This is a genomic window from Pantoea sp. S62, from assembly GCF_016658625.1.
In the GTDB taxonomy this organism is placed as follows: Bacteria; Pseudomonadota; Gammaproteobacteria; order Enterobacterales; family Enterobacteriaceae; genus Pantoea; species Pantoea vagans.
Window position 1 is genome coordinate 1 of record NZ_JACVVI010000013.1, and the last position, 57,671, is coordinate 57,671.

45 protein-coding genes (1 of these 45 running past the window's edge) are annotated in these 57,671 nt (G+C 51.8%); 31 read left to right on the top strand and 14 right to left on the bottom strand.

Features of this window, described 5'->3' with window-relative positions; all coding sequences use genetic code 11:
* The 29 genes from IBT54_RS17340 to IBT54_RS17480 form a co-directional block, all read left to right on the top strand.
* The coding region (locus tag IBT54_RS17340) for a type VI secretion system Vgr family protein (RefSeq protein ID WP_236263464.1) at positions 1-1,509 on the top strand (1,509 nt) is incomplete at its 5' end.
* A gap of 2 nt (positions 1,510-1,511) precedes the next feature.
* Positions 1,512-2,306: a DcrB-related protein gene (locus IBT54_RS17345; RefSeq protein WP_201252557.1), complete on the top strand. Its 795-nt coding sequence runs from the start codon at positions 1,512-1,514 to the stop codon at positions 2,304-2,306.
* 3 nt (positions 2,307-2,309) lie between these two features.
* Positions 2,310-3,584, top strand: a complete 1,275-nt coding sequence (locus IBT54_RS17350; protein ID WP_201252558.1) for a PAAR domain-containing protein — start codon at positions 2,310-2,312, stop codon at positions 3,582-3,584.
* Complete coding sequence (locus IBT54_RS17355) at positions 3,577-3,852, top strand: hypothetical protein (RefSeq protein ID WP_201252559.1); 276 nt, start codon at positions 3,577-3,579, stop codon at positions 3,850-3,852. Before IBT54_RS17350 ends, IBT54_RS17355 begins: the two co-directional genes overlap by 8 nt.
* Before the next feature lie 194 nt (positions 3,853-4,046).
* Positions 4,047-4,304 (top strand): hypothetical protein, encoded by a 258-nt coding sequence (locus IBT54_RS17360; protein ID WP_201252560.1) that lies wholly within the window; start codon positions 4,047-4,049, stop codon positions 4,302-4,304.
* Positions 4,305-4,550: 246 nt separating this feature from the next.
* Positions 4,551-4,796 (top strand): immunity protein Tsi6 family protein, encoded by a 246-nt coding sequence (locus IBT54_RS17365; RefSeq protein WP_236263471.1) that lies wholly within the window; start codon positions 4,551-4,553, stop codon positions 4,794-4,796.
* 148 nt (positions 4,797-4,944) lie between these two features.
* Complete coding sequence (tri1, locus tag IBT54_RS17370; protein WP_201252561.1) at positions 4,945-6,036, top strand: ADP-ribosylarginine hydrolase Tri1; 1,092 nt, start codon at positions 4,945-4,947, stop codon at positions 6,034-6,036.
* Positions 6,037-6,430: 394 nt separating this feature from the next.
* On the top strand, positions 6,431-9,016 hold the full coding sequence (locus IBT54_RS17375; RefSeq protein ID WP_201252562.1) for a type VI secretion system Vgr family protein: 2,586 nt from the start codon (positions 6,431-6,433) through the stop codon (positions 9,014-9,016).
* Position 9,017: 1 nt separating this feature from the next.
* The gene (locus IBT54_RS17380) at positions 9,018-9,797 is read left to right on the top strand and encodes a hypothetical protein (protein WP_201252563.1); all 780 of its coding nucleotides are present in this window, start codon (positions 9,018-9,020) and stop codon (positions 9,795-9,797) included.
* Positions 9,798-10,020: 223 nt separating this feature from the next.
* Positions 10,021-10,737 (top strand): hypothetical protein, encoded by a 717-nt coding sequence (locus IBT54_RS25230; protein ID WP_236263466.1) that lies wholly within the window; start codon positions 10,021-10,023, stop codon positions 10,735-10,737.
* A 197-nt stretch (positions 10,738-10,934) separates the two neighbouring features.
* On the top strand, positions 10,935-11,780 hold the full coding sequence (locus tag IBT54_RS17390) for a hypothetical protein (RefSeq protein ID WP_201252564.1): 846 nt from the start codon (positions 10,935-10,937) through the stop codon (positions 11,778-11,780).
* Positions 11,781-11,797: 17 nt separating this feature from the next.
* Entirely contained in the window at positions 11,798-12,238 is a 441-nt protein-coding gene (locus IBT54_RS17395) for a DcrB-related protein (RefSeq protein ID WP_033782841.1), read from the top strand.
* Positions 12,239-12,241: 3 nt separating this feature from the next.
* Positions 12,242-16,630, top strand: a complete 4,389-nt coding sequence (locus tag IBT54_RS17400; RefSeq protein ID WP_201252565.1) for an RHS repeat-associated core domain-containing protein — start codon at positions 12,242-12,244, stop codon at positions 16,628-16,630.
* Positions 16,627-17,097 (top strand): hypothetical protein, encoded by a 471-nt coding sequence (locus tag IBT54_RS17405; RefSeq protein ID WP_201252566.1) that lies wholly within the window; start codon positions 16,627-16,629, stop codon positions 17,095-17,097. Before IBT54_RS17400 ends, IBT54_RS17405 begins: the two co-directional genes overlap by 4 nt.
* Positions 17,098-17,542: 445 nt before the next feature.
* Positions 17,543-18,505, top strand: a complete 963-nt coding sequence (locus tag IBT54_RS17410; protein WP_201252567.1) for a hypothetical protein — start codon at positions 17,543-17,545, stop codon at positions 18,503-18,505.
* Positions 18,505-19,086, top strand: coding sequence for a hypothetical protein (locus IBT54_RS17415; RefSeq protein ID WP_201252568.1), 582 nt, complete (start codon positions 18,505-18,507; stop codon positions 19,084-19,086). The genes IBT54_RS17410 and IBT54_RS17415 overlap by 1 nt, the downstream gene beginning before the upstream one ends.
* A 268-nt stretch (positions 19,087-19,354) precedes the next feature.
* On the top strand, positions 19,355-20,362 hold the full coding sequence (gene dgcN / locus IBT54_RS17420) for an N-acetyltransferase DgcN (protein ID WP_192377548.1): 1,008 nt from the start codon (positions 19,355-19,357) through the stop codon (positions 20,360-20,362).
* 1 nt (position 20,363) lies between these two features.
* Positions 20,364-21,329 (top strand): N-acetyl-D-Glu racemase DgcA, encoded by a 966-nt coding sequence (dgcA, locus tag IBT54_RS17425; protein ID WP_201252569.1) that lies wholly within the window; start codon positions 20,364-20,366, stop codon positions 21,327-21,329.
* A gap of 15 nt (positions 21,330-21,344) precedes the next feature.
* On the top strand, positions 21,345-23,207 hold the full coding sequence (locus IBT54_RS17430) for an ABC transporter ATP-binding protein (protein ID WP_201252570.1): 1,863 nt from the start codon (positions 21,345-21,347) through the stop codon (positions 23,205-23,207).
* A gap of 25 nt (positions 23,208-23,232) precedes the next feature.
* Positions 23,233-24,774: a glutathione ABC transporter substrate-binding protein gene (locus tag IBT54_RS17435; protein ID WP_135909109.1), complete on the top strand. Its 1,542-nt coding sequence runs from the start codon at positions 23,233-23,235 to the stop codon at positions 24,772-24,774.
* A 77-nt stretch (positions 24,775-24,851) separates the two neighbouring features.
* Positions 24,852-25,784 (top strand): ABC transporter permease, encoded by a 933-nt coding sequence (locus IBT54_RS17440; protein ID WP_201252571.1) that lies wholly within the window; start codon positions 24,852-24,854, stop codon positions 25,782-25,784.
* On the top strand, positions 25,781-26,665 hold the full coding sequence (locus IBT54_RS17445; protein WP_095707315.1) for an ABC transporter permease subunit: 885 nt from the start codon (positions 25,781-25,783) through the stop codon (positions 26,663-26,665). The genes IBT54_RS17440 and IBT54_RS17445 overlap by 4 nt, the downstream gene beginning before the upstream one ends.
* A gap of 2 nt (positions 26,666-26,667) precedes the next feature.
* The gene (locus IBT54_RS17450; RefSeq protein ID WP_201252572.1) at positions 26,668-27,711 is read left to right on the top strand and encodes a P1 family peptidase; all 1,044 of its coding nucleotides are present in this window, start codon (positions 26,668-26,670) and stop codon (positions 27,709-27,711) included.
* Positions 27,708-28,529: a M55 family metallopeptidase gene (locus tag IBT54_RS17455; RefSeq protein WP_201252573.1), complete on the top strand. Its 822-nt coding sequence runs from the start codon at positions 27,708-27,710 to the stop codon at positions 28,527-28,529. The genes IBT54_RS17450 and IBT54_RS17455 overlap by 4 nt, the downstream gene beginning before the upstream one ends.
* Before the next feature lie 136 nt (positions 28,530-28,665).
* The gene (locus IBT54_RS17460) at positions 28,666-29,574 is read left to right on the top strand and encodes a LysR family transcriptional regulator (protein WP_201252574.1); all 909 of its coding nucleotides are present in this window, start codon (positions 28,666-28,668) and stop codon (positions 29,572-29,574) included.
* A gap of 336 nt (positions 29,575-29,910) precedes the next feature.
* Positions 29,911-31,404 (top strand): cytosine permease, encoded by a 1,494-nt coding sequence (locus IBT54_RS17465; RefSeq protein ID WP_201252575.1) that lies wholly within the window; start codon positions 29,911-29,913, stop codon positions 31,402-31,404.
* A complete protein-coding gene (locus IBT54_RS17470; protein WP_201252576.1) occupies positions 31,404-33,110 on the top strand; it encodes a nitrilase-related carbon-nitrogen hydrolase in 1,707 nt (568 codons plus the stop codon). The genes IBT54_RS17465 and IBT54_RS17470 overlap by 1 nt, the downstream gene beginning before the upstream one ends.
* Before the next feature lie 43 nt (positions 33,111-33,153).
* Complete coding sequence (locus IBT54_RS17475) at positions 33,154-34,311, top strand: transporter substrate-binding domain-containing protein (RefSeq protein ID WP_201252577.1); 1,158 nt, start codon at positions 33,154-33,156, stop codon at positions 34,309-34,311.
* Positions 34,308-34,916, top strand: coding sequence for an ANTAR domain-containing response regulator (locus IBT54_RS17480; RefSeq protein WP_013357611.1), 609 nt, complete (start codon positions 34,308-34,310; stop codon positions 34,914-34,916). Before IBT54_RS17475 ends, IBT54_RS17480 begins: the two co-directional genes overlap by 4 nt.
* Positions 34,917-35,353: 437 nt before the next feature.
* On the opposite strand, the gene IBT54_RS17485 is transcribed toward IBT54_RS17480, so the two are convergent.
* The 11 genes from IBT54_RS17485 to IBT54_RS17535 all read right to left on the bottom strand — a co-directional run bounded on the left by IBT54_RS17485 (position 35,354) and on the right by IBT54_RS17535 (position 51,609).
* Complete coding sequence (locus IBT54_RS17485; RefSeq protein ID WP_201252578.1) at positions 35,354-36,937, bottom strand: SUMF1/EgtB/PvdO family nonheme iron enzyme; 1,584 nt, start codon at positions 36,935-36,937, stop codon at positions 35,354-35,356.
* Between the two features lie 48 nt (positions 36,938-36,985).
* Entirely contained in the window at positions 36,986-38,200 is a 1,215-nt protein-coding gene (locus tag IBT54_RS17490) for an ABC transporter permease (RefSeq protein WP_201252579.1), read from the bottom strand.
* Positions 38,190-38,918, bottom strand: a complete 729-nt coding sequence (locus IBT54_RS17495; protein WP_201252580.1) for an ABC transporter ATP-binding protein — start codon at positions 38,916-38,918, stop codon at positions 38,190-38,192. Before IBT54_RS17495 ends, IBT54_RS17490 begins: the two co-directional genes overlap by 11 nt.
* A complete protein-coding gene (locus tag IBT54_RS17500) occupies positions 38,918-40,879 on the bottom strand; it encodes a vWA domain-containing protein (protein WP_201252581.1) in 1,962 nt (653 codons plus the stop codon). Before IBT54_RS17500 ends, IBT54_RS17495 begins: the two co-directional genes overlap by 1 nt.
* Positions 40,876-41,877 (bottom strand): hypothetical protein, encoded by a 1,002-nt coding sequence (locus IBT54_RS17505; RefSeq protein ID WP_201252582.1) that lies wholly within the window; start codon positions 41,875-41,877, stop codon positions 40,876-40,878. The genes IBT54_RS17500 and IBT54_RS17505 overlap by 4 nt, the downstream gene beginning before the upstream one ends.
* On the bottom strand, positions 41,871-44,534 hold the full coding sequence (locus IBT54_RS17510) for a virulence factor SrfC family protein (protein WP_201252583.1): 2,664 nt from the start codon (positions 44,532-44,534) through the stop codon (positions 41,871-41,873). The genes IBT54_RS17505 and IBT54_RS17510 overlap by 7 nt, the downstream gene beginning before the upstream one ends.
* Entirely contained in the window at positions 44,534-47,602 is a 3,069-nt protein-coding gene (locus IBT54_RS17515) for a virulence factor SrfB (protein ID WP_201252584.1), read from the bottom strand. The genes IBT54_RS17510 and IBT54_RS17515 overlap by 1 nt, the downstream gene beginning before the upstream one ends.
* Before the next feature lie 17 nt (positions 47,603-47,619).
* Positions 47,620-49,137, bottom strand: a complete 1,518-nt coding sequence (locus tag IBT54_RS17520) for an SrfA family protein (RefSeq protein WP_201252585.1) — start codon at positions 49,135-49,137, stop codon at positions 47,620-47,622.
* A gap of 47 nt (positions 49,138-49,184) precedes the next feature.
* Positions 49,185-50,333: a tellurite resistance domain protein gene (locus IBT54_RS17525; RefSeq protein ID WP_201252586.1), complete on the bottom strand. Its 1,149-nt coding sequence runs from the start codon at positions 50,331-50,333 to the stop codon at positions 49,185-49,187.
* 79 nt (positions 50,334-50,412) lie between these two features.
* Positions 50,413-50,895 carry a hypothetical protein gene (locus IBT54_RS17530; RefSeq protein WP_161736820.1) on the bottom strand — a complete coding sequence of 161 codons (483 nt, stop codon included), beginning with the start codon at positions 50,893-50,895 and terminating at the stop codon, positions 50,413-50,415.
* A 90-nt stretch (positions 50,896-50,985) separates the two neighbouring features.
* Complete coding sequence (locus IBT54_RS17535; RefSeq protein ID WP_236263468.1) at positions 50,986-51,609, bottom strand: hypothetical protein; 624 nt, start codon at positions 51,607-51,609, stop codon at positions 50,986-50,988.
* Between the two features lie 1,895 nt (positions 51,610-53,504).
* On the opposite strand from IBT54_RS17535, the gene IBT54_RS17540 reads away from it, so the two are divergent.
* A complete protein-coding gene (locus tag IBT54_RS17540) occupies positions 53,505-53,837 on the top strand; it encodes a DUF805 domain-containing protein (RefSeq protein WP_312215488.1) in 333 nt (110 codons plus the stop codon).
* Positions 53,838-54,755: 918 nt separating this feature from the next.
* On the opposite strand, the gene ychF is transcribed toward IBT54_RS17540, so the two are convergent.
* Both ychF and pth read right to left on the bottom strand, forming a co-directional pair.
* Positions 54,756-55,847, bottom strand: coding sequence for a redox-regulated ATPase YchF (gene ychF / locus IBT54_RS17545; protein ID WP_013357612.1), 1,092 nt, complete (start codon positions 55,845-55,847; stop codon positions 54,756-54,758).
* Positions 55,848-55,955: 108 nt separating this feature from the next.
* Positions 55,956-56,543, bottom strand: a complete 588-nt coding sequence (pth, locus tag IBT54_RS17550) for an aminoacyl-tRNA hydrolase (protein WP_013357613.1) — start codon at positions 56,541-56,543, stop codon at positions 55,956-55,958.
* Positions 56,544-56,798: 255 nt separating this feature from the next.
* Between pth and ychH the strand changes: the two genes are divergently transcribed.
* Entirely contained in the window at positions 56,799-57,074 is a 276-nt protein-coding gene (gene ychH / locus IBT54_RS17555; RefSeq protein ID WP_013357614.1) for a stress-induced protein YchH, read from the top strand.
* On the opposite strand, the gene IBT54_RS17560 is transcribed toward ychH, so the two are convergent.
* Positions 57,071-57,671, bottom strand: partial view of a GGDEF domain-containing protein gene (locus IBT54_RS17560; protein ID WP_201252587.1) — the 3' portion only. Its footprint extends 551 nt past the window's final position; 601 of the gene's 1,152 nt are visible here — the last part of the coding sequence; its start codon lies off the right edge, out of view — the gene reads right to left on this strand; the stop codon is at positions 57,071-57,073. The two genes, ychH and IBT54_RS17560, sit on opposite strands and share 4 nt — an antisense overlap.

Consider the following 57,671-nt stretch of genomic DNA (forward strand, 5'->3'; position numbering starts at 1 on the left):
CAGTATCAGGAGAGCAGCCTGGACTTTATCAGCCGCCTGATGGAGCTGGAGGGGATTTACTACTTCTTCCGCCACGAGGCGGACAAACATACGCTGGTGCTGTGCGACGCGCCGGACCAGCATCAGGCGTTTCCGGGCTATGAGACCATTGCTTATCACGTCACCCAGTCTGGTGGGGTGGTCACGGAAGAGGGCATCAGCCAGTGGTCACTGGCGGAGAGCGTGACGCCGGGCATCTACAGCACCGACGACTACGACTTCCGCAAGCCGAACGCGTGGATGCTGCAGGCGCGGCAGAACCCGGCGTCGCCGGTGCCGGGCTCGGTGGACGTCTACGACTGGCCGGGTCACTTTGTCGACCACAGCCACGGCGAGTCCTACGCGCGCATTCGCCAGGAGGTGTGGCAGGCCGAGCACCACAGCGTCAGCGGGTCGGGCACGGCCACCGGTATCGCGCCGGGCTTTACCTTCGCCATCATCAACGCGCCGCACTTCAGCGACAACGGCGAGTATCTGGTGACCTCGGCGACCTATGACTTTGCCGAGAACTCCTACGCCAGCGGTGATACCGGCGACAGCCGCCACAACATCCACTTCACGGTGCTGCCGTCGTCGGTGACGTACCGCACGCCGCCGGAGACGCCGTGGCCGAAAACACACGGCCCGCAGACCGCGAAGGTGGTCGGGCCGAAAGGCGAGTCCATCTGGACCGACCGCTATGGCCGGGTGAAGGTGAAGTTTCACTGGGACCGGCTGGCGAAGGGCGACGACACCAGCTCCTGCTGGGTGCGCGTCTCCAGCGCATGGGCGGGTCAGGGCTTCGGCGGCGTGCAGATCCCGCGAGTTAACGACGAAGTGGTGGTGGACTTCATCAACGGCGATCCGGACCGTCCGCTGATCATCGGCCGGGTGTATAACGAGGCGAGCATGCCGCCGTGGGCGCTGCCGGCAGCAGCGACGCAGATGGGCTTTTTAAGCCGGTCGAAGGATGGCACGGCGGATACGGCGAACGCGCTGAGGTTTGAGGATAAGGCGGGTGAGGAACACCTGTGGATTCAGGCACAGAAGAACATGGATACGCATGTTAAAAATGATGAATCACACAGTGTTCTGAACAATCGCATGGTTTCAGTGGGTGCTAATAATGAGACCAGGATAGAAGGCGACCATACTCTCGGCACTCAGGGAAATAGTAAAACGCTGACAACGGGCAATCGTACTGAACAGGCCTTTGCTTCTTACACAATTGCAGCCGGAGATACCGTAAGAATCGAGTGTGGTCTCAGCGCGATTGAGTTAACTAAAGAAGGTGCGATTAATTTTATTGGTAAAAATTTTAACATTACCGTTGATGGTAATGGAGAGATTAATACCAAAGGTGGTGAGTTACATTTAAATCCGGAAGGAGGAAGCGCTGCAATAATTGCACCGGGTAGTGGACATAAAAATAAAATAAAAAGTGAAATTGAAAACTACTTTTCTTCATCAGCAAAAAATACTAAAGGATAAAAATGGCCACCTATACTCTTCAGGAAGCTTCAATTGAACTGCCCGACATATTTAAAGACAGGACAATGAATCTTTTTACGCTCAGCGAAAATAATGCGAGTGAGTTTACGTTCGTAGTGTCTCGTGCATCTGCTTTTCATGACGATACAGTGCAAAAAGTGGCCGCTAGAATTATCAATGAGATGAGTGTCACTGTTCCCGCTTTTGTAAACGTAACATCACAACTGATCGAGATAGATAATCTGCCTGCAGTTGAGCTTTTTTATCATTTTGAAAATGATGGCGCTGAGATCTGGCAAAAACAATCGATTGTTTTATTTGATGATGACGCCGGGGGTAAAAAGATTGTTTGTTATATTGGAACATGCCCAGGACGTTTTAATGATTATTATAGTAAGCAATATCATGAGATTATTAACAGTATAAAATTTAATTCTCGTGATTCTGATCATGAGCCGGTACCCGTGGCAACTGATGCGTCGGGGATTTTCTTTTCTTTTGATAACGATACTAAAGTGCTTACCTCACATGAAACGGTGACATTACTTTATCAGAATGTTGATTTGAAAAGAGCTCTGAATGGCAGTTATTTGTTCTTTGACTCAGCGGGAAGCCCATTACATATCGGCGCCTTAAATAATGAAGAGCCGTTGCGCTATGCACTATGGACATCACCACACAGAAAAAACTCATCTGTAAGAGATATTCTTGGCATGGCAAAAGCATTTAAAGGACCAGCAGATCTCGCCAGCGAATCACAAATCCTTGCGTTTCTTCAGAGACATGAGGATGTATAAATCATGGCTGACTTCAATGCTGCCAGAGAGCAGGACGAGATAGCCCACACAGCCTCTAAAGGCTGGATGATCGCCGGGTTAATTGGCGGCGCGATATTAGGTGCAGCAGCCGTTGTTGTTACCGGTGGAGCGGCTCTGGTTGTCGTATCTGCAGCAGCAGCCGGTGCCTGCGCTGCCGGGGGGGTGGGTGAAGTGCTTGGCAGCATGTCATGGGCTCCGCGGCATAACACTGGCAGACTGTTATCCGGATCGCCGAATGTTTTCACCAACAGCAGAGCAGCGATACGTGCACATTTGTCCAAAGGCGACTGCGATGAGCACAGCGGCTCATCGCAACGGGTTGCTGAAGGTTCGGACAAAGTTTTTATTAACAACTTTCCTGCCGCCCGTATCGGAGACCGTTTGACCTGCAGCGCTGAGATATCTGGCGGTTCAACCAATGTGTTTATTGGCGGAGGTAAACTTCAGACCGACGATATCAACCCTGAAATCCCTGGCTGGGTAAACTGGGTGATGATGGGAGTGGGCACCGCTGCCGTTGCAGTCCTGGCTTCACCTGCTATAGCTTTGCTAGGATTAGCAGGCGCAATGGGCGGCGGTTATGCCGGCAACTGGGTCGGTGGCAGACTGTTTGGAGAAGGTTCAGACGGACAAAAATGGTCTATGCTGACAGGCAGCTTTGCCGGTGGGGCATTGGGTGGCAAAGGGGGTATGAAATTTGATGCCTGGCGTGCCGGGCTGAAAAATAGTGAGACTAACGGTGTTCCTGTTAGCAAAGAAAAGTTTGATGAGATAATCGCTATTCCAAAGGGAGAAAAACCGCTGCCGGAAACTTATTTGCCATCTGATTATATTGCATCGCATACAAAAGAGTTTTCAGAAGGCGCATCAAGGATTTTTGCTAAACTTGATTATGAGAAATATGGCATCGGAAAACCGGATGAGTGGTCGTCAGAATTTGTAAGTTCTTCAAAAAACATGAATAAAATAATTGCTGAATCTGGTGGTGATTTTAACGTTATCTCAGAGAGATTAGGTATTCCTGCGGAACAGTTACAAAGTGGGAATGTCGTGCGTATTGATTTTATGCCTGGAGAAAAATACAATCCCAAGATCCCGAGTGGCAATGAGTGGGGTGCAAGGGATACGGATCCTTTATGGCTTCCTGGCGGAAAACTACCAAACGGTGATTGGGAAGCTGTCATATCTACTAAGGGAATGCAAAAAGGCATCGATTACGAAGTGTTCGATTTTAAGACGGGAGAAGTTTATGAGTGACGGAATTTTAATTTTTGTAAGAAAAGGTAACTATGCAGTTTTGCAAACTAATGATGGGCTTGTGATAAGCGTTTTATTTCCTAATTTTTATAAAAATTCTCATTTTGATGTAAGTAAGGATTTTTTGCTGGATATCGAGTCTTTGATAAAAGCAAGGGATTTTGAATCGCTCGATCATTTAGCTGATGATATTAGGAAAAATTATAGTGCTTATCAATCTAAAGAAGTGGCCCAAGTCAATATGGCAGGAAAGAAACTTATTAACTAAATCGCTTTGAATGAACGCAAAACTTAATTCTTCGTATGTCGTTTTTCCTGCTGATTAGTGATTTTTTCAATAATATTTAGTCATTAATAAATGAGAATAAACTTCGGGACAAAAAATAACCATCTAATCTTCTTTCTGTAATTCAAGCAGTTCGGGTGCGGACATCTTTTATTTCAATAGCATTGATTATTATCATGGCCGAAAAAGAATTAATTAAAAAAATCTGGGATTTTACTCTGTACGAGTGTAACGATAGCTCATATGTAATGAAGGTTATGTTTAGTGAAGGTGATTACAAAGTTGATGTCGAAAGGTTCTTCATTGTAACTCCATATATTGATATCCGTTCTATCGATATTGAAATGTTAAAAGATCTTTCAAAAAAAATAAGGGAAGGCACAGGGCAGTACGTAATAAATGAAATTAGCAAGGAGAATTTTGAATCGATATAGTTTTAGTTTTTTCTATTTGGTGAATACAAGGTCTGTCTTTGGCTTACTTTATACATTCCGTTTGTAATAAGGTAGGTCCAGTGATTTTTAATTCAAGATCTGCCTTTGCTCTTAAACAAGAAGAGTGCATGTTGGGTTTATGATGAAGAAAGAAGAATATACTGCTTTAGACTACATCAATGATGCTATTGATATCACTAATCAAAGAGCCATGGAAAGGCTAGCTTTACACTTTTTCAGGTTGCTCTGAAACAACTTGTTTACTTAAAAAATTTATTAACGGGTAAAGAGAATGATAAAAGTGTCCTACATAGTATAAAGCTGGGGAGTCTGGCTTCCAAAGAGTTTGATACAACTGACCCAGAGCTTGCTAAACATCTTTCAAACGCAAATTATATTGCCTCTCAAATAGGTACTGGGCTAAAAGTTATCCTTCCTCATCAAACCGATACAGAATATGGAAAGCGTAAAAAGAGATATTTAAAAGTCTAGAAGTAAATGGGTGTTGATATATTTATTTATAATAAGAGCGTAAGTGAATAAAATGCGGTGATAATATAAAATTTATTCCTGTTTATTTAATTTCACTTGGTTGTGTTCTTTCAGTTTTTTTAAGGATGTAAATTTATAAGGAGGTTCTATGATTGATCTTAGGGCTGATGATGATGCGCTTTTCATTTATGCCAGACGTTACGCTCATTTAATACCCCAGGCGTCACGGCAGTTGATGAATAGAATGTCTTATGAACAAAAACCTTTACGCGCTAAACCTGAGGACGCTCTCAAGCCAGAATGGGCGAAATCTTTACCTCAGAAAATTACTGATGAACAGGCATTAGATAAATGTCAGGGTGCTTTAATGGGGTTGGCGGTTGGAGACGCTATAGGCACAACGCTAGAATTTATGCCAAGAGATAAAGCTCGCGTTGATGACATGCTTGGCGGGGGACCTTTCTCACTTAAACCCGGTGAGTGGACTGATGACACCTCGATGGCGCTATGTCTCGCTGAAACTTATATTGAAAGCAATAAATGTGATATTACATTGTTCCGACAAAAGCTACTCAACTGGTATAAGAATGGGACAAATAGTTCTAATGGCGTATGCTTTGATATAGGTAATACAACGCGCTATGCACTTGAGCAATTTGAACAGCACGGGCCCTCCTGGGTGGGGAATACTTCTCCTGAAACAGCTGGTAATGCTGCATTAATTCGCCATGCTCCGACTGCTATTTTTAGAAGAAAATCTTTTGTTGATGGTTGGCGTGATGCCGCGTTGCAGAGTAAAGCTACACATTATGCTCCAGAGTCAATTAATTGTTGTCGTTTTTTTAATGTAATACTTCATTATCTTTTAAGCGGTTACAATAAGAGCGAAAGTTTTGCGCCTCATCTCATGGCCACATCACTACGTGTCCTGCTTATTAATGCCGGTGAATATAAAGAAAAGCATCGGGATCAAATTCGCTCCTCGGGCTATGTTATCGACACCCTTGAGGCCGCATTATGGGCCGTCTGGCATACAGACAATTTTAAAGATGCCATTTTGCTGGCGGCAAATCTTGCTGATGACGCTGATAGTGTGGCAGCAACGGCTGGTCAGTTAGCGGGCGCATTGTATGGACTGTCAGGCATTCCTCAGGAGTGGGTTAATAAAATAGTCGATAAAGACAGAATTCTTGCGCTGGCCGAAAAGCTGTTTCACTTAGCACCTGAAGAGAAAGATTGATGATAAGATCCCATATCTGAAGTATGGGATTTTTTTTATAAATAAAAAGATTGAAGTTGAAGTGGTTTCTAATCACATTCACTAAACTGTAAAGACATTTCGATGAACTTGATCTGAGTAATAATGCATTGTTTGTTATTTATAAATTAAAATTATTAAAAAAAGAATTTTCTCCTTGTGTTTTCTGGTTGACATCCAAAAAACATGTTGACTAAAAAATTATTGCGATGACCATGTTCATAACTGTTTCTCGTTTTTAATCGGAATTTTTGATGAATAATTTCATCCTGAAATCCATTACTTCTAATCAGAAGATGCTTTAAATAAAAAAATTATTTCCCTTCCACTTTTACTGACCCGCTTCATCGTCAGTTCTGTCTGTACGGAAAAAAACATGTTCTCACGCATTACTGCACAGCTGCCGGCGGACGGCCTGCTGTTCCATACGCTCACGGGCACCGAGACGCTGTCCCGTCCGTTTGTGCTCACCGCCGAACTGCTGGCCACCGACGCGCGCATCGACCGTCACGCCCTGCTGGGCAAGCCGGTGACCTTTTCGCTGCCGACCGATGGCCTGATGAGCGCGCTGAGTCCGCGCTACCTCAACGGCAAAATCACCCGGATAGCGGTGCGCAGCCAGGAGCTGAGCGGCACCCGCTACGCGGTCTACCAGCTGACGGTCGAGCCGGACCTGTGGCCGATGCGGCGCGACCGCAACCTGCGCATCTTCCAGAGCCAGACGGTGCCGCAGATTGTGCAGACGCTGCTGAAGGAGTACGCGGTCAACGTTGAGACGCGGCTGGCGGGCAACTACCGGGTGTGGGAGTACTGCGTTCAGTATCAGGAGAGCAGCCTGGACTTTATCAGCCGCCTGATGGAGCTGGAGGGGATTTACTACTTCTTCCGCCACGAGGCGGACAAACATACGCTGGTGCTGTGCGACGCCCCGGACCAGCATCAGGCGTTTCCGGGCTATGAGACCATTGCTTATCACGTCACCCAGTCTGGCGGGGTGGTCACGGAAGAGGGCATCAGCCAGTGGTCACTGGCGGAGAGCGTGACGCCGGGCATCTACAGCACCGACGACTACGACTTCCGCAAGCCGAACGCGTGGATGCTGCAGGCGCGGCAGAACCCGGCGTCGCCGGTGCCGGGCTCGGTGGACGTCTACGACTGGCCGGGTCACTTTGTCGACCACAGCCACGGCGAGTCCTACGCGCGCATCCGTCAGGAGGTGTGGCAGGCCGAGCACCACAGCGTCAGCGGGTCGGGCACGGCCACCGGCGTCGCGCCGGGCTTCACCTTCTCCATCATCAACGCGCCGCACTTCAGCGACAACGGCGAGTATCTGGTGACCTCGGCCACCTATGACTTCGCCGAGAACAGTTACGCCAGCGGCGACACCGGCGACAGCCGGCACAACATCAGCTTCACGGTGCTGCCGTCGTCGGTGACGTACCGCACGCCGCCGGAGACGCCGTGGCCGAAAACGCACGGCCCGCAGACCGCGAAGGTGGTGGGGCCGAAAGGCGAGTCCATCTGGACCGACCGCTACGGCCGGGTAAAGGTGAAGTTTCACTGGGACCGGCTGGCGAAGGGCGACGACACGAGTTCGTGCTGGGTGCGCGTCTCCAGCGCCTGGGCCGGTCAGGGGTTCGGCGGGGTGCAGATCCCGCGTGTCAACGACGAAGTGGTGGTGGACTTCATCAACGGCGATCCGGATCGCCCGCTGATCATCGGCCGCGTGTATAACGAGGCGAGCATGCCGCCGTGGGCGCTGCCAGCGGCAGCGACGCAGATGGGTTTTCTGAGCCGGTCGAAGGATGGCACGGCGGACACCGCGAACGCGCTGAGATTTGAGGATAAGGCGGGTGAGGAACACCTGTGGATTCAGGCGCAGAAGAACATGGATACCCATGTTAAAAATGACGCTAGCCATTCAGTCGCCAACAATCACAGCCATTATGCGGGCGGCAATGAGTTGTATCGGGTCGAAACCAATCGTGTTCACGGTGTTAAAGGGGGCGAAGAGCGGCTGACCGGTAAAGGCAAACTTGATGCGGTAGTCGATACCTATGTCGTGGGCTCGGGCACTAAACTCCGCCTTGAATGCGGAGAGAGCGCTATCGAGCTTAATGCGAATGGCCAGATTAATATTGTGGGTAAAGGCTTCAATATTTTCGTGCAAGGCGACGGTCATATCACCACCTCTGGCGGCAAACTGAACCTGAACACAGATGGTGCGAAGCCAGGCACCAGCGCACCGGGATCCAGTCATAAACAGAACATCAGCCAGGCGGTAGAGAACCTGTTCCCGCCGAAGCAGAAAGGACAGGCCGCGCCCGCTGCGCCAAAAGCTGCGACGGCACCGGCGAAAGGGGCGGCTGCACCGTTAAAACAAAATACAAATTCAGGTGACCCGAAGAAACTTGATGATAGTGTGGTTCGGTCAATTATGAAGTCAGAGGGTGTGGGTGGTGAACAGGGCGGTGTGCCGGAAATGTATGGTTTCAGAAAAGGATTTGGGCCTGCATATAAAGATATCGCTGCCGCCAGGAAGAAGTACGGACAGGGTAGTGATGAAGAATTTGAGGTGGTTTCAAAATATATGAACCAGACGGCCCAAAAAGCCGGGGCGCTTAATTTTAGTGACCCAGGAAAACAAGCGGCCGTTATGTCATTAGCTCATATGAGAGGAGTGGGAGGCGCTCAGGCAATACTCAATTCTATGAGTGGTGATGACATCGTCAAATCCTCACAACTCACTGAAAAATCTATTGACTATGTTGAGAAAATGGGTTCTTCTGAATTCCAAAATGACCTTGTAAGCGCCAGATTAAATTATGACAAGGCTATATATGGTTCAACCACTACGGTGAAAAATGGTGTTTCTTATAACTGGTGGGATCATTATTCAACCGGTTTGACCAAGCGCTATACCAATGAAGCTGCAGAATTTTTAAAGTTTTCAGGTGAATAAAATGAATTTATTTATTAAGTTATTTTTTCTGGTTGTTTTTACAAGTAGCTCAATAGGTGTTGCAGCAGCATCGGATACCCATTCGGCTTTCTCTCAATATAATAGTCTGAACAATGTTTCAACTATTTTTAATGACCGGAAAGTCGTTTCCAGTTTAAAGTCTGTGCTAGGTAGTGAGTACAATAACTTCAGCCAGAATTTTGATGTTTTTGGTCAACCTCACAAAACAGCTAACGGTGGTATATTCGTTGAGGGCTGGTTAAAAGATCTTTATCTTGAGCAGGCTTCTGCATTTGTTATACAGCCTGACGGTAAAGTCTACGCTGCATGGATGCTGCCTGAGGATGATAAAATACATTATGTAAGTAATGATCGTGCAGGTAATAATATGCAGGATGATATTGCACTATGGGCAAAACGCTTTGATAAAGATAAGTCAACCACTCCCGATAAGAATCTAAAAGATAGTCAAAAAGATGGCGGGAAAGTTTTTGAGACGGCAAAATTTAAAATCAAAATAACTTCGCTCTGTGCTGCTGGTTCGGAGTGTAATGACGTTAGTTATGAGGGTGTAAGAAAATCAGATGGTGCAGTTGTCAGATTAAAAGGTAAAGCCACGAAAAGTGATTGTGGTCAAGCATCCTGCGCGGTGCTGAGTTATAAATTCCGCAATCATGATGCAACCTATATTATCAATAATGTAATTAGCAATCTTACCGTTGTTGTTAATAATAAAATAGTATTGTCAGAAAATGGAAAGTGGAAGAATACTTCCGAGTAATGAAAACCTGTGTGATAGTGCGTCATCTTTGTGCACTATCACAAATGGTGTTTATATATCATATTGGAATAAATTTTTTTAAATAGCATATCTTAATGATGAATTTAATTTACTTTTAGGTGTGCTACTGGGGATTGTTTTATCTGTACATGCTCATTGTGCAGTGGTGGTCGATTCCAGCATTGACCTCAAAGCCTCTGACTTTCGTGTGATGATTAATCAAATGAACAAAATTGGATTTAGTATAGTGGTTTTGTTGTCATTCTCTTCTTTATCCTTGTTTGCTTTTGATGACTTTACCGGTCAGTGGAGTGGGCAGCAAAAAAATGATAATGGGTCATTATTCTCGACGCTAACATTAAAATTAAAACAGAATAATAATAACGTAACGGGTAGTTATTGTTATGTCACCAGAGGCGGGAACAAAATAGATTGCCCTGAGAGTAATGGCATTAATCTCAAAGGCACTGCAAATGGTAAGAAAGCTGTGATTGAATTTGATTCTTCATTTGGCGGGGCGGAGGGTAAAGCAAATTTAGAAATTAAAGATAATAAAATTTTATGGAAGATAATCAAAGATCCTGAGAATGGCGAGTTTTATGCGCCAAAAGCTTATACGCTCGATAAAGAAGTTAATCAGAGTGATTTAAAGTCGAAGATAAAAGTTTTTTCGACATCTGATTTCACCATTACTTTAGTTAATGGTTGCGGAGGTTTTTATATTGTATGCGATAAAGTTAAATATTTTGGCCTCAGGAATAAAGATGGGAAAAAAATTACTCTTGAAGGTAAAACCATTCAGCCTGTTAATTCAAGTAAAGCTGAAGGGATGACTTTTAACAATCGCAGTGTTGATTATATTGTGCGCTTTGATCCTCTTACGTTAAAGGTAATTCAGGGCAATAAAACACTTGTAGAGCAAAGTGGTAAGTGGGAGTGATGATTTTTTCCAAAGTGACAGTTTTCCTTCGCCTCGAAGGATAATCATAAAGTTAATTGATGTTGTGGTGTTTTATCTCGTTCCCCACGTATAATTCAATTGTGATTTTTCAATTTATATTGAGCGGGTTTAATCGCGCTGCATTATTTAATAAATAAAAATTCTCTTATTTTTTATTACTAACCCCGATAAAAACAATGATTATAAATCGTTCTTTCGCCAGTCTTATGTTTGTGTCTGTCCTCATGTTTTTATCCTGTATTGCCAGGGCTGAATCCACCGTGGAATCGTCTGTTCCTGCTCTTAACGAAGGCGATTTTTCCGTTCTGCTGAACGACTATGCTTTCACTCCTGGTGACACCTGGAGCAACGAAAGTTTCGTACGCGCGGGCAGGGCCCTCAGTTCAGTTCTGGCCGGAGAAGTGGACATCAACAACCAGCAGTACAACTACTTTCAGCATACCTATGATGGCTTTGAGTTATTTAGCGCGGCAGCGGTTGGAGATGCCAGCCACACGGTTCTGGCTGAGATCCTTCTGAGAAATGCCAGCGTGCCGACGACCCGAAATATAAAGATAGGCGATAGCCCCGAACAGGTTCAGCAAGCCTATGGACCCGGAAAAGAAGACAACAGTGATAATCAGCAATGGCTTGTCTACCAGTCGGGCGGGAAACAGTTAATGTTCCAGATTGACCAGGGGAAGGTCAGCTCCATCATGTTGAAAACAGATCTGGGTGCAGAGCAAAGCGAAATCAGCGCTGACCAGGCTATCAGTGCCGCAACGGAAGCGATTCACACCTGGCACCTGACCAGCCTCGATGATAAATGCCTGCGGTACGATCTCGATGACAGCAGTGATAAACGTTTCTTTGTCATCACGGTTCGTGAAGATCATCACGACACCAGTTGCGGTGGGGATCCTGATATTACGCATCGACTTTTCGACATTAAAGTTGCTCGAGATAATACACAGCTACTCACTAATGCCGACAACGTTGATGGCGAATACCATAGCCTGATTCCACCCGCTACAAACCATTAATAAAACGGAAATCTATTATGAATTACCAATTCAATGAGGGCGCCTTTGCGCTTTTTCCTGCTGCCTGGCAGGACACCACCATGAATATTCTCCGCGACGAAGCCAGTGGCCTGGCTTTGGTTGTAAGCCGTGGTGTTATTTCTGAGGGCAGTGATGCGGAAAAAGAATTCCAGCGTCAGTGGGACACGTTGCGGAGTCAGATGGGTCACATCCAGCAGAGTGAGTTTGTACGCGTGATGGCTGGTGTGGATAACACCCTGCACGCAATTGAAGTTGAAACTATGTTTGACCGTAACGGGCAGGCCGTGTGGCAGAAACAGCTGGCTACGCAGGTGCCGGACTCGAACACCTTAATGATTTTTACGCTCTCCGCGATGCGTCCATTCAATGAAGAAGACGGACAGCGCTGGAGTGCTTTTAAACAAAGCCTGACTCTGAACACGCCACGGAAAGCATAACTTATGGATAATCCTGCGGCCCGCGTGGGCGATGAGATCATTCACTCCAGCATTTTTGCTGATATCACCAGCATTGTGGCAGAAGGTGCGGCGTATGCCGTCATTGGTGCCGCAGTGGGTGCTGCTATCGTCTCGGCAGCGCCCCTGTTGGGTACAGGGGTAGCAGCGGCTAGTGTAGCCGCTGTGGGTAACAGTTGCCTGCTCAGCGGTATTCTGGGTGGTGTACTGGCCAATGCGGTGGGTCTGTCACAGGAGATCAGCAAAGCAGCCGATGGTCTGGGTAACATGATATTTCCGCCGTCACCCGCCGGTGTGATCGCCAGTGGGTCAGAGAATGTCTACGTTAATGGTCTTTTAGCCGCACGTGCGGCCGGGATGCTCACGCCCGGTGAGACACCGCCACCGGAACCACAATCGCCGCAGAGCTTTGCGGACTATGGCGGCATGCTGCTGTCTGCGGTCGGCCAGTTTGGCAGTGCAATGTGGCAGCCCACGGTCGCCTCCGCCGATGCGGGCACCTCTCCGCTGGAGCAGGACAAAGTGGCCTGTGAAAAACACAGTGCGCCGCAATATCTGGCTCAGGGGTCGAAAAGCGTCTTTATCAATGGCCAGCCAGCGGTGCGCGCAAAGGATAAAACCACCTGTGATGCCACCGTAAGTGACGATGTTTCCCCCAATGTCATTATTGGTGGTGAAACCGTCACGGTCAGAGAGATCAAAAGCGGCAAGGTACCGGGTCTCGCCGTGATGATGATCGGCCTTTCTCTCCTGCGTGGTCGCCCGTGTCAGATCCTGAAAAATATGCCCTGCGCATTGGCAATGGCGGGCGGCGGCATGCTGGCAGATATGTCGATTAACGCGGCCTTCTCGTCGCTGTTCCCGGTTCATGCAGCGACCGGCGTTAAAGTCCTTAATGATGATGCCGAGCGTGATTTTTCCCTCCCTGGACGTTTCGCGCTCAGTTTTCAGCGCAGCTATAACAGCCTGACTCAGCGCGCTGGCCTGTTTGGTCAGGGCTGGGCCACAGTGTTTGACAGCTATCTGACGCTGGAAGGTAATCGGGCGACCTGGTTTGATGACAACGGGCGTGAACTGAGCTATGACGTTCCCGGTGAAAAAGAGGTGCTCTACAGCATCAGCGAAGGGCTGATGGTTCGGCGCAATGAGTCAGGCGATATCGCTATTGCCGATGACGACGGTGCGGTATGGCGTCTTTACCGGCGCACGGCTGCCGATCCGCAGGTGCTGCGGCTGGCTTCACTCAGCGACGAGTACGGTAATGCGCTGGAGATGGGCTGGGATGAACAGGCTCGTCTGGTGCGTATCCATGACGCGCCGCTGGCGATTAACGTTACGCTGCATTACGACGACAAGCAGCACGCGAGGCGTCCGACATCCGCCAGCCATTTTGATGGCGATCAGCACTGGCCTCTGACGCGCTGGACATACACTGAACAGGGCCAGCTTGCCAGCGTTACTGATGCGGCTGGCGTTGTGTCGCGGCGTTTCCGGTACAACGACGACGGGTTAATGGTCTGGCATCAGCTGCCCGGCGGGCTCGAAAGCGAATATCGCTGGCAGAAGCTGGATCACTGGCGCGTAGTTGAGAACCGCACCAATACCGGTGACGGCTGCCACATGCATTACGATCTTAAGGCGGGCATCACGCGTGTGTCGACCTATGACGGTCAGCAGCGCGAACACCACTGGAATGCCGCGGGTCTCATCACCTGTTATATTGATGAGCGGGGTGAGAAGTGGCGCTATGAGTGGGATGAAAACGAACTCCTGACGCGTCGCATCGATCCGCTGGGCAATGCGGTGAGCTTCGCCTATGACGATCTGGGTAACCGCGTTGAAGAGAAAGATGCTGACGGCGGTGTTCAGGCGGTGCAATGGCTGTCACACCGTTCGCTGCCCACGGTGGTTGCCGGAGCTGATGGTTCCACAACGAAATACTATTACGATCCCCATCACGGTCTTGAACGCGTGGTTAATGCACTCGGTCAAAGCACGATCTATAAGCGGGATGAGTCCGGGCTGGTTGTCGAGGAGATCGACGCAGCAGGTAACAGTTACCGCCGTGAGTTTAACGATGCCGGGCAGGTTATCCGTGAAACCGACTGTTCAGGGCTGACCACGCGCTACCGTTATCATCCTCTGGGCTGGCTCAGCTCTGTCACCGCGCCAGATGGCGAAGAAACCCGTTATCACTATGATGCCGCAGGCCGTCCTCTTCAGCTGGAACGTGCAGAGGGATGGGAAGAGCGGTTGTACTGGAGTGAAAACGGACTGCCGCTGGCCTATGAGTCGGCTGATGGCAAGCGCAGTGAATTCCGTTACGACAATGTCGGGCGATTGATCGCCAACCGCAATGCGCAGGGTGAGACGGTTCAGCGAAGCTGGGACAGCCGTGGCCGGTTGACGGCGCTGCAAAACGAGAACGGTGAGCAGTACCAGTTCGAATGGGGCGCAGACTCTCTGTTGCTGGCTCAGGTTGGGCTGGATGGCGTTGCCACCCGATACGACTATGACGCGGCGGGCCGCACGGTATCACGCACCTTTGCCGCCGGGCATCCTCACTCCATTACCCATCGTTATCACTGGAGCCGCGCGGGACAACTGCTGGCGCGAACCACGCCGGAAGGCCAGACGCGCTATCACTACAGCGGTGGCGGCCAGCTGGGTAATGTGTCGCAGCATCTGCCGCTGTCTGACACCGAGTGGAGCCAACAGGCCGAGCAGGAGATCACCTTTAAATATGATGCGCTGGGCCGCATCGTTGCTGAACAGGGAGAGCAGGGCGAACTGGCGTGGGAGTATGACGCGCTGGGTAACTGCACAGCCTTAACACTGCCGGATGGTCGTAATCTCAAGCAGCTTTACTACGGCAGCGGCCATTTACTGAGCATCGCATTAGACAACCTGCCGGTCACCGAGTTTACCCGTGACACGCTGCACCGGGAACTGAGCCGGACGCAGGGCGGCCTGACCATGCGCAGTGAATATGACCGGTTAGGCAGACTGCGCCGCCGTGACGTGTTCAAAGGCGACTCGCAGCGTCCTGCACCGCGCGTCTGGTCCCGTCGGCGCGACTTCGATTACGGCAACAACCTGATTCGTGAAGAGCGTGACGATAATCCGTTCAGCCAGACATTATGGAACTACGATAACGCTGGCCGGCTGTTGTCTCAGGACGGTGCGCAGCCGGGTAATGAACAGTGGCGCTGGGATGGCGCAGGCAATCCGCTGGATCGCCATAGTGCCGCCCACGTCATGCATAACCGCGTCACCGAACTGAACGGTATCCGCTGGCAGTACGATATTCATGGCCGCACCACTGAGAAAGATGACGGCCAGACCCGCTGGCGCTACCGTTACGATGGTGAGCATCGCCTTATGGACGTCATCAGCGAGCCGCGGGACCGTAACAAGCCGCGCACTAAGGTGAGTTTCCGCTACGATCCGCTGGGACGCCGCATTAGTAAAACCAGCCAGCAGCTGTTACAGGGAAGACCATCTGGCAACGTCGTAACGACGCGTTTTGTGTGGGAAGGCTACCGCCTGCTGCAGGAGATCCACGACGGCACTCAGCTGACCTACTTTTACAGCGACAGCCAGAGCTATGAACCGCTGGCGCGTATTGATGGCGTGGAAAGCCCGGAGATTTACTGGTTCCATAATGCGGCCAACGGGATGCCGGAGCTGCTGACAGACAGTGAAGGGCAAAAAGCCTGGGAAGGGATAAACAGCCCGTGGGGCAAACTGCTGCGCGAGTCCAGCCAGCGAATGCCTGTCGTTCAGCAGAACCTGCGTATGCAGGGCCAGTACCTGGACCGGGAAACCGGACTGCACTACAATCTGTTTCGTTATTATGATCCGGACAGCGGACGGTTTACTCAGCAGGACCCGATAGGGCTGGCGGGCGGGATCAACCTTTACCAGTATGCGCCGAATGCGCTGGGTTGGGTGGATCCGTGGGGGTTGATGAAGTGTAAGAACCCTGCGAAAGAAGCGACGAAGTGGCAGGGGCCAAGTAATAAAGATTATCCTGGCATCGATGTTTATGAGAATACGGTTATAAAAAAAGGGACGATTCTTTATGCTCTTCATCCTAATGGAGACCGGTTACCTGCTTATACAGTAAGCCATCCTACAGTCAGACAGTATAAAGGTGATCCACTTGGTTATCATAAAGCTTTGCAAGTTATGCTAGACCCAGCATTTACAATGCGTTCAAAGGTGAGAGCTTACTACGTTACCGAAGATATACATGTAGCCAGAGGACGTGCTGAAGCTAATGCTCAGTATGGTCGAGGAGGAGGGCTACAGTTTTATATACCGGAAGAGGCTCGGCTTAAACTGAAACCTGGAAAAGTAATTGATATATGAAAAAAATGATTTTAGAAGAGAATGGTGCTTTGCTTGTGGATGGAAGTAAAATAGAACTTTCTTCTTACGAACAATTTATTAATTCTTCGTTTTTTAAATCTTCTGATGACCTTATAACTGTAGGTGAGTATTATTTTTCAGCAAAAAATGTCATATGGCATAATGAACCGTTCCATGTACAATTTAGGCCCGCTATTTTTTCTGTTAATAAGAGCGTGTTCCTAATCAGTAAAACTGGTGAGTTTTATAAAAAAATTAACGATTGGGAAAAAAGAGCAAATGTAAACGTTTTAATTTCTGAAGAGAAAAGATTGTATGAGTGGATGATGGAAAAGTATCCAGGTAATTATAAGGGTGAATTAAAAGATCCTCCATATGGTCATGTTTGGGGGTTTTCATGGGGTGAGATAACGGTACAGTCTAATGAAAAATCATTTACGTGCGGGATATATATTGAGTGGAGATAAATTTAAAATTAACCAACCTGTCATTATATTAATATGTTGTGCTGCTGCAGAAAATTATAATGAAGGTTGTTAATATTCAACTATTAACATTGGTAAGTATTATTACTGTCTGCAGGCACTGCGATATTGAAGGCCGAACAGTTGATAAATATGATGGACATACCTACTACCTACATTGCTACCATGGTGAGCGTCGCCTAAAGAAATTTATTTATTCTGCCAATTGATCTTAAAACTTTTCCGATGAAGTGTAGCTAGGTTGTTATATTTTCTTAGTGAAGGGTTTATTAGAATAACTATTTATCTCTTTTAATTAAAAATAACGTTTTTAGCTTATTTTATGGTTATCGATATGTAATCTGTTGCGGTAATGACCGGCTCTCTATTCCGAATTTCAATGCTTAAAAACTCTATCTTCATATGTTCAAACTTATAAGGAGATAAAATGAACCTGCCAGGAATGAATCCCGAAAATAACTTACCGGGTTATGACATCGCGAGAATGACCGGTTATGGGGCACCAGATTTTGATTTCAAAGCGCTGGGTGCAGCAATGGATTGTACCCGGGAGTTTTATCAGGCTGGCATCATCTATGCAGATGGTGCACAGCGATATCTTGTCCGGCCTGGTCAGCGTCATCCTAATGGCCAAAGTGGTATCGTCACACATCTTATTGTGACCAAAACGCCTAAGCAAGCCACAGCGTCTGATACGGGCAAGTCACTGAGTGAAGCAGTCAGCGCGACCTCAATGGGCACGGAGATTGCCTCGACCGTGCTTTCCTGTGGTGCAATGATTATCACCGCTGGCGTGGCGGTTATCGGTGCTTCAGCAACGCCGATAACGGCTGGCAGTAGCGGCGTGCTTGTCGCCATTGGTTATGCCGGTGCTTCGGCAACAGGTGTGCAGTGTATTAATGGTATCTACCGGGTTTATGATCTCGTCGAAAACGGTGGTGAAAACGTCGCGTGGCTGGACTCTCAGGAGTGGTACGTTGCCACTTCAACGTCTCTTGACCTTATTTCACTTGCCAGTGTGGGCGGTGCATTAAAAGAAGCTCTGGCAACATGGCGAGCGATGAAATCGGTCTCTTCTTTAAAAGCCACGGAGTGGCTCAGGAACTATCCAAGGCAGGACAAGGCGCGGCTTACTGAATTAATCATCAAGGCACAAAACCCGGGTATAACTAATAAAGAGCTTAAAGCCGCCATCCGTGCAGGACTTTATCCAAAGCGTTTCCCTGTAGAGCCGGTGCAAAAAGAACTTGTTAAGCAACTCGCGCAGGTCGTCACGAGCGCAGCGGCTGTGGCAGGCAGTGCTGTCAGTGGTATCATTGCTGCTCCAGGTAACGTGCCGCGTACCGGACGCTACATCGTGGGAACAATCCAGTCACTGGCGGTAATTTAATGCAATTTTTATCATGGCTTATTGGACGTAATATCACTGAACTCCTGCAACAGGGGCGCGAAATAGATCAGGCAATCGCACGGCAGGATGATTCCATACTTGCCCGTTCCACTTCAGAGCTTGAGCGCTATTTTAAACAGCCTTCTGAGTCGCTGCCCCGGCAAAACGGCTTCCCGGTTGCACTAGTGCTGATGCTGTTACTGGTCGCATTTGCATTTAACTTGCTGACGTTTCTGCATGCTTTACCTCTGCTTACGCCACAGATACACGCGTTAAGTTTTTTTGTTCCCTCAATTGTCGTTCTTGGCGCGATACTCACCGCCAGTTATCTGCTTGCGCGAGGGCATACATCCGGTGTTCAGGGGCTGGCTTACGTCTGGGCGGTGTTGCTCATATCGACAGTGTTACTCCTGATCTACAGCGTTGTTACGGGTAGCCACTCGGGTCTGTGGCTACTTCTGGCACTCGCTGCTTTGGTGGGTGCTCGCTGGTTACTGAATGGGCAGGCTTTCATCCTGTTTGCCATTTACTGCCGGACACAACGCCTTGCCAGCGTCGCCCGGCAGCGTCGCATGAAGTAACCCGTAATGGTTTTTAGTGCGGTTATCGCGGAACACCCATTCCGCGACTCTCTTCTGTTTTTCTCTCAACACAATCTTTTTCCTATGACCCACCCCTCCATTTACTCCATTCCCTGTCCCACCCCCCTGAAAAACCCACCCATCATCACTATTACCTCTGGCTATAACCTGCCGTTATACCCTCCTGCTAAACAAGCATTCGTCACCTTTCAGAACGCATGAAATAGTGGTTTCAGAACCTGATCTTTTGGCTGAAACGAGAGACAACATGCTAATCCCACAACCCTATTTACTTTTTCTTGGCGATGTAACCGATCCCCTCGCGGCAAAAACGGCGCGCGGTATTCATATCTGGCGGCCTGAGCAGTGCGTTGGCGAAATTAAACTGCCGGGCTGCACGGTCAGTCTGGGTCTGGATGAACTGGATATTCCCGGTGCCAAAGCGCGTGGTGCGAAAACGCTGGTGCTGGGCACGGCCAATGCCGGCGGCTATCTGCCTGCGCACTGGCTGGAAACCATCAAAAGTGCCATCAAAGCAGGCATGAACGTTGCCAGTGGTCTGCACCACCGACTGGTGGATGAGCCGGAACTGGTTGCACTTGCGCAGGCTTCGGGCGTTGAGCTGTTTGACCTGCGTCATATGCGTCCGGCGCTTAATGTTGGCAGCGGTAAGAAGCGCACAGGTAAGCGCATCCTGACGGTGGGTACGGACTGTTCAGTGGGCAAGATGTACACCTCACTGGCGCTGGAAGCGGCGATGCGTGCGCGCGGCATGAAGGCCGATTTTCGCGCCACGGGGCAGACCGGCATTCTGGTCGCGGGAGAGGGTATTGCTGTGGATGCGGTCATCGCTGATTTTATTGCCGGAGCAGCAGAAGCGCTGTCACCGGCGAATGACGAGGACCACTGGGATATCGTCGAAGGTCAGGGCTCACTATTCCATCCCTCTTATGCGGGCGTGAGTATGGGGCTGATGCACGGTGCGCAGCCACACTGGCTGGTGATGTGCCATGAAATGGGACGCCCCCATATGCGTCATTTGCCGCACCAGCCGATGGTCAGCCTGCAGGCGTGCGTGGAAGCCAATCTGCGTGCCGCGCAGGTGACCAGTGAGTCGGTTCAGCTGGCGGGCTTTGCGATCAACACCTCCAATTACAGTGAAGAAGAGGCGCTCGCTTATTGCGCCGAAATCAGCGCGGAGTTCGGCTTACCGGCTACGGATCCTGTGCGTTTTGGTATCGATGAGATCGCCGCACTGCTTCAGGAGCGTGGCTGAAATGAGACAGTTGCAGATTGAGATGGTGGAGCTGCCGCTGGCGCGACCCTTTGCTATCGCACGCGGTATCCGTACCGCCGTGACGGTCATCCGGGTCACGCTGGAGCAGGAGGGTTTCATCGGGCAGGGAGAATGTACCCCGACGGCCCGCTACGATGAGACACCCGACAGCGTTCAGGCCCTGCTCGAAGCAGTACGGACTGAGGTGGAGTCGGGCCTGAGCCGTCACGATCTGCAGCACCGGTTACCTGCCGGTTCAGCGCGCAACGTGCTGGACTGTGCGCTATGGCGTCTTGACGCGGCACGGGCAAATCAGACGCTGTGGCAAAAGAGCACGTGCTCTCAGCCACCGTCGGTGGTGACGGCAGAGACCCTTAGTCTGGATACGCAGGAAAATATGGCTCTCGCGGCGGCGGATGCCGTGTTACGTGGTGCCATCCTGCTCAAAATTAAGCTCGACCGCAGTGAGATTCTGGAAAAAGTGGCAGCGATTCGTGCGGCGGCACCGCACGCCACGCTCATTATCGATGCCAATGAAGCCTGGTCGGGGGTGGACCTTGAAAGTCTGCTGGTGGCATTGAAGGTGTTCAATATTGCGATGGTGGAGCAACCCCTTCCCGCCGGACAGGATCATGACCTGCAACGTTTTAAACATCCCATACCGGTCTGTGCCGATGAGAGTTGCCATACGCGGGCGGATATTGCCGGATTACGCGACCGCTACGAGATGATCAACATCAAACTGGATAAGTGCGGTGGCCTGACGGAAGCGCTGGCGATGGTGGAGGAAGCCCGCGCGCGCAAAATGCGCATCATGGTCGGTTGCATGCTGGGTTCGTCACTGGCGATGGAGGCGGCATTGCCCGTCGCGGTTAACGCGGAATTCGTCGATCTGGACGGCCCCATCTGGCTTGCCGCCGACAGTTCTCCTTTCCTGAGCTACTCCGAAGGCCGTATCTGGCTATAACGCTTTGAGGCGACGATGACAGACACACAACGTACTTCTCCTGCTACCCGCGCGGCCTCGCCATCTCCCGTATTGGCGATTCAGGACCTTAACGTCTCATTTCATGGACGCAGCGGTGAGAATCAGGCACTCAAAGGCATCAGTTTTGCCATTCATCCGGGTGAAATTGTCGCCGTGGTGGGTGAAAGCGGTTCAGGTAAATCAGTTACGTCGCTGGCGGTAATGGGCCTGCTGTCCAGCAATGGACGTGTCGATCGCGGCAGCATGCAGTTTCGTGACCGCAGTGGAAACCTGCACGCGTTAGAAACCCTGAACGAAGCACAGCGCCGCACGTTGCGTGGCGATGAAATGGCGATGATCTTTCAGGAGCCGATGACCTCGCTGAATCCGGTGCTGCGCATTGACGATCAGCTCACCGAGGCATTACGCGATCATCAGAAGTGCGACAGAAAACAGGCCCATGCGCGCGCGCGTGAGCTGCTGCGACAGGTGCGTATCGCGGATGTGGATCGCGTGATGAAAAGCTATCCGCACTCGCTGTCCGGCGGCATGCGGCAGCGTGTGATGATTGCGCAGGCGCTGGCCTGCGATCCGCAGCTCCTGATTGCCGACGAGCCTACCACTGCGCTGGATGTCACCGTGCAGGCGCGCATTCTCCATATTCTGCGTGAGCTGCAACGTGAGAAACAGATGGCGGTACTGTTTATCACCCATGATATGGGCGTGGTCGCGGAAATCGCCGATCGCGTGGTGGTCATGCTGCGTGGCGAAGTGGTCGAGCAGGGAACCGTGTCTGAGATTTTTGCCGCCCCGCAGCACGCTTATACCAAAGCGTTACTGGCGGCCGTGCCCAGACTCGGCGATATGCGGGAGCACGCATGGCCGCAACGCTTTCCTCTGCCGGGTGCGCGGGATGCTGCGCAAAGCGAGCAGAAAACCGCTCGCTATGATGAGTCGCCGCTGCTGGATGTGCGTGGGCTGAAAGTCTATTACCCGATTCGCAGCGGCATTTTATCGGGCCTGACGCATCATGTGCATGCGGTGGAGCAGATTGATTTCAGTCTGTGGCCGGGTGAAACCCTGGCCATCGTGGGTGAAAGCGGCTGCGGCAAATCGACAACCGGACGGGCGCTGATGCGCCTCATCAACAGTGACGCTGAAAGCATTCATTTTGAAGGAAAGGAGATCTCTGACCTGAAAGAGGCAGAGTTTCAGCCGCTGCGCCGTGAAATCCAGATGGTGTTTCAGGATCCCTATGCGTCTCTGAATCCCCGTCTGACAGTTGGGTTCACCATTGCCGAGCCGTTGCTGCTACATGGCATGGTCTCTTCGCTTGAACAGGCTTCTCCACAGATCGATGCGCTGCTCAAGAGCGTCGGCCTCCTGCCCGAACACGCGCGTCGTTATCCGCACGAATTTTCTGGCGGTCAGCGTCAGCGTATTGCCATCGCCCGCGCCATGGCGCTGAAACCGAAAGTGATTATTGCGGATGAAGCGGTATCAGCCCTGGACGTCTCGATTCAGGCGCAGGTCGTGAATCTGATGATGGACCTGCAGCAGCAGACGGGCGTGGCATGGATCTTCATCTCTCACGACATGGCGGTCGTCGAGCGGATTGCGAATCGCGTCGCGGTGATGTACCTCGGCCAGATAGTCGAGCTTGGTCCGCGCCAGTCGGTCTTTAATCAGCCGCAACACCCCTATACCCGGCGTCTGCTGGCCTCCGTGCCGGTCGCCGATCCTGAGAACCGTCAGCCCCGTCTTTTCGATGACAGCGAAATCCCTTCGCCGTTACGTAAGGTGGGCGAAACGGTCACGAAACCCCGTTATCGCCAGGTTGCGCCCCAGCACTGGGTCGCTGACGGCATTGCATTGTAATTATCCTCAACGCCCAGGAGAATATATGAAAACGCTGTTTCGCCGTACTTCGCTGGCCCTCGCATTGACGACAACGCTGGTCATGACTGCGCAGGCGCAGGATCTGCGCATCTCCATGTATGCCGATATTACGGGACTGGATCCGCACGATACCTCGGATAATGTCAGCTACTCGGTTCAGAGCGGCATCTTTGAGCGCCTGTTCCAGTTCGACCCTCAGATGAAGCTTCAACCCTGGCTGGCGACCGGTTATACCTCCAATGACAGTGCCACCGAATTTACGCTGACGCTGCGCAAAGGCGTCACCTTTCAGGACGGTACCCCGTTTGATGCGGACGCTGTCAAAGCTAACCTTGATCGGCTGGCAGACCAGAAAAAAGGGCTGAAGCGTAACAGCCTCTACAAGATGATCGATAAGGTCACAGTGCTGGCACCCGACCAGGTAAAAATCGATCTCAATCAGTCGTTCGGCGCCTTTATCAACACGCTGGCGCATCCTTCGGCGGTGATGTGGAGCCCGTCCGTTCTCAAGCAATATCCGGACGAAGCGCAGTTGCGACTACATCCGGTGGGAACCGGTCCGTTTAAATTCGTCAACTGGACACCGGGCAAAGCGGTCACGCTGGCGAAGTATGACGGTTACTGGCAGCAGGGATGGCCTAAAGTCGACCATGTGATCTTCTCGCCGAGTCCGGAAGATGCGACCCGCGTCGCCGCATTAAAATCGGGGCAGGTGGATGCCATCTGGCCATTGCCGTCAGACCTGATCGCGGCGGTGAAGCAGGACAGCCACCTTTCGATTCAGCGTGACCCCAGCATCTATCTCTATTACATGGCGATCAACACGCAGCACAAGCCGCTGGCCGATGTGCGGGTGCGTCAGGCCATCAACTATGCGATTGACCGTAATCTATGGCTGAAAGTGGCCTTTGCCGGACTGGGCAAACCGGCCACCTCCGCGATGCCGGAAGGGGTGCAGTTTTATCAGAAACAAACCGACCCTGACTATCGCTATGCACCGGACGAGGCTAAAGCGTTGCTCAAAGCCGCGGGCTATCCGAATGGTCTGGATCTTAAGCTCTGGGTGACCAATGCCACGGCAAGCGTCCGTGCCGCACAGGTGCTGAAAGCGCAGCTCGCCACCGTGGGCATCCGTGCCACCGTAACACCGATGGATTCCGGCACGCGCAACGCGAAGCTGTGGGGCGTAAAGGATCCGAAAATGGCGGAGTTTGACCTCTATTATGGCGGCTGGTCGACCTCTACAGGCGACGCCGACTGGGCGCTGCGTCCGCTGTTTGCCACCGAATCCTGGGTGCCGACCTCCTACAACGTCTCCTACTTCAGCAACCCGGATGCAGACAAAGCGATTGCGGCCGGGCTGGCGACGGCCGATCCGGCTAAGCGCGGCATCGCCTATGCGCAGGCGCAGACGGTGCTCTGGAAAGAAGCCCCGGTGGCGTTCCTGGGCACGCCAGACAATCTGGTGGGCAAGCGCAACACGCTGAGCGGCGTTTCGATGCTGCCTGATGGCAATTTGCTGTTCACTCAGGCGTCCTTTAAATAAGACGGTCTCTTCCTCGTCCCCTGTCCGGAACGGGTCGGGGACGTGAGGAGGCCCGTCACCTCATTTCAGGGAATGGCATGATTGCATACATCCTTCGCCGATTGCTGGAGATGATCCCGGTTTTGCTGGTGGTCTCGCTGCTGGTTTTCGGTTTTATCAAGCTCATGCCGGGCGATCCGGCGCGCATTTATGCCGGACCGGATGCGCCCATTGAGGCGGTCGAAGCGGCGCGTCAGCATCTCGGGCTGAACGATCCGCTGCCGCAGCAGTATCTGCACTGGGTAGGCAGCCTGTTGCAGGGCGATCTGGGCACTACCTATCGCACCCAGCAACCAGTGCGGGAGGTGATTGGGCAGGGCTTTATGCCGACGCTGTGGCTCGCCTTAGCGGGTTTTACCTGGTCCGTTATTCTCGGGTTGTTATTTGGCGTGATGGCGGCTCTGAAACGGGGAAAATGGCAGGACTGGACGCTGATGAGCGTGGCGGTAGGCGGCATTTCGATGCCCGCTTTCTGGCTGGGGCTGTTGCTCATCCAGTTCGTCGCGATGCCTTTCGGGCTGTTCTCCGTCAGCGGCTTTAACAGGGCCAGCGATATTGTTCTGCCCGCCATCACGCTGGGTTCGTCGGTGGCGGCGGTCATGGCGCGCTTTACCCGTTCGGCCTTCCTGGAGGTGGCGCAGGAAGATTACGTGCGTACCGCTAAAGCCAAAGGGCTGCGAAACCGCCTGGTGACGTGGAAACATGTGATGCGCAATGCGCTCATCCCGGTGATCACCATGCTGGGTCTGCAGTTCGGTTTTCTGCTGGGCGGATCCATCGTCGTGGAGAGTGTTTTCAACTGGCCGGGATTAGGCTGGTTACTGATTGAGTCGATCAAAGCGCAGGACCAGCCGGTGATTCAGACGCTGGTGATGCTGTTCGTGTTTGAGTTTATTGTGATCAATCTGCTGGTCGATCTGCTTTACGCGGTGGTCAATCCGGCCATTCGTCTGCGACAGGAGCCGAAATGAGTAGTCAATCGCTGACTGACAACCCGCCTCAGATCATTCGTTCGCCGTGGTGTGATTTCCTGCACGCCTTTGTGCAGAATCCGCTGGCGCTGGTCTCTGGCGGGTTTGTGCTGCTGTTAATTGTGGTGGCGATTTTTGCCCCCTGGCTGGCACCCTGGGATCCCATGGTCCCGGACTGGATGGCGCTGTCGTCGCCGCCTTCCTCGGCACACTGGATGGGGACCGACGAGCTGGGGCGCGACCTGCTCAGCCGCATCATCTATGGCGCGCGCATCTCGCTCTATATTGGCGTGCTGTCGGTGACGATGGGTATGCTGGTCGGGGTTATGCTGGGCTTACTGGCGGGCTATTACGGCGGTTGGGTCGATATGCTGATCATGCGCGGTGCCGACGTCCTATTCGCGTTTCCCGGCATGTTGCTGGCCATTGCGGTGGTGGCGCTGCTGGGAACCGGTCTGAACAATGTGATTATCGCGGTCGCGGTATTCAGCGTGCCGGTATTTGCCCGTATCGTGCGGGCGTCGACGCTCTCTCTGAAGCAGGCTGCCTATGTTGAAGCCGTGCGCTGTGCCGGTGCACCAGACCGCGTGATTATTCTGCGGCATATCCTGCCCGGCACGCTTTCCAGCGTGATTGTCTATTTCACCATGCGGATTGGCACCAGTATTCTGACGGCGGCGGGCCTGAGCTTTATCGGACTGGGTCCGGAGCCTGACGTGCCGGAATGGGGCAATATTCTGGCGATGAGCCGTAGCATGATGATGGCTGGTGCCTGGCACATGAGCGTATTCCCGGGGCTGGCGATCTTTATTACCGTGCTGGCATTTAATCTGCTTGGCGACGCGCTGCGCGACACGCTCGATCCCAAACTCAAGGGCTGAAGATGGATTATCAACAACTGCAGCGCGACCTGCTGCTGGATCGCTGGCGTGACAGGCGTGAGCTTGGGCAACCGCGAAGCGCATGCGGACCCACGAATCGCATCAGCGATGTTGCGGGTGTGCGTGTCGGACATGACACGCTGAATGAAGGTGAAATACAGACTGGCGTCACCGCTATCGTACCGCCGGGCGACAATCTGTTTCTCACGCCGCTGTCGTGTGGAGCTGAGGTGCTGAACGGCTTTGCGAAACCCGTCGGACTGGTTCAGATAGAGGAACTTGGCGTGCTTCAGACGCCGATTCTGCTCAGTAATACGCTGGCGGTCGGCACGCTGTTGACCGCGCTGGTGCGGGATGCCATCCGTCTTAACCCGGAACTGGGCCGGACGTTGCCTACGGTCAACCCGCTGGTGCTGGAGTGCAACGATGGCTGGCTGAATGATATCCAGGCGCTGGCTGTCAGTGAGGCGATGGCGCAGGCGGCGCTGCAGACGGCCTCCGCTGATTTTGCGCGCGGCAGCGTCGGCGCAGGACGCGGGATGAGCTGTTTCAGCCTGAAAGGGGGCATCGGCACTGCTTCACGGCTGATACCCTCCCTCAACGCCACGCTTGGCGTGCTGGTGCTGGCCAATTTCGGCGCACTGGAGGCCTTAACGATCGATGGCGTGCGGGCGGGTGAGATGATTGCGCCGCTGCTGGCGGGGAATGCGCCGCAGCGGGATGCCGGTTCTGTCATCATCATTATGGCCACAGATGCACCGCTGGATGCCCGTCAGCTGAAGCGCATCGCGAAGCGAGCCGGTGCCGGTCTGGGCCGGCTGGGCAGTTACTGGGGCCACGGCTCGGGCGATATTGCGGTGGCGTTTTCCACGCAATCGCTGCCGCAACCGCCGCAGGACGACACGCTGGAGCCGCTGCTTGCCGCGGCAGCCGATGCAACTGAACAGGCGGTACTGGATGCCCTGTTGAGCGCAGAGGCCGTTACGGGCTTTCGCGGTCACCATCGCCCCTCACTGACGCAGATTCTGGACAGGTTAACCTCATGAAAATTTTTATCTCAGCCGACATTGAAGGCATCGCGGGCGTCATGCGTCCGGAGCAGTGTACACCTGGTCACCCGGAGCATCAGATCGCCCGTGGTCTGATGGAACAGGAAGTGAATGCCGCGATTGAGGGGGCGTTCGCCGGCGGCGCAATGGAAGTAGTTGTTGCCGATAGCCATGCGCAGATGACCAATTTACGTGCGGAAAATATCGATCCCCGCGCCCGACTGGTGCAGGGCAAACCTCGCTGCCTGTCGATGGTGGAAGGGATAGAACAGCAGACGTTCGACGGACTGTTTCTGGTGGGATTTCACAGTGCAGCGGGTGAATCCGGCGTACTGGCGCATACCATCAATGGGCGTGCGTTCTGGCGTATACACATCAATGGCCTGGTGATGGGCGAAACCGATATTTATGCCGCCGCCGCCGCTGAACAGGGTACGCCATTGCTGCTGGTCACCGGCGACGATCAGTTACAGAGCTGGATAGCGGAATATTACTCAGCGGTCGATTACGTCTGTGTAAAACGTGCCATTTCGCATACCTGCGCGGAATCGATCAGTCCGCAGGCGGCCCAACGCGCGATCGCTGCCGCGGCAAGTGCCGCACTGCAACATCGCCCTCAGGTGAGCACAACCCGCCTGACGGCGCCTTACTCTATGCACCTTCAGGCCACGAAACCGGTGCTGGCCGATCTGTTCAGTCTGATCCCCGGCGTCACGCGTCTTGATGCTGTTACCGTGGCGTATCAGGCGGAGAAAATGGAAACGTTGATCAGCTTACTCAGTGCATTCTCCTATCTGGCGAGTACGCAGTCGTAGCGACTTTATACCGGGGTTGCCAGCACCGGTTTTGCGGTACAGTTTTTGCAACAGGATAAGGATGGCTCTCACCATTCGCCTGTGCAGCCTGTCGGAGAGGCCTTCGTGTCCGGTATTCCATCCAGGGTAAATCATCATGCGGCTCCGCCATATCGAGGTCTTTCAGGCCATCGTACAGACCGGCAGCATCAGCGCAGCGGCGCGCCTGCTGAATGTGTCGCAACCGAATATCAGCCGTGTGCTGAATCACGCTGAACAGCAACTGGGGTTTGCGCTATTTGAGCGACGTATACAGGGGATGAGTGTGACGGCAGAAGGGCGACGCCTGCTACCTGAAATCGACGATCTCTGCCAGCGCCTGCAATCCATTACCCAGCTCACCGAACAGCTGCGGCGTGGTGAAGGGCAGTTAGTTCGCGTCGGCGCGGCTCACGCCTTTGGTCAGATGGTGATGGCACCTGCCCTGGTCACCTGGCGGCAACAGATGGCCTCCGTCAGTGTGGAACTGGTCACCGAGCACTTCAGTACCTTATGCCAGATGATTCTGGAGAATCAGCTCGATTTCGCGCTGGTCTTCGGTCAGCAGGTCGATGCGGATCTGCTGGCTGAACCTCTGTTTCAGTCTTCCATGGTGGCGCTGTTACCGCGCCATCATCCCCGGCATGAACCCGTTACGCTGGAGTGGTTGTGCAACAATAATTTACTGATGATGCAGGCTCAGGATCCCCTTGGACGCGTTCTGCATCGTGCGCTGCGTGATAAGAAACTGAATCCCGCCGTGTCGTTGTCGATCAAAACCTATTCGGTCATTGCAGATATGGTGCTGGCAGGCGGCGGCGTGGGCGTCGTGGATCTCTTCACCGCCTGTCGCTATGCCGATCAGCTAAAGCTGCTGCCCATCGCGCAACCTCTGCCGTTTGAAGTGATGCTTATCAGCCGTCGTGACCAGCCACAGTCGCAGTCCACGCTGCAACTTAAACAGGTGATCCGTAACAGACTGTGGGAGATAGCCCGGCAGTGTGAGACGCAGTTCATGGGGGGCTGAACCCGCGTCTGCATTGTCAGGTTGCCTGAGATTTTATTCATTCTTAACCCGGATACGTCATGAAATAACGCGCAGTGCGCCTGTTTCACAATGGTGCATGCTGCACTGACTTCATGCGTGTTAATCCCGTCACCACGCCGGTTTACCGCCTTCCTCCGCTGTTTTAACAGTTGGCGCAGTAATTGCTTTCTCATAGTTACCGCATCCTGCAGCGCAGGAACAGGCACCGTAGCCTGGTAAGCGGCCTGTGGCGACACGCCACTCCACGACATCGATTTCAGGCGAAGAAGCCCTACCGGCAATGCTGTCGGCGGGGCTTTTTTTTGGAGTAAATCTATGAATAAGTTGAAAGCATGGTTTCAGGGGCCACAGGATATTACCGAAGCAGAGGCCGTTGAGGATTACGCGGTTGGCCGCGTGCCGTCGCACTATCGCTGGCCCATTCCGGCCATTATTCTGGTGTTGCTTGGCAACTCTACCGCCATGTTCTGGTTCAGCCTTGGCGCGGACATGAGCTACCAGGTCGGCTGGCCAATGCTGCTGCTGCCGATAGGTTATATGGTGGTGTTCGCCACCCTGATTGGTTCGTGCATCATGAAGATGGCGAGCAAAGAGGGCCTTTCACTCAATCTGATGACGCGCGGTTTGGGGTTTGGCTATATGGGCTCCGCCGTCACCTCGCTGATTTATGCGGTCAACTTCATCTTCTATTTTCTGTTCGAAGGCACCATCGTTTCCCACGCTATCGCCAACTATGCGGGCGTGCCGGTCAACTCCCCGACCGGTATCGCCATCTTTGCGCTGATGGGGCTGGCCGCCATCTGGTTTGTCTGGAAAGGCATGTCATCAATGCAGTTTCTGCAAACTTGGGGTGTCCCCATTTTCATTGTGCTGTTTGGCTTTTGTATCTGGCAGTTAACGCACCACTATCCGGCCGTCAGCTTCAGCGGCTGGCAGTCAAAAGGGGAGGTGGACAGTAACGCCCTGTGGCTGGTCATGAATATGGCCAACGGGCAGATTGTTTTTCAGGGCCTGATGGCCACCGATTACGGTCGTTTTGCCCGCCCAGGTATCAGTCATAAAGGTACTGCAACGATCATGCTGGGGATGCTGATCCCGATTGTCGTAGTCATGCTGTTTGGCGCCTTTATGGCCTATACCCTGATGCCGCATATTCAGGGCGAAGATGTCTGGTCGCTGGCGCTCGATCCGGGCTTTGTCTTCCCGCTGATCATCGGGCTGACCGGCGTGTTATTTGCGGTGATTACCCAGATCCGTATTAACGTGCTCAATCTCTACTCGGGTTCGATTGCACTGTCGAATACCATGGATATGGCGTTTAACTATCGGCCGGGACGTCAGTGGTGGATGTTGCTGGTCTGGCTGCTGGGCGTGGTGTTCTATATCTGCAATATCCTGCAGTACACCGGTACTTTCCTGTCGATTACCGGCATTCTCACCAATACCTGGGTATTTATTATCCTTGCGGATTACTTTATCTGTCGCAAAGTGCTGCATCTTGCGCCCTCTGATTTCGTGGAGTTTCGCAAAGCGTATCTGCGTATGTGGAACCCGTCCGGCGTCATTGCGTTGTGCGTCGCGGTTGCGATAGGCGCGGCGGGTGTGCTGGGCCTCTATCCGATGGTATACGCCTCGTTTATTGCCATGCTGGTGGGTCCTGTGCTGCATGTCGCGATCAGCGTGGTGACCCGCGGCAGCTATTACTTCAAAACGTTCCCTGAGGATATGCAAACCAACTGGAAACCCTCTGATGCTTACCAGGGACCGAAACCGGTATTTAATCCGTTACTGAGCAAGGAGGCAGAATAATGCGCATCAATGTGGCAACCATTCAGTTTGAACCCACGCAGTTCAGAAAAGAGGAGAATGTCGCTCGCCTGCTGGCATTGGCAACCCAGGCCGCGCGGGATGGCGCACGTTTGATCGTAATGCCGGAAATGGCCACCACCGGTTACTGCTGGCTGGATCGCGCGGAAGTCGCCCCCTATGTCGAAACGGCAGACGGCGCCACCAGCCGGGCATTTGCTGCTATTGCGCGTGAGTTTAACTGCTTTCTGGTCTTCGGCATGCCGGAGCGGGACAGGGTCACCGACCTCTACTATAACAGCGCCATCCTGGTCGGACCGCAGGGCTTAATCGGCGTTCACCGTAAAACCCACCCCTATATTTCGGAACCGAAATGGGCGGCGAATGGTGATAGCGGTCATCAGGTCTTTCAGACGGAGATTGGCAATATCGCGATGTTGGTCTGTATGGATATTCACTTTATTGAAACCGCGCGGCTGGCCGCGCTGGGCGGCGCGCACATTATCTGCCACATCAGCAACTGGCTGGCTGAACGTACACCTGCGCCTTACTGGCTCACGCGCGCCTGGGAGAATGGCTGCGCGCTGATTGAAAGTAATCGCTGGGGATGGGAGCGGGGCGTGCAGTTCAGCGGCGGCAGTTGCATTGTGGATAGCCAGGGGCGTTTGCTGGCCAGTTGCGACGGCGGCGATCGGATACTCAGCGCTGAATTACCCCTTCCGGAGGAAAATCCGCAACTGAATAAGCGCCGGCCTGAGCTGTATCAGCGTTTGATGACCAATACGTTCTTCTGGAATCCAAAGGACTTTTTTGGCTTGTACGGACGTCATCCACTGCCCGATGGCAAAGCGTCCCGCATTGCGGTAGCGCAGTTTCGCACGCAAAACGATGTTAATGCTAATCTGGCACAGATTCGGCATCAGGCCGAACAGGCGAAAGCGGGCGGCGCAGAATTGCTGGTATTGCCGGAGCGGGCGCTGACCGGAAGTGACGGTAGCCGCTTCGCGCTAACACTGGATGATGCACCTCTGCAGGCGCTGATTGCGCTGGCGATAGAGCTGGATATCGCACTGCTCACGGGATTCGCCGAGCGGGAAGGGGAGCAGTGCTATAACAGCGCGGTGCTGGTAAGCAGTGAGGGGGTAAATGCGCACTATCGGCAGATTCATGTCAGCGACCAGGATCGGCACTGGGCCAGCGCAGGCAGTCAGTGGGTGACGTGCGATCTGCCCTGCGGGCGGGTCGGCATTATGCTGGGTGAAGATCTGCTGGTGCCGGAAGCCGCACGGATTCTGGCGCTGGAAGGCTGCGATATCATTGCCTGCCCGGCGCAGCTTCATTCACCTGCGCCAATGGCGCACGCGGGCACGGCGATCCCCCATGTCTGGCCGATTCCGCGCGGTGCCGATCCTTACCACTGGCTGCTGCCACGCGTTCGCGCGGGTGAGAATAATGTCTGGCTGGCTTTTGCTAACTGGCCCGCCGCTGAGGGTGAAAGCTTTGGCCTGAGCGGGATTTTTGGCCCGGACACGTTTGCTTTTCCGCGTCAGGAAGCGAAAGCTATCGGTGAGAAAGGGCTGGCCGTGCTGGAGATATCCACGGGTTCAGCCGGTTCGCCTTACCCCGATCATGTTGTAAGACGCAAAGACCTGGTGCTGATGCGTCAGCCGCATTACTACACTGCGCTGATTACTCAACCACCGCGATGATCCAAAGACGCGGCCTGCGGGTCGCGTTGTTTCAGGAGCTACTATGTCTGCCACTCAGCCGCTGCCTAAACGCGTTATTCCGGTTGGTATTCTCTATTCTGTTTCAGGCGATTATGCGGTGATCGGGCGCGAGATGCTTAATGGCATCCTGCTGTCGATCGAGGAGATAAACGCTAATCCCGCCCATCCGTTTACCCTTGCGCCTGTGATCCGCGATCCGCAGGGTTCGCTGGATCTCTACTATGAATATTGTCACGACTTACTCTATCGCCACGGCGTGCGTCATGTGATCGGCTGCTACACGTCCGCGGCGCGAAAGACCATTCTGCCGTTGATCGAGGGTGCCAACGCGCTGCTGTGGCATTCCGCGCGCTATGAGGGGTTTGAGAGCAGCAATAGCGTGATTTACCTGGGCGCCACCCCTAATCAGCATATTTTGCCGATGCTGAGCTGGCTTTTACAGCAGCAGGCGGCAGAGATCTATCACATCGGTTCGAACTATGTCTGGTCCTGGGAGATGGATCGCATCACCCGTGAAGCCATGATCCCCGCGGGCGGCAGCGTGCTGCAAAGCAAATTACTGCCGATGGGCGAAGAAAATGTCGAGACGATAATCGCGGATATTATCGCCTGCCGCCCGAAAGTCCTCCTGAATACCCTGGTCGGTAAAAGCGCTTACAGTTTTTACCGCGCCTGGCATCAGGCCTGCCAGCAGCAGCCCTGGTTAAATGAGGTGCTAAAGCTAAGCCTGACCTTGTGTGAACCGGAAGTTCAGTTGATTGGCGCAGAGGCGTTAGAGGGATACCTGGTTTCTGCCAGCTGGTTTCAGTCGATAGACAACACCGCCAACCGGCGTTTTCTCAGCAGCTATCACCAGCGCTTTGGTGAGCATGTTTCGCCATCAGTGGACAGCGAGAGTGCCTGGCTGGCCGGGCATTTGCTGGCGAGAGCCATTGCGCGCCACGGCAATGATGACGTTGAAGGTGTACGCGATGCGGTATTGCTGGATGAAATGGATTCGCCAGCCGGGCGGATCCGCCTTAACGCCGGAAATAATCACTGCTGGCTGACCCCGCATCTGGCGCGTTGCCACAACGGCAGGCTGGAGAGTTTCTGGCAGGCTGATGCGCCGGTGGAACCCGATCCCTGGCTGGCCTGGGTGGACCTCGCGAGCCTTACGCCGCATGGAGGTGGCGAATGAGCCGAAAAAACGTGCAGATGCGCGGATTAAAGGTGTGTGTGATCGGCTGTTCTGACCGTGATAACCACCATCTGGCGCAGCAGTTTAGCCGCATAGGGATAGAAGGCCTGTTCTGTGCAGTGTTTCCGGATGAGAACCAGCTGGCTGACCAGCAGCTGCTGGTGTTCGATGGCGATAACTCTACCCTGTTTCACCCCACAAACCCGCTCCCCTGGCCCGCGCTGCCAAAGATTGCGCTGACTGCCATTGAAACGCCATCACGACTACAGTGGATTGCCGAACAGAAGATCGACAGCTACATGCGCAAACCCGTGCGCTTTGACGGTGTGATGACTGCGTTTACCCTGGCGCTTACTCATGCTGCACAGATCCACCAGCTCGAAGCGCAGCTCCGGCGGCAGGAGGAGCGTCTTAGGGCGCGCAGATTTCTGTTTTCCGCGCAACTGCGGGTAATGTCTGCGCTACGGCTTGAGGAGGACGATGCTTACAGCCTGCTGCGCCGCGCTTCAATGGCGCAACACATGACCATTGAAAATCTCAGTTGTGCGTTGCTGAACGATACGGAGTCCTGGATCAACCGGCTGAGGTCAATGCTGACGGAGTAGTGTGCGTTGCTTAGTAGGATGCTGTACAAAAAACGGCCTCAGGAAGAGGCCGGAGTGTCGTTGTTGCGAGAAGAGGTCAGGTTTTATGATGTTCGGACCGTCTTCAAACGGTCAGCGGGCATCGCATAAGCTAATTTTTGCTGAGGTTTCAACAAAACGCGTGGCATCTCCCTCACCCAAAGGCGGCACGTTTAACGGGCCTTTATCAGGGAGAGGACCTGCTTCATCACTCAGCTGTAATTATCAAAGGCTTTTTGAACTCTCCTCTTCCATCATTACCCGGCCTGATTTTCAGTCAACAAACGCCCTGAATCCAAAACCGGTATTGCGAATACTGACGTAGCGCTGTGCTTCTTCGGCAAGTCCGCCTGACTGTCAGCCCCGTCACAGAAATATCGTTGCCCATAAAAGCTTTCTGATCGATTTCATGTTCTTTTCTACTTCGATTGAGCAATAGCTTGTGGGGGGGTAATTTGTTTGCAGCTTTCCAGCCAGCTGGCGGTATCAATCTTACCGTTCTCCAGATATTTCTGCTGATTCTGCCAGTGTGCGGCAAGGAAGGGCTTTAACCCTGAAAGCCGTTTGTTGAGTGTCAGCATTTGATCAAACACCGTGACTTCATGTTGCAGCCCATCTTTGCCATATAGCGTAGCCGCATCCACCAGGCTACTGGCGTAATATCCTGTCAGTTGCTGCAGGCTGGCAGATTGTTCACTCAGCTTGGTCTTACGCATGGCGCAGTTGGCATCGCTGGCGTCTTTGTTCTTACACAGCAGTTCATAGTTATGGTTTAAGAAATCGAGGAATCGGCCATCATCCTGCAATTTGGTGCAGAGGAAGGAACCTAAGTTCAGGCTGGCGCGGATCGACTGATCGCGCTCTTCCTGTTGTTTCTGATTACTGGCGCGCAGCTGATTTTCCAGATCTTTGAGTTTCTGCTTCAATGCGGCATCGTCGACATTCGACGCAAGACTGCCCAGCGCTTTGACCGTATCTTTGGCGTCATCCTCTTTTTTCGAAGTAGCCTGACTCTCAGCCCCGAGGTTTTCCCAGCTTTTTTCCAGCAGCTTAACTTTATCGGTTGAGGTAATGGTGGGTGCCACCAGAACCAGACGCAGGCCAGTGGTTTTGCTGATGGAAGGGGTGGCCTGATCGTAGTAATTCACTTCTTTACGTGTTGCGCTGCGAATTTCTGTTGGGTTTGAGAGGAAGTTGCCGCCACGTACGACGAAGCCACCCGCCTGACCATGCAGGCGGTTGAGCTTGTTGAGATAAAATGGATTGAACATCATCTCTGACACATTGCCCAGCATGTCATGTAAACCCAGTGGATTGGGCTGCAGTAATCCAATGAGTTGCACTCTGCCATTGGATGATTGCGCACCGGAGTACCACTCATAGTTTTTCATGTCATCCATCGGATAATGCTGGTCGCGAAATTCCGCGCTGTTGACCTTTAAACCACCACGCGCGGCAAATTCCCATTCAACTTCTGTGGGCAAGCGCAAGAAGCCAGCATCACCATCCTCCTTTGGCAGTTTGTCCATGGCATGGCTGCGCAGCCACTGGTTGTATTTATCGGCGGCGCTTACCGCGTCAAACCAGCTTATTCCGGTCACAGGTAAACTGAGCTTGCGCGAAGGTGTAGGGCAGGTACCTTCATTTAATGCCTGATACTGTAATGTCGTGAGTTCATATTTAGCGACCAGGTAGTAACGCCCTTTCGCCTTTTTATCCGTGAAGCTACCGGCGATAAAGGCAGGATAACTGTGTTCAATGACGCCCCAATCCCCGCTGTCCTGGCCTAAGGTGATCGGCAAATCATCAAGTGGCCCTGCCATGGGAATCTCGACTCGGCGGAACGCCATTGAACCTTCACAGGGCATAGGCAGCACGATATCTTCACCATCGGGTTTAGGGTTCCAGCTGTTCTCTGTCCAGGGCTCCGCCAGGGCAGAAGAGGCATTGGCGAGCAGGCCGAGAGCTAACCAGTACGGCAGTGAGGCAGGCGTTAAGGTCACGAACAATCTCCGCTAATTTTTCGTTAACTAAAAAGTGGGTAGGATGAATCACACCTCACGCAGACTCTGCGCAGGTTCAATTTTAATGGCCCGATAAGCGCCAATACTGGCAACCACCAGCGAGACGACCACCGTGATGAGCATGGCCAGCAGGCTGTGCATTAAGGTTATTTTGCACAGCATCTGATCGGTTGCCTGACTACCTGCCAGTGCCCGATTAAAAATCTGGCTGGCGATCAGGTAAATGCCATAGCCACCGACATAGGCAAACAGGCTCAGCAGGCAGCCCTGCACGATGACATAGCCTCCGACTGCTGGGCCGGTAAAACCCAAAAGACGCAGGACGGCAATATGTTTGCGTTTGCGATCGACATTAGCGATAAAGGATCCGATTAGTGAGGCGATGCAACCCACCAGGGCGGTGGCGGCAATAATATTGAAGATCAGCCCCAGCACTCGATTGATGCTTTTCACATTTTCAATATCTGCCAGTCGGCTCGAGGTTTCGATGCGTTGTGCGCGAAGATCGCGTTCAAGGCTGGCAACGTCGTTAATGCTGCTGGCATATAATCTGGCACGCGCATAACGTGGAGGAGTGGCGTTTAACGGCTGCCCACTGCTTACCCCAAGGCCAGGGATCGCGTAACCGTCTCTGAAATGCTCAAGCGTCAGCAGAAGAGAAGCGTGGGTGAAAATCGCTGCCCGATTAAAATAAGTGGCGGGTAATACGCCTGCAACGACCAGGCTTTTCCGTCCCCACTCCCGGCGCTCATCAAGTTGTCGGCTGACGCGCAGTATTACGCTATCACCCGCTTTAACCGCCAGTTGTCGTGCAGCTTCCTGCGTTAACACCACCTCATTTTCCTGCGGGATCCTGAGATTGCCTAAGAGTGGATCGCCTATATCGGTCGGGATCACTTCCGCATTTTCTACGAAGTGGCTACTATCCACTTGCAGGTCTGCCAGCGTGTTCAGTGAACGTGTCTGGCCAATGGCGAATCCCACATCGGGGCGTTTGCGCAGTTGTGCTATCCACTCGGGGTCATAACTGCCGCTGCTCAACATTCTGATCTCAAGGTTGCGCGGATCGTTGGTGAGCTCATCCTGTAATTGGCTGACAATGCCAAACCGCAATCCAAATAGCAGCAGCAGTGGAGCGATCACTGCGACCAGCGATGAAGCAATACAAAATGAGATGATGCGGTCGTGCCACAGGTCTTGCAGTGCCAGACGTCCTAGCAGAAGGGTACGGTTACTGGACAAAGTGAGTTCCCCTTTGGACTTGGTCCTCTGGCAGTACTGATATATCGGAGCCTGTGCGGGCAACCAAACAGGGTAGATTGAAACGCTGCACCAGGGGCCAGTCGTGACAGACAACCAGTGCCATCATGCCCTCCTGAGCCACCAGATCGATAAACAGGCGGAAAAGTTGCTGGGCATTGTGAGGATCGAGTGCGGCAGTGGGTTCGTCAGCCAGCACTAATCCAGGCCGATGAAGAATAGCGCGGGCAAATGCAGTGCGTTGTCTCTCACCAAAGGATAATTGGGCGGGCAGCTTGCTTAACAGTGGGCCGAGTTTTAACGTATCAATGACCCGCTTCATCATCGCTCTGTCCGGCTGCTTACCAAGCAACTGACATGGCAGAGTGATGTTGTCCTGCACGCTAAGAAAGGGTAGCAGCCCGCCATTTTGCAGCACGAAGCCCAAATGGCGAGCACGGATGTCGGCCAGCTCTGCTTGCTTATTGTGGGTGAGAAGTATGCCCACATCGAGCAGTGTTTCAGTCTCCAGTGTGAAGCGCCCAATGCTGGCGGGACGTAACAACAGACCGATCGCTTCAAGGAGTGTGCTCTTGCCGCAGCCGCTTTCACCGGTCACCGCCATCACCTGGCCTGGCCGCAGACTGAGCTGCTGCAGGCAGACAGCGTGCGACTGATCCCCTTCACCACGCACGACGCACAAATTATCGATGTGAAGCATCAGGGCATCATTTCCAGTGGTACAGGGTAAACGCGATCGCGAGGATCGCCTCCTTTGGCGAGTTCTACCCAGCGATCAACGTCTGCATTGTATTTCTGGTAATAACGTAACTTGGTCGAAAGCGTGCGAATGAATTTCTCCTGAGACAGCCCGTCCCAGCTTTTCCATGTTTCTTCATCGAGATTCAGGACGTCGCTGCGGTAGGGGAGATCGGCCAGATATTCGCCTAATACACCAAGATCGTTAATTTTGGCATTGTCCTGTTGCTTGAGCTGATTAGGATCGGCACCCATCGTGGCGGCCACAGTGCGTAAGCGCTCGAACATTTTATTGGGTGAGATCATCCCTTCGTTAGCGGCTTGCAGGATCTGGCTTACTACATCGCTTAAATCACTTAATTGCCCTTTTGTCAGCAGCACGCGAACATCTGTAGTGGGGATGTTCTGTTTAATAAGATCGCGGTCGCTGATCCAGGCCTTGAACACCAAAGGTGCCTGAGTGTCATTCTTTTTACCCAGCCAGGCCAGCTGCATGGCGTGACCAATCAGCGCGGTGTCCTCCAGTAATTTATCCTCTGGAGCGGGCTTCCTGCCATCATCCTTCGAATAGAGTGCACTGCCAATGGCGGCGTCACCCATATAGGCAGATTTGACCTGATCGGTTATCGCGGCTGCCAGCATGTCCACCTGTTGCCCAAAGGCTTTCAGGTCACCCGCATCAACGGATTGATATAAGTTTGATTGCGTACTGTCAAAGTTAGAGAGATCACGGTACTGACCTTCGGCTTTCGCATGGTCAGCTTTGCCTGAAGGGGTTTTGAGGTGCAGGGTATAAAGGGCAATGCCTTTATTGCCTGCCTCCAGACGCAGCTGTTTAGCATCAAGCCCGGTTGATGAAAGTTTATTACTGCCATCAATGGCACCCGCATCGGTGATTAAGACGATGTAACGCGCGCCAAAAGGACTCCAGTTGATGTTATCAATCGCGGAAAGCACACCAGAGTAAGCGTCCTCATCGACCAGGGAACTGGACACCCTGGCTTCTTTCAGACCGGCAACTTTTTGCAGGAAGTCAGCGCCATCTTTCACCTGATTCGGATCGGCGAATATTTTTGAGGTAAATTCCAGACCGGGTACGGCTTTGGTATTCGAGCGGAAGGACACCAGACCAAATTTAACCTGATCCTGCAGGTGTTCCTGTTTAATCTTGTCATAGATTTTGTGGACCGCTTCTTTTGTACGATCAATGTACGGGCCCATTGAGATAGTGGAATCGATAACGAAAACCACCGAGGCGTTAAAGCCTTTTAGCTGATTCACATTATCAGCCGGTTTTGCGATGGGATCCGCCTTGCTCACAGAGGCGACGTTAAGCAAGCGCGTGTAAAAGCCGCTCTCTGTCATCACCTCTTCACCGCTGAGAATTGGCAGCAGGTAGAACTGCTTTTGGAGATCAACAAAGTATTCCGGTTCTTGTGCTAATACTCCCTCAGCATGACCGTCACGTTTCAGATGGGCACGCAAAGGGGCCACCACCGAGACAGGATCGGGCGCATTAAGAATATCATCCAGACTCTTTTTATCTTTGAAGAACACCAATTGGTCACGGTTCGCCGGGTTGGTAAAGGCCAGCGTTAACTGCATTTTCCAGTCAACGGTACAGGACTGTGGAAGCCAGCCAATGGTTTTTCCGTAGCTATCGGGTCCCACTTTTACCCAGCTTTGCCTGTTGATATCCGTTTTTTGATAAACATAGAAGCTGCTAAAGGCGGGCTGCAGCGAGCCCTTATCATCTCCCGCTTCGGTGCCCAGTTTACAGCCCGGTGTGGTTAACACGCGCTGGAATAATGTTTTCTTACCTTCCTGCAGCAGGGGCTTGTCTCCCTCTGCTGCAAGCACCGGGTGGGTCAAAAGCAGACCACATAACGGCAGGGCGAGCCGAAGAAAATGCGTAGACATCATTTTCTTAACTCCTTAAGGCGTTGCTTCGCTCTCTGATTTTCTGAATCTGTTTGCAGCACGGTTTCATACCAGTATGCGGCGGTATCAGGATCGGGTGCTTTAAAGCATTCGCTCGGCTTATGATCTTGCGGATCGTATTCAGCGGCATAAGCGAGAGCGACTTTGGTATCACCCCCTTGTGCGCTGTGCGCGTACAGACGTTGAGCCACGCCACATTTTTTGGCGTCTTTTGCTGCCTGAATGATGGCCAGCAACTTGTCACTGTCGAGCTTTTGTTGTACGCAGCTTTGCACGAAAACGAGCTCACTCTGGTTTGCCAGATTAGCCGGGGAACATTCGCTGGCATCAGGCCTGGCTGCAGCGGAAACGGCTGGCGTTTCCGGTTGTTTTTCTGCTGCCTGTGGCGTGGTGTGGCCTCGTCCAACGAACCACCACGCCGCAGCGGCAGCAATCAGCAGTACCAACAGCACGGCAATGATGACAGGAATATGCGAAGTATGACGTTCAGGACGCTTTGTTGTCGGCGCGCGACTCGGTTCTAACGGCGTCGGCTCAGGTTCTGTTACCACTTCAGGTTCAGGCACAGGCTCCGATTCTGCCGCAGGTGTTTCCAGCACGCTGCGGCCACCGTAGTCGGCGGTTTGTCCACGGGCACCAGAAGAGAACAATTCATCACGAACCAATTGCAGTGTGGTACTTCGGGGTTCACCGGAGGCTAACTGAGCCTGAATTTTTACCTGACTGGTGCTTGCCAGTAGAGGGTCAAGTATGTCCGGTCCAATACGGAAACCGCTGCCATTATTGAACGGGTAACCACCGGTGATGGTAAACAGATGTGGCTTTGGGCTCCATTGACCGTCTGGCTGAAGATAGTTCTGCACATTGTTGCACAGCGTAAAGTTCAGCGTTGACAGTAAAGCGTCTTCGCCACGCAGGCGAATCATCAGTTGTGCAAAACCCGGCTCAGGGGGCTGGCAGGGGAAAATTTTCGCTAGCATGGCTGGTTCTCTTGTTTCATTTTGCCAATGATCTGGCCAAGTTTCTGGTTTTGTTCAGCGGAGATATCACTGGTCGCGCTATGGCCCGCGTTATCCAGTGTGATTCTCATTAATGCTGAGAGCCAGTCGCCCATATAGGCGACCCCTGGCTGTGGGGCGACAGCGGGCAGCTGCGGTAATTCATTGCTGGCAAGGGCGGTTTGACGGGCAAAGACTTTCTTCTTTTCACCGACATAGCTGTCAGGGATTTGTTCTTCTGGCTTCCCAAGGTAGCCAAACCAGGCAATAAAGTCCCTTATCACCAGTTGAGCGCGAAGAGTTTGACGTACCCGTAGCTGTTGGCGGAGCGCTCCCGCCTGTTCCTGCCCGGCCAGCGCACGTTTAAGCGTGCCTTCAAGATCCTGGCGGGTAGCGGCGGTGATCAGTTCTTCGCACAACAGGTTGATTGTTTCGCTGTTGATCCCTGTTTGCTGCCAATACGCGATTTGTAGCGATAGCTCTCTCAGATGAGCAACCCAGGCTTTGAATGCCTGGTGGGCGAATTCGTCATCCTGACCAATACGTTCCGGCGAGGGATCAACGGCGGAGGTCTGTTCATCGCCCGACTCTTCGTCGAACGGATTGCTTCCAAAGAAACTTGCGGCAAAGGCATTTTGCGGGCGTTGTTCAGTACTTGCCTGCGGCTCTGGATCCTGTTCGCGAATGCTCAGGTAAATATTGCTTAATTCATGCGAAGAGATGTCTAAACGACTGATGATTTCTCCCATGCTCTGCGGATAGGCGGAAAGACCTTTCCACAGTTCTTTGGCAATCGCCTGTTTTTTACTGAGTTGACCGTCTCCGTCATGTTGGTACCAGCGACCAAGACGTTTATCGACCTTTTCAATACGGCATTGCTTTAACTGCTCACGTAGTCGGTCTGATTTAAACTCCAGTTTAGCGACACCGGCTAACCCCTTCGTCAGGCGAGAGATACCTCCATCATTGAATCTCAGCATTTCCAGCCAGGCCTGCTCAGGCTCTGCGATGTGTACAGCGACCTTTTCACTGGAGATAAAAGTCTGGCGCATGGTATTGAGCGCTTCCTGATAGCGGGTATTAAACGCTACCTCTGAGCGTGATCCCTCTTCCAGCGTCAGGAATGAGCTCCCCATGCCCGGTTTACGTACCAGAAAGCAGTTATTAAATGCTTTACCCGGCGACCACTGTTCTAACCAGTCGTAACCAGAAAAATGCTCCAGTAATGTCATCCTGAGCAGGCCATCCCAGGACTCGTTCAACTGGCTTTCTGTGTGATCCAGGGTATCGGAAATACGCCTGTCAAACATGGTGATAGCCCAGAAGAGGCCGGCGCTATTATTTGCTCGCTCTGCTGCGTCTCTGCCTTGTGTTTTCTTAACCCAACGATCAAGCACTGGGCCGACATCAGACACATCACTTTGCTTAGCCGAGCTGGCACAGACCACCAGAGCATTCATCTCCTGGTTATCGGTATAGCTCTCAAAAAGGTAGGCAACCTTGCCACGCAATAACAAGGTTGCAACTTGATCAGGTTCCTTCTTAATTGTTTCTTTCAGATTACGAAGTTTGAGCCGCCCGCGATAGCCTGGGAAATCGAGGAGATCGACTTTCTCCACCACACTGTTAGCAGTGATTTCAGCCAATGGAAAAATAAGTTCCGAAGTCAGTGCTGCGAGTTCAGCCTGCGTCAGAATAGCGCTGCCGGTTTGGTGATTTTCTTTCCAGAAACGTACCTCGACCGAGCGGTCCTGGCTTGTGCCAAGGCGTGTCAGACAATCAACATTTATGATGCTACTACTGCGGTCGATGAGGGTCTCCAGGGGGGCAAAGACCATTCGCGCATGGTTGAGTTTTTCCAGCACGCGGGCAAGCGAGCGATAAATGTCAGTGAGCTCTGGTTGCTCCCCCCAAAGCAGTGAGAACAGCGTTGCGCGATCATGTGACGTGAGAGCCGGTGCGATAGTCAGCACATGTGGCAACCAGCTATGCTCTAACTTCTCCACCGATCGTTTAAAAGAGGTATCGACATAGTCCCATAGTGCGACCACGTCCTCACTACTGACACCATTATTCGCACTTGCCTGGCCCTCATACTGAAGGAAAGATTGCAGGCACGCCTCTATACGCTGCTCGTCAATCTGATAATTCATTTGCTGATGATCAAAGTCATTAAACCAGCTATTAGCAAGAATTTTGGCAAGATCAATTTCACTGAACAGGCGCAGAGGGATCGGGTAGCCCTGCGGTGCATCAGGCGCGTATTGGGTAAAACGCGTGACCAGTCCAGTGGACTCTTTACCATTGCCGACTGGATTGACCTCTCCTATAAAGTTGACCCGTTTTGTGTCATAGCACGCTTCCAACTCACCATTGCTGCCCGCGGCTAATGCCGAGATCAGATAGGATTTACCCGCCTGTGAAATACCGAAGAAACCGACCGTCATCGGCGTGGTTGAGACACGGGAAAGGCTATTGGCCAGATTACGCGTGCGTAGCAGATCCAGGTTGAGCTTATCGGCCTCGTTATCAAGACGGCGAGAACCGGTGCGCACATCGCCCACCCAATTCAGCGCATCCTGACAGCCCTGAGCGATGGCCGCCCATCCCTGTTGCAGAGTATTTTGATCGTTGTTCATTATTTTTTCACACTCCCGCTATCGAGCCAGTGTCGGCTATCAATGAGTCCCGTATCGGGCATGGTATTGAGTTCCAGCTCTAAATCTTTCTTCGAAAAGGATTTATCTGTGTTGCTGCTGATATCGACGATAGTCAGGCGATCGCTAATCAGTCCCAGTTTGTGGGCTGCCTTATCTTTATCAATCGTTAATCTGACGTCGAGATACGGGGATTTGCCGTCTGGAGAGGCTGCTTTTGAGAACTTTTCACGTCCGGATTCGCTGAAGCGCAGCGTATATAACGGCGAGGCAGACCAGCGCTCGGCATCCAGTTGGCGATAGCCCAGGCGCATATCCCCTCGCATCACGATACTGGCCGTAGTGGCTTCCCCTTCCTCATTTATGATCACTGGCAACGTGATCTGTCCGTTTACAGATGTGATATGACGATAAATCACATCTGCATCGTGAATCAGGTTATCCATATCAATGGTGCCGATATGGCGAATAGTGGAGTAAGGTTTCAACGCCGCAATGCGGAAATGGAAGTTAGGGATACTATGGTTTGCACACAGCTGCGACAGCATCGCACCCACCGAGGCGGTGCTTTTTGGATCGTGAATATGACCATTTTTATGGAACGGATACCAGGTGCCGGTCTGGTAGCCATGTAGCGCGAGAATGCGCCCTGGCGGTAGTGGCAGATTGCGGCGAACAATAGCTTGAATGCCGGGAAGCTGTGACGGACGTCCTGTCAGTAGCAGGAGATCACAGTGATAACAGGACAGGACTTCACAGAGGGCAGTGAGCACTTTATCAATGTTGAACTTACCTGAGCACACATCGTTATGCACTTTTGTCAGCGCGATGTTAAGGGTAATGTCTGTGAGTCTGAAGCCATCCTTGCCTCCCGACTTCTTCACTTCCCGGGATACAAAGCCCTCAACTTCGTCACTGAAACTACCTGCGGGCAGTAATTCACTTACACGCTGATTGATCAGCAAATGCGTTTGTTCATTCTGCGGATCGTATTGCTCATAGCAGGATAAAATGTGCAGCGCCAGGGGCACAAACAGCTGCAGGCTGAGTTGCTGGCGCAGTACGGCTTCAGCGGCACTGATGTTTTGCGCACCGCACAAATGAGACATCGATGTTTCGACCGAACGCACACCGGCTTCACGCAGTGATAATTCAAAAGCGGGCAGCACATAGGACTGGATGACATCAAGCAATATGTCATCACCGGCAATCTTGAAGCTGTCGCGGAAACGCTGCTGAGGAATGATATGCACATTCGCACCACCGCCGGACAGACCATTTCGATCCAGACGGTAGTCGGTAATGACCAGATCTGTGGTGCCACCGCCAATATCAATTGAGGCAATGGTGAGCGTTTCCCGGTCCTGACGATCGGGGCGGCTCAGTGTCTCGAAGAATATTTCCGGGTGGCCGGCAAAGTTCTGGTTGATCTCGGTATAAAGATAAACCAGTTGAGCACAGGAAGCCTCATCCCACTCTACGCGGATTTTAGGAAGCGGGATTTTGATATTCAGCTTGCTATGATCATCCTTTTCATCGAGATAAGGATCGTTTTCACTGCTATGCCAACGCAGAGATTTCCACACTAAGCCTACAGCCTGGCGCATTCTGTCATCCAGAATGCAGCGTTCCGCCATCGGCATACCTGGCGGTACGGTCAGAATAATGTGGCGAAGCTGGCGAGGCAGACCCGCATGGCCTTCGCGAATACGCTGCTCGGGGCTGTTAATCTGGCTAATGGCCTGGGTTAACACCTCCGCTAACATAAAGGTCATGAGGGAGCTGCGAGAGTAGCGCGGCGTGAACACCGGAATGCGATCCATCTCATCTTCGATGGTATGCAGGGCATCGCCTTTTTCATTGATTAAATTGGCAAATGGGGCAGCGGTGGCGAGAGGGTTGCTATCCTGCGCCGAGCTGTTGTTAAAGCGCCAGCCTTGCCCATAGAACTTTTCATCCCACAAGTAACGTTTTGGACTGGATAAGCCGGTCGATCCTTCGCTTCCGCGACGGCGTGAGGCTAGGCGGCTCGCTTCCCCGCCAATACGGGCGATGGTTGGCCACTGGAAAGCATCATGGCGGCCGCTGCGCACAGAATAAATATCTTTGCCGAAAGAAGCCTGTGAGAATTCAACCTTACTTTCAAATGGGTCGGTATAGACCTGTTCAGGCGCGCTGAGATCGCGCAGTTTCAGCACATAGTTGTGCATGAGCCCGGATCCAGACTGTCCGTGATCCTCAATTAAAATACCGCAGGTACGGGAGTTGCCGACATCCAGTATCAGATCGACGGGGATCGGTTTGATGGCGTTTACTTCGCGATTGGCGACCACCTTAAACTGTGGCAGTGCGATAGAGGCTTCCGTCTGCGCCTGCAGACCTTCAAGTGGCTCGGCCATGAGCGAAAGCAGGTTAAGGTAATGCGCCAGCGGATACTGTTGAGCAGTTTCATCCTCACGTTCATCGAGATCCCGGCCTTTGCTGGCGTCATTAAAGGCGTCAACTAACCAATCTTTCACCCAGTCTTGTGTTAAATACCAGTTGAGAGCGTAAGTCGCGGTAGCCACGGCAAAGGTTGCACCGGCATTCACATCTTCCTGATTGGGGCTGAGGTCCGCGGCCGATTGTTGCTTAGCCATGATACGGGTATCAATAGCCAGCGTCATACGATGGGTGTGGCCATCCATATCCTTTTCAGGCAATTTTACAATACGAAAACGTGCCCAGTTCAGCGGTCCTTCCTGGTAGATGTTCGGCAAGCTAAAACGGAACAGAGGGAGCGGCAACCAGGTGCCGTCCAGCAATTTAAGGCTTTGCGCGACGGGAATGTCGTACTGGCTTTTCGCCTTCTCAATCTTGTCCGGTGTCGGCTGGTAGAAATGGTAGTCGCGTGGTTCGTTGTAAATCAAACGCGTCAATACGCCGTTGGCGAGTTTGACAAATTCACCTGCGGGTTGAGCTTTGAGGATTAATCCGAAATCCATAAACTGGATTCCTGAATCACCCACCAGCGTGACCTGGCGATCATAAGAAATAATTTCAGGCAACATTATCTGTTCATCCCTGTTTATGAATGCGGTTGCAACATGCGGATGGGGAAGGTTTTGTCCCCAACATTGTTACCGAAACATTCGGTGTTAGCAGCATTGAGCGATTTGCACTCTAAGGTTGGGCCCATAAAGTTTGAGTCATCACTACATTTCATCTGTGCAGGATTCGTGATGCTAAGTGCGCCCTGGTTAACAGTTCCCTGGGCTGGGCCGTTACAGGTGACACCATTAGATTGACGTACGCTGACCGTACCAATGCCTTGCTTGAAGTCGTATTGCAACTGTAAAGGACGGCCCGTGAGCTTGTCCTGAATACCGCCGTTCACACGCCATTGCCCGTTAAGAAACGCTGCAGGCCCATCGGGTAGTGCGGCAGGAAGCGTTAGCGGTTTTCCCTGTGCTGGCTTAACCAGTGGCACCGTATTGGAGGGCTCTTCAGCCATTTGCGGCTCACCGATCTGTATTTCCACTGCAGGCGCTGGCGTTGCAGAGGGCTCCGTATTCGTCGCAGATTCCGTAATGGGTGCTTCATTATTTGCGATAGGTTGTTGAGGCTCAGCGGCAGGCTGCGTTTCCTGAACAGCTGCTTCAGCTGTTGTCGGATCGCTGACCGCCTGCGGAGACGTATTCTCCAGCACTGTCCCAGAGGGACTCTCGACTGGCGCCCCATTGGCTGCGCCTGAAGTGGTGGAAACCTCTAAATCTGAAGTTGCCGGAACCCCTACGCCTGATCCGGCCGGAGTGTGACCCTCAACCGTTGAGCTATTGCTCACATCGTTGATGGGCTGGCTGTGATGATTCAGACCAGGCAGTGAGAGTGCGGGGACGCAACCTCGTAATATTCCAAGAATCAGTGCCAGAGAGAGGAGGGCGACCAGTAACCACAGCAGCCAGCGCCAGTTCCATCTCTTTCGACGAGTGTGTGTCACGGTCCCGATGGTCTCAATCGTTTGTGCCGTTGTGGTTAGTGGTTGCGCCAATGGCTGCGAAGCGTGAGAGGGGGGAGTGACGGGCGTTTGTACCGGGACTGAACCGGGTTGCAGCCAGTGCATTGGGCTATGTTCCACCCCCGTAGGATGCACAAACCCCCAGAAAGTGATCACTAACACCCCGTTGACCAGGTAAAGGAACTCATCATCGGGGAAGTTCACCACTGATTTTAACAACTGGGCGAAGACACGTCGGTCACCGCCTGCACCTGTATTCCCGGCATTTAGCATTTGCTCACTTAATGCCTGTACTGCCGTATGGAATTCGGTGAATTGCTGACGTGCTGAGGCTTGCTCACTTTCGGATGCACTACCCCAGGGAATCACATCGCCAGCAAAACTGCTATACCAGTCCGTTCGATCGCCACCCTGGTCATTTTGCGGAACGGCAAGATGCCGGGCTAAATCACGCCCGGCATCCAGACGGTAGATAGCTTCACGCAATTGAAATGCCATCCTGAAGACGGGATAGCCAGTTTCACCAAGTGCTTTAAACGAAGAATTGTTCCCGGTACGTAACAGTGGTCCCTGAATCGAATTTCGCATTTTCTAACCTTTAGGGCTGTTAATTAGCGCAAGTCACATGAATGTGGTTAATTTTTGTTAGCACCTGGCGTCCACTCAAAATTCCAGCCGTAGTGCTTAGCCAGTGTTTCCCGATCGGGGAAGAAGCTATTGAGTCGCTCAACCCTAATATCACCATCAACGTTCTTTAAACGTGCAATTGCCGCGACATCATTGCGCTGGCCGTTGTTTACCACACTGGAACTGATCGGCGTCTGGTCAGGAACAGAGAGCGTGATGTTGGCATCAAGTCCGCTCCAGTTATTTGCGCCGCCGTAAATGAAGCTATAAATCAAGACTTCATCAATCTCTTGCCATTGGCTGCCATTGATAAAAAGCCATTCACCCTCTTTGTTGTCGCCATTGCGCAGATCTTTTTGCAACAACATGAAGGGCGCTTTGTCGTAATCACCAAAGTATTTACTGAGTGCCTCGACGCCAGCGTTCTTGCCATTTTTTAAGCGAATAAAAGCAGCCAGATCGAGGTCAACTGGCTTTTTATTCTTGCCCTGTTGCCAGGTAAGATTGACGGTAATTCGACCGAAATCGGTGCCTTTTGCGAGATTTACGCTTGGGTTCGCCTGCGTTAGTTCGGTTATTAGGGGGACTGGAGCGTCAGCCACTGCAGGCGTTGGGGGCGTCACACTCAGCGCTGGGGATTCACGTTTAAGGTTCATAAACCACCACCCAGCGAGTGCGAGAAGTAACAGCAGCAACAGAAGCAGGAATAACCACGGGACGTGTCGCCGTGGCCGTGCTTCAGGCTGGATGAGTGCAGACGAAACCTTTGGCGGAGTAGCCCAGTTGGCAAATACGGGCTCACCGCCGACGCCATAACATGGCAGCGTTTGTGAGTGCGTCAGCAGCGTCTGTAATGCCTGAGCCGATTTTGTTTCGCCTCTGGCGGTTAGCTGTTTAGTCAGGCTGGCCATCGTATCCATATATTGCTGACGTTTAGCCTGAATGGCAGTCTGTTCCGCCTCGCTCAATGACAACAGCGGTGCAGCAACACCCTGTCGCGCGGTCCACCACTCCAGATTTCCATCAGGATTCTGACGTGCTGTTGCAAAAAGCAGGGCCAGGGAAGGAGGAAGATGGCGATGGATGATCGCAACGGTCTGCTCGTAGCTTTTGAGGGTTACGTCGTCAATGGGCGCTGATCGGATTAATCGTTGCATGGCTCAGATTTATTGTGTCGTTAGCAGCTGATAGAAGCATGATGTGGCGAGCCTGTCATGCCGCCACATCAACAAGGATTTATTGCGACATATTTGCGTTTTCGAGGGTAGCGACTCTTTTTTTTGCCGCCGCGATTTTTGCCTCAAGGCCCGCGACATCACTGGCACTGTTAGCCTGCAGAGACTGACGCTGCAATGCTTCCAGCTGTCTAATCTCTTGCTGACGTTGCAGATTGGTGGATTTAACTGATTTCAGTTTTTTCAGGGTTTGTGTCAGATCAGAACGTGCTGCCGCTAAACGACTTTTTTCATCTTCCAGCTTCTGGCTGGAGGCCTGCTCTCTGGCTTGCGTGTCAGCAAGATTTTGCTGAGCAATACGATTATCCCGCTGGCTTTGTAAGATTTGGCGTTCCTGGTCGTCGACTTTCTGCCGATAACCGCCAGAAGTGGCGCAGCTTAATTTAGTGAGAAAACTGGGATCCTGTTCATGCAGATTGCAATCCTGAGGAGTAGTTGCGCACCCGGCAAGCAGCAGCGTAGTAACTAAAGCATAAAATTTCATGAAGGCATCCCTGTATCTATCATGCAGAACTGAAAAAGTAGGAAGTGAAACGCATTAAACAGGGCTGACGAAACCATCAGCCCGTCCTGATTAGCCCAGGGAGATAGCCTGGCGCTGGCTATAGAGACCGTTAGTTTCAGACTCCAGTACGGCAATCTGATTATTCAGGTTGCTATATTCATTGTTCAGCTGTTTCAGTCTGGCTTTATCCGCTGTGCTGGTGGCGCTCTGTCCTTGCAGCGCGACTTTATAGGCCTCGCTCTTCTCTTTCATCACTTTGATTTTATTCTGCATAGTGCTGATGTTGACATCAATTTTAGCCAGGTCTTTTTTAGCATTAGCCTTATCAAAACCAGCCTGGTCTTTTTTGATGCTAATCTGCGTTAATGTCGCCTGATTATCGCTGATGACGGCTTTCATCGCTTCAGTGGTTTTGGCGACATCGGCGGTGTCTTTTTTGATGTCAGTGTCCATTGCTTTCAGGCGATCGGCAGTGGTGGCGTAATCTTTTTTCAGACTATCCAGATAATAGTTTGCTGCCACGCCAGCGGCACACCCGGCAGCGCCACCAATAGCGGCACCGGCCAGCACTTGTTTAGTATTGCCTGCCAGCGCACCTGCCAGCGCACCCATACCTGCACCCGCTAACGCACCCACGCCACAACCCTGAGCCGCTGAACTGCTGAATAACTGGGACTGTTCACCAGTGGTCAATCGTGGGTCAGGTTTAGTACCGGAGAGCAAAGAGCTCCCTGTGTTGGCACAACCACTAAGCAGAAGGGAAACAGAAATCAGGAGAGCAGTTGAGGTATGTTTGAACTTATTTGACATCATTTTTATCCTTAAATGACCAAATGGATCAGCGTTTAATAAGAGCGTGCTGTCCATAGACACGTTGCTGTTAGAAATAATTCAGGATCTGGTTGCCGGAGGCTAAGCAAAATCTCCATCAATAACGTTCATGTTAAGATGGGCTCTCGGAGTTGACTTTTATTCTATCCCTGGGATGAAACAACTATCATCAGCTCTGAGTCTGGAAAAGTATCGGCATATATTTTGAGAACTTTAGTTTAAAAAATTTATTACCGCTTTGATTATCCGAACATCGTGGCCGATACCTGAAAAATCTTGCTCAGGAAAAGTCGCGGCTGAGGAATGAAATTTCTTAGCGAGTCTGTCTTTTTTGAACGCTCAAGAAATTTTTAGTTTCGGGTGGCAATCATTCCGGGTCTGCAGTGGAATACAACTCCACGCTCCTTCTCTTAACTGAACGCTCTACAAAAAAATAACATAATGCTAATGTGATTATGATTCTATATGAAACGTAAAGATGTGTGAAATAATATTTTTTGATATTTCAGACCGCCGATCACGGTGTTTAGTTCTTGTGTAGGTGTTTTTATGGATTTTTTATCTTCAATTTAAATAAATTTTAATATTTTATTCTTATTTTTATGTCGTATTGATCTTGTCAAGCTACAAGAGAAAGATTTTTATGTTAATCAAATAATCGCTGAATGCTTATCATTACCTCTGGTTGCTTATGATTACACGTAAAGTAAACCTGTAAGAACTTTTAGTTGTTACTACAACAAGCTTGGGCAGGGGGTGATGATATGAGAGGGTATGAAAGGCTATTTTCCTGCGAGTTATGACGGGATGCCCAGGGCGGCAAGCTGTAAAGTAGCTTTGTAGTTGCGAAAGAACAGGCGACCCGCCAGCAAGCCTGGCAGCTTGGGTGCGCGCTTTGCTCCTGTTTAGCAAGTAGCGTGACAAACCACAAACCATTGTCAGAACCAGCCGGGAAAAGAAGGTTTTAATATAGCTCGCGATATTTACTTCAGTTCTTCTTAAGTCACCTCTGTCATGCATTTCAAGCGAAAAAGAGAGGGTTTGAGTATTTATAAAGCTCTGCAGGAGCTTCGCATTGCCAGTTATATGAAAATATTTATTTTATTCCGGGCTTGTTAGGATTATTCTTATCGGTGCGACACGGCTGGAATGAAAGGAAGTGATGCCTGATCGGCGTTTTTTTATTCTCTTCTGAAGTTATAGTAATGATTCTGTGTAGTTTGACGATAATGCTGAGTACTGTGTATCGGGTTTGTCTGGGTAGATAATGAGAGCCGTAACGGTTTTTTTGTTACGTCTGAGGTTGAGGTGTTGATGAGGCTTCAGCCGTTAACTATCTGAAGTGATGCAGACCAGCCTGCTGGCATTTCTGCCACTAAAAACTGATGTCAGCGGGTCTCATTAGATATCTATAGTTTCATTGGTGTTTGATATTATTTTCAGCTTTCACTCTGGGATGAACCCGAGAGGGAAAGGGTACGGTCGGTGGCTTGCTGGATTTATAAGATTTTAGTCTGATAGCTGTAGTAATAGCATTAGTGCAAAAAAGATGTGGCCATAATAGCGCTACTGTAGGGTTTTTCTGTCAATTCTCACCCTTCTGAACTTGACTGTTTTTCTATTAAGGATGGATTATGAATATGGTTTTTTGCCGCGGATGCGGTAAGGAAATTCACATTACTGCTAAATCTTGCCCACAGTGTGGTGCACCTCAGACAAGCCAGCAGGTAGTCACTGCAGATAATACGGGTGGGGCTATAAATCAGTGGTATCTGAGTGTATTAAAAAAATATGCCGTATTTACAGGCAGAGCCAGGAGGAAAGAGTATTGGATGTTCACCCTGTTTAACATCCTGATTGTTTTCCTGCTAGGTATTTTCGAAGCGATAATTGGCGCAAGAGATATTCTTTCAAATCTTTATAGCCTGGCCGTATTTATCCCGGGCATTGCAGTTGGGGTTCGCAGACTGCATGACACGGATCGAAGCGGATGGTGGCTGCTGTTACCTGTCGTCAATATCGTGTTCCTCGCACTTGAAGGACAAGCTGGCGCCAACCGATTTGGTTCGGACCCAAAAGAAGTCGCTTAACCCCTGAGTAATTTGCAACCAGTCTATACCACTTGCTTAAGTTTGATTTTGGCACAGGAAAAAATATATTTAGCATCGGGTATAGGCTGTTGTCTTTGGCAAATTAACGCGTGACCTGCAGATTTTATCCATCCGCATAACGTACATGTAAGCGACTCTGGTTAACGTATCCATAGCAGAACTCAACTTTGCGTCATGCATTATTCTGAAAAAGTAAATCCAAATATTAATGCTGAATTCAGATATGCATTAAGAATGCAATGATGGAATAACGGGCGCAAGTCGCTCAGAAAGCAGAATCAATCCTTAGCATTATCCAGATCACCTCATGCAGACAGTAATTTTAAATGGTAATTTGCAAAATGTTTGTGAGGTAAATATTAAGTTAATAGTGTAATTAATGTTGAGGGCGGATATAAAAAACCGGTTGGGTTTTAGGATCTAAAAATCAATTCTCTAATAAAAAGTGAGCTTCTTAACGCTTTCCTATCTGGGCAGAACAGTGAGTTGAAACTATTTATTTTAATTTCTTTCAACTGATAAGAGAATGATTAGACGCTATATTTGTCTTTTGCGATTATGAATTCATTAATGATTTTAATTAACTTACGTAGCAAAATCTTTCCGCACTGCGCAGAAAACTGAATTTATTGCGCAAGTAGAAGGTTCGATAAACCTGTTAGTGCGGCATCAATTATCAATTAAGATAATAGCGATTCTATAGTTTTCTCTACCGACATCTCATTTTTTAATAAAGATTAAGGATTAATGTACTCATCCATGTGCTCATTTTTAACTCTGCTATGAGGAGGTGTGATAAGGCACTACGAAATAAAAAATCCACGCCAGGGCGTGGATTTTAAATATTTTCGCGTCTTCATGAGATTAAGCAAAACCTCATGAGACAACAAATTTTATTTAGACGTTAAACAGGAAGTTCATCACATCGCCATCTTTCACGATGTACTCTTTACCTTCTGAACGCATCTTGCCGGCTTCTTTCGCGCCTTGCTCGCCTTTGTAGGCGATAAAGTCTTCAAACGCGATGGTCTGGGCGCGGATAAAGCCTTTCTCGAAATCGGTGTGGATTTTACCGGCTGCCTGTGGAGCAGTGGCGCCAACCGGGATGGTCCAGGCACGCACTTCTTTCACGCCAGCGGTGAAGTAGGTCTGCAGGTTCAGCAGCGAGTAACCGGCGCGGATAACGCGGTTCAGGCCAGGCTCTTCCAGTCCCAGCTCCGCCATGAACTCTTCACGATCTTCATCTTCCAGCTCGGCAATGTCCGACTCAACGGCGGCGCACACCGGCACGACGACTGAACCTTCTGCTTCAGCAATCGCACGCACCTGATCCAGGTACGGGTTGTTCTCGAAACCATCTTCATTGACGTTAGCAATGTACATCGTTGGTTTCAGGGTCAGGAAGCTCAGATAGCGGATGGCCGCTTTGTCGTCGGCATCCAGATCCAGTGAACGCAGCATGCCCGCTTCAGAAAGATGCGGCAGGCACTTCTCCAGCGCAGCCAGCTCGGCTTTGGCATCTTTATCGCCGCCTTTGGCTTTCTTCTGCACACGCTGAATCGCACGTTCACAGGTTTCAAGATCGGACAGTGCCAGTTCGGTGTTGATGACGTCAATATCTTCCGCCGGGTTCACTTTACCCGCCACGTGGATGATGTTGTCGTTTTCAAAGCAGCGCACCACGTGGCCGATCGCTTCGGTTTCGCGGATGTTGGTCAGGAACTGGTTGCCCAGGCCTTCACCTTTGGACGCGCCTTTTACCAGGCCCGCGATATCGACGAATTCCATGGTAGTCGGCACCACGCGCTGTGGCTTAACAATCTCAGACAGCTGGTCGAGACGCAGGTCAGGCATGGGTACCACGCCGGTGTTTGGCTCAATGGTACAGAACGGGAAGTTAGCCGCTTCGATGCCCGCTTTAGTCAGCGCGTTAAACAGAGTGGATTTACCGACGTTCGGCAGGCCCACGATACCGCATTTGAATCCCATGGTTTGATACCCTTTATAACTGGATGGACAGCGCGCCAGAGGGCGGACTGTCGGAGACGAATGGAAAAATTTCGCGCATTATACACGGAATCACGACGATTCGGGCGTTTAAGCAGGCCTGAAGGCGTGCAGCCGGTTCATTGCCTTGATGCGATCCTCTTTCAGCCACAGTTCGGTGCAGCGCGCCGCCTCATCAATGGCATCATCAATCAGCTTCTGCTCGCTGGCGGGCGGCTTGCCCAGCACAAATCCGGTCACCTTGTTGCGATCGCCGGGATGCCCGATACCGATGCGCAGCCGATGGAAATTATTGTTGTTGCCCAGCTTGCTGATGATGTCTTTCAGGCCGTTATGGCCGCCATGGCCGCCGCCCTGCTTGAACTTCGCCACACCGGGCGGCAAATCGAGTTCATCGTGCGCCACCAGAATCTCTTCTGGTGTGATGCGATAAAAGGTCGCCATTGCCGCCACCGCTTTACCACTCAGGTTCATAAAGGTGGTCGGCACCAGCAGGCGCACATCCTCGCCGGCTATCGCCAGGCGGGCGGTGTAGCCATAGAATTTGCTTTCCTCTTTCAGTGACTGATTGTGGCGCTCAGCCAGTAGATCCAGATACCAGGCACCCGCATTGTGGCGTGTGGCGGCATATTCAGCCCCCGGATTGGCCAGTCCCACAATCAGTTTAATGCTGCTCACAATGATTATCCTGCTGTTATCGCGAAAGGGCGTTAGTTTACTTCGCCACAGGCGAGATGACAAAGCACAAGCATTGAAATGGTTCAGAACGGTGATTAATCATTTTCTATCTAAATCAACAGGCTGCATTCAGGGCCAGGTCATTCTTTATAGCTGATGTGTGATCCAGTCCGCAACGTGGACCCCAGCCATTGCCTAAACTTATGGCACTTAACATTGTGTGCGGTTATTAACTCATATGGATGGAGGTGCAGCATGAAACATCAACACTGCCGCGTAGCGGGTAACAGCTTGATGGTACTGGGATTAGTCACAATGGTGCTGGGTGTTGGGTTTTCAATCATGAACCAGCTGCCGTCACTCGATTTGCCGCAGTTTCTGGCGCAGGGCGCGATTCTGAGCATCTTTATTGGCGCACTGATGTGGCTGGTGGGCGCGCGTATCAGTGGCCGTGAAAAAATTGAAGATCGCTATTACTGGCTGCGTCACTATGACAAGCGCTGCCGCCGGTCACACAATTCCCACCACTAACTGATGGCTGCCGGGACCGGATGCTGCGCTGTGCAGTTCCGGCCACTGGCTTTGGCGTGATAGAGCGCCGCATCAGCAAGCGCCAGTAAACTCTCAAAATCCTGCTGGCCGTGCGTGACCGTGGCAAAGCCAATGCTGACCGACCAGGCAATTTCATTGGGTTGCGACGCACAGACTGCCAGCCGGATCGCCTCACACCACGCCTCTGCATCCCGTGCTTCAGCCGGAATGATGGCCGCAAACTCTTCGCCGCCCAGTCGTGCAAAACGCCCCTCAGCCGGTATCAATCCTCTGACAATTTCGCAAAAGTGAATCAAAATCTGGTCGCCCTGATGATGGCCATACCGATCGTTGATGCTTTTAAAATGATCGAGGTCGAACAGTATCGCGCTGAACGGCCGGTTCTGACGGCGGCAGCGCGCCACTATTTTCTCCGCTTCAGCAAATAGGGCGCGGCGATTCCAGACGCTGGTCAGCGGATCGTGCAGGGAAGTGTGTTTTAACGCGAGCTGCATCCGCTCATTTACCATGGCCAGAATGGTAAACGTCAGGCCGATGACAAACAGAATGGATTCCAGAATCACGTAAACCGAGAAG

Excerpts from the sequence above, each read along its gene's own strand:
- IBT54_RS17530 (WP_161736820.1), bottom strand. The coding sequence starts at position 50,895 with ATGAAATTTTATGCTTTAGTTACTACGCTGCTGCTTGCCGGGTGCGCA.
- IBT54_RS17470 (WP_201252576.1), top strand. The coding sequence starts at position 31,404 with ATGCGCATCAATGTGGCAACCATTCAGTTTGAACCCACGCAGTTCAGA.
- IBT54_RS17345 (WP_201252557.1), top strand. The coding sequence starts at position 1,512 with ATGGCCACCTATACTCTTCAGGAAGCTTCAATTGAACTGCCCGACATA.
- IBT54_RS17390 (WP_201252564.1), top strand. The coding sequence starts at position 10,935 with ATGATTATAAATCGTTCTTTCGCCAGTCTTATGTTTGTGTCTGTCCTC.
- IBT54_RS17465 (WP_201252575.1), top strand. The coding sequence starts at position 29,911 with ATGAATAAGTTGAAAGCATGGTTTCAGGGGCCACAGGATATTACCGAA.
- IBT54_RS17440 (WP_201252571.1), top strand. The coding sequence starts at position 24,852 with ATGATTGCATACATCCTTCGCCGATTGCTGGAGATGATCCCGGTTTTG.
- IBT54_RS17430 (WP_201252570.1), top strand. The coding sequence starts at position 21,345 with ATGACAGACACACAACGTACTTCTCCTGCTACCCGCGCGGCCTCGCCA.
- IBT54_RS17500 (WP_201252581.1), bottom strand. The coding sequence starts at position 40,879 with ATGATGTCTACGCATTTTCTTCGGCTCGCCCTGCCGTTATGTGGTCTG.
- IBT54_RS17355 (WP_201252559.1), top strand. The coding sequence starts at position 3,577 with ATGAGTGACGGAATTTTAATTTTTGTAAGAAAAGGTAACTATGCAGTT.
- IBT54_RS17510 (WP_201252583.1), bottom strand. The coding sequence starts at position 44,534 with ATGAACAACGATCAAAATACTCTGCAACAGGGATGGGCGGCCATCGCT.
- IBT54_RS17515 (WP_201252584.1), bottom strand. The coding sequence starts at position 47,602 with ATGTTGCCTGAAATTATTTCTTATGATCGCCAGGTCACGCTGGTGGGT.
- ychH (WP_013357614.1), top strand. The coding sequence starts at position 56,799 with ATGAAACATCAACACTGCCGCGTAGCGGGTAACAGCTTGATGGTACTG.
- IBT54_RS17410 (WP_201252567.1), top strand. The coding sequence starts at position 17,543 with ATGAACCTGCCAGGAATGAATCCCGAAAATAACTTACCGGGTTATGAC.
- IBT54_RS17495 (WP_201252580.1), bottom strand. The coding sequence starts at position 38,918 with ATGCTTCACATCGATAATTTGTGCGTCGTGCGTGGTGAAGGGGATCAG.
- IBT54_RS17460 (WP_201252574.1), top strand. The coding sequence starts at position 28,666 with ATGCGGCTCCGCCATATCGAGGTCTTTCAGGCCATCGTACAGACCGGC.
- dgcA (WP_201252569.1), top strand. The coding sequence starts at position 20,364 with ATGAGACAGTTGCAGATTGAGATGGTGGAGCTGCCGCTGGCGCGACCC.
- dgcN (WP_192377548.1), top strand. The coding sequence starts at position 19,355 with ATGCTAATCCCACAACCCTATTTACTTTTTCTTGGCGATGTAACCGAT.
- ychF (WP_013357612.1), bottom strand. The coding sequence starts at position 55,847 with ATGGGATTCAAATGCGGTATCGTGGGCCTGCCGAACGTCGGTAAATCC.
- IBT54_RS17375 (WP_201252562.1), top strand. The coding sequence starts at position 6,431 with ATGTTCTCACGCATTACTGCACAGCTGCCGGCGGACGGCCTGCTGTTC.
- IBT54_RS17395 (WP_033782841.1), top strand. The coding sequence starts at position 11,798 with ATGAATTACCAATTCAATGAGGGCGCCTTTGCGCTTTTTCCTGCTGCC.
- IBT54_RS25230 (WP_236263466.1), top strand. The coding sequence starts at position 10,021 with ATGAACAAAATTGGATTTAGTATAGTGGTTTTGTTGTCATTCTCTTCT.
- IBT54_RS17400 (WP_201252565.1), top strand. The coding sequence starts at position 12,242 with ATGGATAATCCTGCGGCCCGCGTGGGCGATGAGATCATTCACTCCAGC.
- IBT54_RS17450 (WP_201252572.1), top strand. The coding sequence starts at position 26,668 with ATGGATTATCAACAACTGCAGCGCGACCTGCTGCTGGATCGCTGGCGT.
- IBT54_RS17350 (WP_201252558.1), top strand. The coding sequence starts at position 2,310 with ATGGCTGACTTCAATGCTGCCAGAGAGCAGGACGAGATAGCCCACACA.
- IBT54_RS17380 (WP_201252563.1), top strand. The coding sequence starts at position 9,018 with ATGAATTTATTTATTAAGTTATTTTTTCTGGTTGTTTTTACAAGTAGC.
- IBT54_RS17455 (WP_201252573.1), top strand. The coding sequence starts at position 27,708 with ATGAAAATTTTTATCTCAGCCGACATTGAAGGCATCGCGGGCGTCATG.
- IBT54_RS17445 (WP_095707315.1), top strand. The coding sequence starts at position 25,781 with ATGAGTAGTCAATCGCTGACTGACAACCCGCCTCAGATCATTCGTTCG.
- IBT54_RS17525 (WP_201252586.1), bottom strand. The coding sequence starts at position 50,333 with ATGCAACGATTAATCCGATCAGCGCCCATTGACGACGTAACCCTCAAA.
- IBT54_RS17435 (WP_135909109.1), top strand. The coding sequence starts at position 23,233 with ATGAAAACGCTGTTTCGCCGTACTTCGCTGGCCCTCGCATTGACGACA.
- IBT54_RS17405 (WP_201252566.1), top strand. The coding sequence starts at position 16,627 with ATGAAAAAAATGATTTTAGAAGAGAATGGTGCTTTGCTTGTGGATGGA.
- IBT54_RS17520 (WP_201252585.1), bottom strand. The coding sequence starts at position 49,137 with ATGCGAAATTCGATTCAGGGACCACTGTTACGTACCGGGAACAATTCT.
- IBT54_RS17505 (WP_201252582.1), bottom strand. The coding sequence starts at position 41,877 with ATGCTAGCGAAAATTTTCCCCTGCCAGCCCCCTGAGCCGGGTTTTGCA.
- IBT54_RS17415 (WP_201252568.1), top strand. The coding sequence starts at position 18,505 with ATGCAATTTTTATCATGGCTTATTGGACGTAATATCACTGAACTCCTG.
- IBT54_RS17480 (WP_013357611.1), top strand. The coding sequence starts at position 34,308 with ATGAGCCGAAAAAACGTGCAGATGCGCGGATTAAAGGTGTGTGTGATC.
- tri1 (WP_201252561.1), top strand. The coding sequence starts at position 4,945 with ATGATTGATCTTAGGGCTGATGATGATGCGCTTTTCATTTATGCCAGA.
- IBT54_RS17475 (WP_201252577.1), top strand. The coding sequence starts at position 33,154 with ATGTCTGCCACTCAGCCGCTGCCTAAACGCGTTATTCCGGTTGGTATT.
- IBT54_RS17360 (WP_201252560.1), top strand. The coding sequence starts at position 4,047 with ATGGCCGAAAAAGAATTAATTAAAAAAATCTGGGATTTTACTCTGTAC.